This window comes from Streptomyces sp. f51 (assembly GCF_037940415.1).
In the GTDB taxonomy this organism is placed as follows: domain Bacteria; phylum Actinomycetota; class Actinomycetes; order Streptomycetales; family Streptomycetaceae; genus Streptomyces.
In genome coordinates this window covers 3,465,001-3,522,671 of sequence record NZ_CP149798.1, presented here as the reverse complement: position 1 = coordinate 3,522,671, position 57,671 = coordinate 3,465,001, and the positions used below count along the sequence as shown (strand labels likewise).

Sequence of the window (57,671 nt, the reverse complement as noted above, 5' to 3'; positions counted from 1 at the left end):
AGGACCTCAAGCAGGTCGACGCCGTCGTGCTGCCCGGCGGTTTCTCCTACGGCGACTATCTCCGGGCCGGCGCCATCTCGCGCTTCTCTCCGGTGATGGAGACGCTCATCGAGCAGGCGAAGTCCGGAATGCCGGTTCTCGGCATCTGCAACGGCTTCCAGGTCCTCACCGAGGCGCACCTCCTGCCCGGCGCGATGCTCGGCAACAACCACCTCCACTTCATCTGCCGCGACCAGAAGCTGCGGGTGGAGAACGCGGGGACCGCCTGGACCGCCGACTACACGGCCGGCCAGGAGATCCACATCCCGCTGAAGAACATGGACGGGCGCTACGTCGCCGACGAGCACACGCTCGACATGCTGGAGGCGGAGGGCCGGGTCGCGTTCCGCTACGTGGACGTCAACCCGAACGGCTCGCTGCGGGACATCGCCGGCATCACGAACGAGGCCGGGAACGTCGTCGGTCTCATGCCGCACCCCGAGCACGCCGTCGAGCCGCTCGTCGGCTCCGGCCGCACCGACGGCCTCCCCTTCTTCACCTCGATCCTCAAGAAGCTGGTCAACGCATGAGCCGCACGCCTCTGGACACGGTCGAGAACGCGGCCGCGACCCCCGACGTCGAGCTGCCCTGGGCCGAACTGGGCCTGAAGAAGGACGAGTACGAGCGGGTCGTCGAGATCCTCGGCCGCCGGCCCACCGGCGCCGAGCTCGCCATGTACTCCGTCATGTGGTCCGAGCACTGCTCGTACAAGTCCTCGAAGGTCCACCTCCGCCAGTTCGGCGAGAAGGCCCCGCAGTCGGACGCCCTCCTCGTCGGCATCGGCGAGAACGCCGGTGTCGTCGACGTCGGCCAGGGCTACGCGGTCACCTTCAAGGTCGAGTCGCACAACCACCCGTCGTACGTCGAGCCCTACCAGGGCGCGGCCACCGGCGTCGGCGGCATCGTGCGCGACATCATCGCCATGGGCGCCCGCCCGGTGGCGGTCGTGGACCCGCTGCGCTTCGGCGCGGCCGACCACCCCGACACCAAGCGCGTCCTGCCCGGCGTCGTCGCCGGCATCGGCGGCTACGGCAACTGCCTGGGCCTGCCGAACATCGGCGGCGAGGTCGTCTTCGACGCCTGCTACCAGGGCAACCCGCTGGTCAACGCCGGTGCCATCGGCGTCATGCGGCACGAGGACATCCACCTCGCGAAGGCGTCCGGCACCGGCAACAAGGTCATCCTGTACGGGGCCCGCACGGGCGGCGACGGCATCGGCGGCGCGTCGATCCTCGCCTCGGAGACCTTCGACGACGCCAAGCCGTCGAAGCGTCCCGCCGTCCAGGTCGGCGACCCCTTCCAGGAGAAGCTCCTCATCGAGTGCACCCTGGAGGCCTTCGCCGAGAAGCTGGTCGTCGGCATCCAGGACCTCGGCGCGGCCGGACTGTCCTGCGCCACCAGCGAACTCGCCTCCAACGGCTCCGGCGGCATGCGGGTCACCCTGGACGACGTACCGCTGCGCGACTCCACGCTCTCGCCCGAGGAGATCCTCATGAGCGAGTCGCAGGAACGCATGTGCGCGGTCGTCGAGCCGGAGAAGGTCGACCGGTTCCTGGAGATCTGCGACAAGTGGGACGTCATCGCCACCGTCATCGGTGAGGTCACCGACGGCGACCGTCTGGAGATCTTCTGGCACGGCGGCAAGATCGTCGACGTCGACCCGCGCACGGTCGCGCACGACGGCCCGGTCTACGAGCGTCCCTATGCCCGTCCGGAGTGGCAGGACGCGCTCCAGGCCGACGACGCCGGCAAGCTGCCCCGCCCGGCGACCGGCGACGAGCTGAAGGACCAGGTCCTCAAGCTGGTCTCCTCGCCGAACCAGGCCTCCAAGTCCTGGATCACCTCCCAGTACGACCACTTCGTGCAGGGCAACACGGTGCTGGCGCAGCCCGAGGACTCGGGCATGATCCGCATCGACGAGGAGACCGGGCTCGGCGTCGCCATCGCGACCGACGGCAACGGCCGTTACGCCAAGCTCGACCCGTACACGGGCGCGCAGCTGGCCCTGGCCGAGGCCTACCGCAACGTCGCGACGACCGGTGCCAAGCCGCTCGCCGTGTCCGACTGCCTGAACTTCGGCTCGCCCGAGGACCCGGCCGTCATGTGGCAGTTCGCCGAGGCGATCCGCGGTCTGGCCGACGCCTGCCAGCAGCTCGGCACCCCGGTGACCGGCGGCAACGTCTCGCTGTACAACCAGACCGGCGAGGTGGCCATCCACCCGACCCCGGTCGTGGCCGTGCTGGGCGTCATCGACGACGTCGCCCGCCGCACCCCGGTCGCCTTCCAGGAAGAGGGCCAGCTCCTCTACCTGCTCGGTGACACCCGCGAGGAGTTCGGCGGTTCGGCCTGGTCCCAGGTCGTCCACGACCACCTGGGCGGTCTGCCGCCGAAGGTCGACCTGGAGCGCGAGCGGCTGCTCGCCGACATCCTCATCTCGGCGTCCCGCGACGGCATGGTCGACTCCGCGCACGACCTGTCCGACGGCGGTCTCGTCCAGGCCGTGGTCGAGTCGGCTCTGCTCGGCGGCAAGGGCGCGCGGCTCGTCGTGCCCGACGGTCTCGACGCGTTCACCTTCCTGTTCTCGGAGTCGGCGGGCCGCGCGGTCGTCGCCGTCCCGCGTTCGGAGGAGCTCCGCTTCAACGACATGTGCGGTGCCAGGGGTCTGCCCGTCACCCGCATCGGTGTCGTCGACGGCACCGAGGCCGAGGCCGCCGTGGTCGAGGTCCAGGGCGAGTTCGCGCTCACCCTGGCCGAGCTGCGCACGGCCCACGAGGGCACGATCCCGGCGCTGCTGGCGTAACGCGCCCGTCCCGTCCGGCCCGGAGAAGGCCCCGCCCGTCGCGACGGGCGGGGCCTTCTCCGGCGTTCGTCGCACCATCACGCCGGAGCGGCCCGTTCCTCCGGGCCCCAAAGACTAGGCTCGCCGTATGACCACAGCCCGGAAGCGCGCGCGGACGTACGACCCGGCCCGGATCCGTGCGGCGGTGCTCGCGCAGTTCGGGAACGTACGGGAGGGTGTACGCGCCCTGAGCGCCGAGCAGTTGGCGCTGCCCGCCGGGCTCGGGGACTGGACCGTAAGGGAGTTGGCCGCCCACCTCACGATGGGCGTCGACGCGGTGAGCGGGCAGCTCGCTCTGCCCGCGCCCGCCGTGAAGGAACTCGGGCTGCTGGACTGGCCGTTCGGGACCGCCTCCCGCGCCGGGGACATCGCCGACGGCACCCGCGCGCTCGCTTCGGACAACCCCGACCTCGACGCGCTGTACGCCGCCGCCGAGGCGCGGATCACCGAGCGTCTCGCGGGCGCCCCCGACGACCGGCTGCTCGGCGTGCCCGCCGGGGCGATGACCCTCGCCGACTACCTCGTCACGCGCACGGTCGAGCTCGTCGTCCACACCGACGACCTCAACCGCGCCGCCGGCGTCGACATCCCCTTCGACCGCCAGGCCCTCGCCGCCTGCACCCGGCTGCTCGCCGACGCGCTCGCCGTGAAGGCGCCCGGCGCCTCGACCGAGGTCAGGATCCCGCCGTACGCCGTCGTGCAGTGCGTGGAGGGGCCCCGGCACACCCGCGGCACCCCGCCGAACGTCGTCGAGACGGATCCGCTGACCTGGATCCGGCTCGCCACGGGACGCACGGAGTGGAAGGCGGCGCTGGACGAGGCGAAGGTCAGCGCGAGCGGCGAACGCGCCGACCTCGGCCCCCTGCTCCCCCTGATGGGCTAGCCCCCCGCACCGGGCCGGGGGCTCCCCACCCCCGCTCCTCCGGAGGCCCCGCCCGTCCACGCGGGCGGGGCTCCGGAGGCCCTGCCCGTCCACGCGGGTGCCCCTCCGGAGGCCCCGCCCGTCCACGCGGACCAGGTCCCTGGCTGCCCCGGCGAGGACCTGACCGCCGACCGCCCCGCGCGGATCCGGCCCCTGGCCGCCCTGCGTGGATCCGGACCCCGGTCACCCCTGCGTGAACCCGGTCCCAGGCCACTCTGCGTGGATCCGGCTTCCGGCCGCCCCTGTGCGGATCCGGTCCGTGGCCCCCTGTGCGGATCCGGCTTCCGGTCACCCCTGCGCCGACCGGTCCCTGGCAGCCCTGCGCGGATCCGGTCCCTGGCAGCCCTGCGCGGACCCGGTCCCGGGCCGCCCTGCGCGGATCCGGTCCCGGGCCGCCCCGTGCGGATCCGGCCCCCGGTCACCCCTGCGCGAACCCGGTCTCCGGTCACCCCTGCGGGGACCCGGGCTGTCCCGCCCCCCGGGGACCCGGGCTCTCCCGCCCCCCCCGGGAACCGGTCTCCCGTTCCTCCCGTCACACCGGCATGGACAAGCAGCGAACGACCCTCGGAGTCCTGACCCTGCTGCCCCTCGCCGCCGCGTGCGGTGCCCAGACCGCGGGGAACGGATCCACCCGTACGGAGCCGGCGCCGCTGACCGGCGTGCACTGGACGGTCGACAGCCTCACCCTGGGCGGCACGACCACGCGGGCGCCCTCGGGGGCGTATCTGCGGATCGGTGACGACGGCCGCGTCAGCGGCAACCTCGGCTGCAACGGGTTCGGCTCGAAGGCCACCTTCACGGGTGACCGGGTCGCCTTCGGCGAGCTCCGGACGACGGACATGGCCTGCGAGAAGGGCCCGATGAGCTTCGAGCGGAGCCTGGGCCGGGCCTTCGCGGACAAGGGCCCGTTCACCGCGAAGGCCGCCGGCGGCCGGCTGACCCTCACCGCGGGCGCCGGCGACCGGATCAACCTCACCGAGGAGAAGGACGCACCCCTGCGGGGAACGAAGTGGAAGGTCACGGCACTGGGTGACACCGACGTCTCCCAGCCGCTCCCGAAGGGGACGGACGCCTACCTCGTCCTGCGCGAGGACGGCACCCTCGACGGCCGGCTCGGCTGCAACCATGTGTCGGGCCGCGCCACCGTGAGCGACGGACATATCACCCTCAGCCGGGCCAGGACCACCCGCATGATGTGCCAAGACTCACTCATGAGGACCGAGAAGACGCTGCTCGGACTCTTCGACAGCAAGATCACCTATCGGTTGGATCATCGCGGGATCGCGCTGACCAGCACGAACGGCACCGTCGTCAGCGCGGTGGCCGACGAGTGACCCCCTGAGGGCCGCGAATCCCCAATTCGGACCAGTGGTCGATCTCGCCTACACTCGGTGCCGTGCCACGTGGTGACGGTCGACTCAATCATGATCTGCTCCCCGGTGAGAAAGGCCCCCAGGACGCTTGCGGCGTCTTCGGTGTCTGGGCTCCGGGCGAAGAGGTCGCCAAGCTCACTTACTTCGGGCTCTACGCCCTCCAGCATCGGGGTCAGGAATCCGCGGGAATCGCGGTCAGCAACGGCTCCCAGATCCTCGTCTTCAAGGACATGGGCCTCGTGTCCCAGGTCTTCGACGAGACCTCGCTCGGTTCGCTCCAGGGTCATATCGCGGTCGGTCACGCCCGCTACTCGACCACCGGCGCCTCCGTGTGGGAGAACGCCCAGCCGACGTTCCGTGCGACCGCGCACGGTTCCATCGCGCTCGGCCACAACGGCAACCTGGTCAACACGGCGCAGCTTGCCGAGATGGTCGCGGATCTGCCCAAGCAGGAAGGCCGCACCACCCGTGTGGCGGCCACCAACGACACCGACCTGCTCACCGCGCTCCTCGCGGCCCAGGTCGACGACGACGGCAAGCCGCTGACCATAGAAGAGGCTTCCGCCAGGATCCTGCCCCAGGTCAAGGGCGCCTTCTCGCTCGTGTTCATGAACGAGCACACCCTCTACGCCGCCCGTGACCCGCAGGGCATCCGCCCGCTGGTCCTCGGCCGCCTGGAGCGCGGCTGGGTGGTGGCCTCCGAGTCCGCGGCCCTCGACATCTGCGGCGCCAGCTATGTGCGCGAGATCGAGCCGGGCGAGTTCGTCGCGATCGACGAGAACGGTCTGCGGACCTCGCGATTCGCGGAAGCGAAGCCCAAGGGCTGTGTCTTCGAGTACGTCTACCTGGCCCGTCCCGACACGGACATCGCCGGCCGGAACGTGTACCTCTCGCGCGTCGAGATGGGCCGCAAACTCGCCAAGGAAGCCCCTGTCGAGGCCGATCTGGTGATAGCGACCCCGGAGTCCGGGACGCCCGCCGCGATCGGTTACGCGGAGGCCTCCGGCATCCCGTTCGGCGCCGGACTGGTCAAGAACGCCTATGTCGGCCGGACCTTCATCCAGCCCTCGCAGACGATCCGCCAGCTCGGAATCCGCCTGAAGCTGAATCCGCTCAAGGAAGTCATCAAGGGCAAGCGCCTGGTCGTCGTCGACGACTCGATCGTGCGCGGCAACACCCAGCGCGCCCTGGTGCGGATGCTCCGCGAGGCCGGCGCGGCGGAGGTCCACATTCGGATCTCCTCCCCGCCCGTGAAGTGGCCCTGCTTCTTCGGCATCGACTTCGCGACCCGCGCCGAGCTGATCGCGAACGGCATGACGATCGAGGAGATCGGCACCTCGCTCGGCGCCGACTCGCTCTCGTACATCTCGCTGGACGGGATGATCGAGGCCACGACGATCGACAAGCCGAATCTGTGCCGCGCCTGCTTCGACGGCGAGTACCCGATGGAGCTTCCCGACCCCGAACTGCTCGGCAAGCAGCTCCTGGAGACCGAGCTGGCCGCGGGTCCCGCAGCCACGGCCGCGGCTGACGCCATCCGTCGCCCGTAGCGCCGCAGAGCCCCGTTTCACCAACCGAAAGATCCCAGGCAATGTCTGCTGTACCTGATCAGTCGACTTCGTCGACGGGCAGTGCTTCCGGCGCGTCCTACGCGGCTGCCGGCGTCGACATCGAGGCCGGCGACCGCGCCGTGGAGCTGATGAAGGAGTGGGTGAAGAAGACGCAGCGCCCCGAGGTCCTCGGCGGCCTCGGCGGCTTCGCCGGCCTCTTCGACGCCTCCGCCCTCAAGCGCTTCGAGCGTCCGCTGCTCGCCTCCGCCACCGACGGTGTGGGCACCAAGGTCGACATCGCCCGCCAGCTGGGCGTGTACGACACCATCGGCCACGACCTCGTCGCGATGGTCATGGACGACATCGTGGTGTGCGGCGCCGAGCCGCTCTTCATGACCGACTACATCTGCGTGGGCAAGGTCCACCCGGAGCGGGTCGCGGCCATCGTGAAGGGCATCGCCGAGGGCTGTGTCCTCGCGGGCTGCGCCCTGGTGGGCGGCGAGACGGCCGAACACCCCGGTCTGCTCGGTCCGGACGACTTCGACGTGGCGGGCGCCGGTACCGGCGTGGTCGAGGCCGACGAGCTGCTCGGCCCGGATCGCATCCGTACGGGTGACGCGGTGATCGCCATGGCGGCCTCCGGTCTTCACTCGAACGGGTACTCGCTCGTCCGGCACGTCCTCTTCGACCGGGCGAACCTGCGCCTGGACCAGCACGTCGAGGAGTTCGGCCGCACGCTCGGCGAGGAGCTCCTGGAGCCCACCAAGATCTACTCGCTGGACTGCCTGACGCTGACGAAGAGCACCCGGGTGCACGCCTTCAGCCACATCACCGGCGGCGGTCTCGCGGCCAACCTGGCGCGGGTGATCCCCGACGGTCTGCACGCCGTGGTGGACCGCGGGACCTGGACCCCGGCACCGGTCTTCGACCTGGTCGGCAGGACCGGCGGAGTCGAGCGCCTGGAGCTGGAGAAGACGCTGAACATGGGCGTCGGCATGATGGCGATCGTGCCCGAGGAGTCCGCCGAGGTCGCCCTGGCCGTCCTCGCGGACCGCGGGGTGGACGCCTGGGTCGCCGGTGAGATCACCGAGCGCGGGGACCGTACGACGGGCGCCGAGCTCGTCGGCGACTACGCGAGCTGAAGCAGGGAACGGGAGCCGAGGCCGGCGGTCACGCCGGCCGAGGCTCCCGGAGCAGCACGAAACCCGGTCCGGCGCTGAGGCCCCGGACCGGGTGAAGTGCAGTCGCTACGAGAAAACCGCCAGGCGGGATCTGCCAGAAACCCACGCCAGGAGATCCGCCACCCGAAGAGATCGCGGAAACTGCGAGGGACGCTGTTGCGTCAAGCGCCGCGACGTTGTGACTGGGGACCGGACTGGTCGTCCTCGTCCTCGTCGTCGTCGTTGTAGAGATCCGCGTACTGTGCGTACGGGTCGTCTTCCTCGTCGTCGTCCTCGAACGGCTCGCCATTCGGCGGCTGGCTCGAAGTCGAAGCGCCCAGCTCATTGGCCAGACGCGAGAGGTCAGTCCCGCCGCTGCTGTACTTCAGCTGGCGGGCGACCTTCGTCTGCTTGGCCTTTGCCCGGCCGCGCCCCATGGCTCGACCCCCTCGGATACGGGGCTCGACGGCCCCAGAGTCTTGACACGCGTTCATGATCTGGAACGGACTCTCCGTGGAGAGACCGGTCCGTAGGGCTTCCACGGTACCTGAGCCCGCGCCCATACGGTACGTCGCCCGCAGCACGCGCCTTCGCCCAGCCCCCGCGAGGTGCCCTGTCCTCGCTGGTCAACCGCGATTTTAACCTCTTCTTGGGCTACGACCCGCCGACGGACGTGAGAGTTCTCTCCCAGCCGCCCGTCAGCGGGTCCCTGACAAGCGCCCACGACCCCGGAAAGGGTCAGTGGCCGCGTGCCTCCGCCATGCGCTGCTCGGCGATCCGGTCGGCCGCCGCGGCCGGCGGAATCCCGTCCTGCTTCGCACGTGCGAATATGGCCAGCGTGGTGTCGAAGATCTTCGTGGCCTTCGCCTTGCACCGGTCGAAGTCGAAGCCGTGGAGCTCGTCGGCGACCTGGATGACACCGCCCGCGTTCACGACGTAGTCCGGGGCGTACAGGATCCCGCGGTCCGCGAGGTCCTTCTCCACGCCCGGGTGCGCCAGCTGGTTGTTCGCCGCGCCGCACACGATCCGGGCCGTGAGCACCGGCACGGTGTCGTCGTTGAGCGCCCCGCCCAGCGCGCAGGGCGCGTAGATGTCGAGGCCCTCGGTACGGATGAGCGTCTCGGTGTCCGCGACGGCCGTGACACCGGAGGGGTGCCGGTCCAGGATCCGCCGCACGGACTCGGCCCGCACATCCGTGATCACGACCTCGGCGCCGTCCGCGCGCAGGTGGTCGACCAGGTGGTGGCCCACCTTGCCGACGCCGGAGACGCCGACCCGGCGGCCGCGCAGCGTCGGGTCGCCCCACAGGTGCTGCGCGGAGGCCCGCATGCCCTGGAAGACACCGAAGGCCGTCAGGACCGACGAGTCGCCCGCGCCGCCGTTCTCCGGGGAGCGTCCGGTCGTCCACCGGCACTCGCGCGCCACGACGTCCATGTCGGCGACGTAGGTGCCGACGTCGCACGCGGTGACGTACCGGCCGCCGAGCGAGGCGACGAACCGGCCGTAGGCGAGGAGCAGCTCCTCGGTCTTGATCTGCTCCGGGTCGCCGATGATGACGGCCTTGCCGCCGCCGTGGTCGAGCCCGGCCAGGGCGTTCTTGTACGACATCCCGCGCGCGAGGTTGAGGGCGTCGGCGACGGCCTCCTGCTCGCTCGCGTACGGGTAGAAGCGCGTGCCGCCGAGGGCGGGGCCCAGGGCGGTGGAGTGGATGGCGATGACGGCCTTCAGGCCGCTGGCGCGGTCCTGGCAGAGCACGACTTGCTCATGACCGCCCTGATCCGAGTGGAACAGGGTGTGCAGTACATCAGCAGGCGCGCCGGTTACGTCGGTCACTGTGGTGACTCCCAGGTAAAAAGCGGCGGTTGGGTGCGGTGCCCGTGCGGATGGCGGGCTCCGTGGGAATGAGACTAGAGCCTGTGCCGACCCGCCCTCGGCGCAGTGTTCAGGATCACCTACGGGCGGGGTGCGGCCGTGGTTCGATTTGCATGGATTTCTGTTCAGGTTCCGATTGGTTCTCGCTGGTTTTCCCGGTGGTCGACGGGGGAGGGAGCAGGCGTGCCCAAGGTGTCCGCGGTGATCGTCCCGTACACGTCGTATCTGCGCGTGTACGAGCCACTGGCCGCGTTCCCCGAGTCCGAGCGCGCCCACTGGACGCGCTACGCCCGGCGCCCCGAGCGCCCCTCGTACCAGGACGAACTGCGCCGCTCGCTGGCCGACCTGCTGCCCACCCCGCCGGTCCCCGTGCCGGTGCACGAGAGCGGTGACGCGTTCGTCGCCGAGGTGGACGGAGTGGTGTGCGTCTGCCCCTGGCGCACCCGGCTGCGTGGCTGGCAGGCCCTGGACGAGCTGGGCGAGGAGCTTCCCGCGTCGGTCCTCGACGCGGTGCTGCCGCCGCTGGTGCGCCGTCAGGCAGCCCTGGACTACGAGCGCTGGCTGGCGCGCAACCCGGACGCCCGTCCGTGGATCCGTACCTCCACCTGGCAGGTGCCGCTGAACTGGTTCGTGCTCGTCACCGACGAGGAGCGGGAGTACGAGAAGGGGGCGGGCCCGGCCGGGGCGCCGCCGCTGCTGCGCTACCGGACGCCGATGGTGCAGGCGCGGCGGCGCACGGCACGGGCGCTGCGCACGCTCAGGGACGCGCTGGACGAAGGGCCGCTCATCGAGGGTCTGGTGGACGTGGGGCGCTGGCTGGAGGAGTTCCACCCGCGCTCGCTGGTCGAGCTGGACTACGGCGGGCTCGTGCACACGCTGCCGGCGGGCGATCTGGAGAGCGACCACTCCGCCGCGGACGTGGCCGAGGGCATCGAGGCGCTGCGCACCGGGGACGGGGCGGCGGCGGGCGAGGCGTACGGCCGGCTGGTGGAGCGCTGGCGGTCTGTCAGGGACCGGCGTTCGGCGAACTGAAATCACCCCGTCCGGTTGTGATCTGGCTCTCACAGGTTTGGGGTCGAACTCGCGTATGGTCCTCACACACTGAAGAACCCTCACGTCCGGGATGTAGAGCCCTATCCGGGCGTAAGCGTCAACGGGTGTCAAGCGTGATGGACGGCACTTACCCGGCTCTTGCATCGCTTCCCCCTCCTCGTGTCAAAATAGGACAAGGAGCCCGGGGGAGGGCTCCCTCCGCCCGCTTTTGGGGGGGAATCTCGGCATTGCACGCTTTTAGGACGTCTGGTGACTCCTGATCGCCCTGTGACTGATCGTCACAGTGGCGTGACTGTCCGCTATGGCATGGTCCATCGGCTTCCGTCGCTGATGAACACCTGGGAGGGCAATTCCATCGGTTTGGCCGACGCGGCTGGACGGATGGTGTAGTTGTAGTGCCGAGGACAAGCCGTTCGTCCTATAACCGACTCGACTCGCGTCCGCCATTTCGGGCAACGCGGGTCAAGGTGCAGAATTTAGAGGAAAGAACCGAGAAGGTTCGGTTCTCCCGAGGAGGCCGCTCATGACCGCTCGCACCCCTGATGCCGAGCCGCTGCTGACCCCCGCTGAGGTCGCCACGATGTTCCGCGTCGACCCCAAGACGGTCACGCGGTGGGCGAAGGCCGGCAAGCTCACGTCCATCCGCACGCTCGGAGGACACCGTCGTTACCGCGAGGCTGAGGTCCGCGCACTGCTCGCGGGTATCCCGCAGCAGCGCAGCGAAGCCTGAGTCACCGCATAACCGGACAAGTCAACGGATCCCCCAACCCGTCGAGGCGTCCACACCACAGCTCCAAGCGACGCGGGTTCTGCCCCAACAGAGCTCACGCCCAAGCGTTTTTGCCAGTTGAACAGGGTGCGTCGTAGATCGCGCTGGACTCCGCCGGGTCCAGCGCGATTTTTTTTGTGCGTTCCGCGGGCCCCCGCGACCTGCCTGTGAGCGGCCTTGTCGGAGTCTGGGGAGGGGTGTCGGATCAGCTGTGGATGTCCTCGACGAGCGGTGCAATTGCACATATTAAATTGACTGGTTGTAGGAGGGGGGTAAGTTCCACACTTCTGAAAACATATGCGGTGACTCCCGTCACATGCCACAGTCCTTGTCCACCGAGAGCCTTCTGCGCTAGGGGAGTTGGGGCCCGGAGGGCTCGCACGGGGCGGGGCGGCGCACCGGGCGGGGGCCGTGGAATCGGGCTCGGGTCACGCCGTCGGGGGGTTTTCGTCCTCCGGGGTGCCCTCGGGGTCCTGGTCGTCGTCCGGGAGCGCTTCCACGGCCATGGCCAGCCGGGCGAGCTGATGGCAGACCGGGCAGTTCCGCGTCAGGTGGCGGTACCCGGAGGCGGCCGCCAGATGGGCTCGCAGCAGAGCCCGGGTCTCGTGCCGGGCGGACACCGCCATGCGCACCTCCAGAGGGCCGGCAGGGCGAGGGCCCTGGATTCCGGGGTACCGGCGGAATGTGACGCCGTCAAGGGACGCGAACGCGCCGCGAGGGAAGCCCTGGAGGCCCCGAGGCGGCCCGTGGCCGTACCCGCAACGGTGCGCGCACGCGAACGCGGGCGGTGGGCGCGTCCCCGCGTGGCCGGTGGGCGCGCGTCCGCGGGGCCGCGCATACGAAAAGGCCCGGAGCTTTCGCTCCGGGCCTTCTCTCATGCGGTCCTGACGGGATTTGAACCCGCGGCCTCCACCTTGACAGGGTGGCGAGCACTCCAAACTGCTCCACAGGACCTTGATTCGCAGCGACTTGTTCGTGCGCCGTGCTGCGAAACAGACTGTACATGAGGTCAGACCCCGGGGTCGAACTCACCACCCGTGGGGGCGCCGTCACGGCACGGCGGCGTCGATCGCCTTCACGATCCGCTTGTCGGAGACCGGGTACGCCGTGCCCAGCGCGTGGGCGAAATAGCTGACCCGCAGCTCCTCGATCATCCAGCGGATGTCCAGGACGGACGAGGGCACGGGCCGGCCCTGCGGCAGCTGCTCCAGGAGCCAGGCGTACTCGTCCTGCATCTCGTGGACCTTCTCCATGCGGCTGGTGTCCCGCTGGGCACCGGTCGGCATCTGCTGGAGGCGCCGGTCCGCGGCGACCAGATAGCGCATCAGGTCCGGCAGCCGCCGCAGTCCCGTCGCCGTCACGAAACCGGGCTTCACGAGGGCGTCCAGCTGCTGTCGTACGTCCGCCAGGTTCGCGAGCAGGACCGGGCTCCTGACGCCCTTCAGGCGGCGCTCACAGGCCTGCCAGGCGGCGAGCACCTGCTGCACCTGCCCGACCGTGCGCACGGTCGTGTCGACGATCTCCGCCCGCACCTTGTCGTACAGCTTGCGGTAGGACTCCTCGTCCCACGCCGGGCCGCCGAAGTCCGCGATCAGCTTGTCCGCCGCCGCCATCGCGCAGTCGTCGAAGAGGGCCTGGACCGAGCCGTGCGGGTTCGCGGACAGGGCGAGCTTCTGGGCGTTGGTGAGCTTGTCCGAGGCGAACTTGCCCGGGTTCACCGGGATGTTGCGCAGGATCAGCCGGCGCGTGCCCTTCCACATGGCCTCGGCCTGCTCGGCCTCCGTGTCGAAGAGCCGCACCGAGACGGTGTTCGCCGCGGCGCCGTCGTCGACCAGCGCCGGGTACGCCTTCACCGGCTGTCCGGCGCGGCGCGTCTCGAAGACCCGCCGGAGCGAGCCGATCGTCCAGTCCGTCAGCCCCGAGCGCTCCAGGGACTCGCCGCCCTCGCGCTCCGCCGTCGCCGCGGCGGCCTGCGAGATCGCCTGGCGCGCCTTCGGCTTCAGCCGGAGCTTGAGGGCTTCCAGGTCCTTGTCCTCGGCGAGCTTGCGGCGCCGCTCGTCGACGATCCGGAACGTGATCTTCAGGTGCTCGGGGAGCCGTGACCAGTCGAAGTCGTCGGCCGTCAGCGGCACGCCGACCATCCGCTTGAGCTCGCGCGCCATGGTCAGCGTCAGCGGCTCCTGGAGCGGTACGGCCCGCTCCAGGAACTTCTGGGCGAAGTTCGGGGCCGGCACGTAGTTCCGGCGGATCGGCTTCGGGAGCGAACGGATCAGCTCCGTCACCACTTCCTCCCGCAGCCCGGGGATCTGCCAGTCGAAGCCGTCGTCCGTGACCTGGTTCAGGACCTGGAGCGGGATGTGGACGGTCACGCCGTCCGCGTCCGCGCCCGGCTCGAACTGGTAGGTCACCCGGAACTTCAGCCGCCCCTGGAGCCAGGAGTCGGGGTAGTCGTCCTTCGAGACCGACCCGGCCCGGTCGTTGATGAGCATCGAGCGCTCGAAGTCGAGGAGTTCGGGCTCCTCGTGCCGCTTGTGCTTCCACCAGGAGTCGAAGTGCGCCCCGGACACGACGTGTTCGGGCACCCGCTGGTCGTAGAAGTCGTACAGCGTCTCGTCGTCGACCAGGATGTCCCGGCGGCGGGCCCGGTGCTCCAGCTCCTCGACCTCGGTGAGCAGCTTGCGGTTGTCGGCGAAGAACTTGTGGTGCGTACGCCAGTCGCCCTCGACGAGCGCGTTGCGGATGAACAGCTCGCGGCTGGCCTCCGGGTCGATCCGGCCGTAGTTCACCTTGCGCTGCGCGACGATCGGCACGCCGTACAGCGTCACCTTCTCGTACGCCATCACGGCGGCCTGGTCCTTCTCCCAGTGCGGCTCGCTGTACGTCCGCTTGAGGAGATGGCCGGCCAGCGGCTCCACCCACTCCGGCTCGACGCGGGCGTTCACGCGCGCCCAGAGCCGCGAGGTCTCGACCAGCTCCGCCGACATCACGAACCGCGGGGGCTTCTTGAACAGCGCCGAACCCGGGAAGATCGCGAACTTGGCGCCGCGCGCGCCCAGATACTCGTTCCTGCCCGTGCTCCGCCCGCTCTCGCCGCCGGTCTCCTTCACGTCCTTCATGCCGATGTGCGAGAGCAGACCGGCGAGCAGGGACACATGGACGCTCTGCTCGGGAGCGTCCTCCTCGTTCAGATGGATGCCCATCTGCTGCGCGACGGTGCGGAGCTGGCTGTAGATGTCCTGCCACTCGCGGATGCGCAGGAAGTTCAGGTACTCCTGCTTGCACATCCGGCGGAACGCGGACGAGCCCCGCTCCCGCTGCTGCTCGCGGATGTAGCGCCACAGGTTGAGGAAGGCGAGGAAGTCGGAGGTCTCGTCCTTGAAGCGCGCGTGCTGCTGGTCGGCCTGCGCCTGCTTCTCGGACGGACGCTCGCGCGGGTCCTGGATGGAGAGCGCGGCCGCGATCACCATGACCTCGCGCGCGCAGCCGTTCTTGTCGGCCTCCAGGACCATCCGGGCGAGCCGGGGGTCGACGGGCAGCTGGGCGAGCTTGCGGCCCATTGGCGTGAGCCGCTTGCGCGCGTCCTTCTCGGCCGGGTCCAGCGCGTTCAGCTCCTGGAGGAGCTGGACGCCGTCGCGGATGTTGCGGTGGTCCGGCGGATCGATGAATGGGAACTTCTCGATGTCGCCGAGGCCGGCCGCGGTCATCTGGAGGATGACGGAGGCGAGGTTCGTCCGCAGGATCTCCGCGTCGGTGAACTCCGGCCGGGCGAGGAAGTCGTCCTCGGAGTACAGCCGGACGCAGATGCCGTCGGACGTACGCCCGCAGCGGCCCTTGCGCTGGTTGGCGCTGGCCTGCGAGACGGGCTCGATGGGCAGCCGCTGCACCTTGGTGCGGTGGCTGTAGCGGGAGATGCGCGCGGTGCCCGGGTCGATCACGTACTTGATGCCGGGGACGGTCAGGGAGGTCTCGGCCACGTTGGTCGCCAGAACGATCCTGCGCCCGGTGTGCGGCTGGAAGACGCGGTGCTGCTCGGCGTGCGAGAGCCGGGCGTACAGCGGCAGGACCTCGGTGAAGCGGTAGTTCTTCTTGGTGATGGCGTCGGCCGTGTCGCGGATCTCCCGCTCGCCCGACAGGAAGACGAGGATGTCGCCCTTGCCCTCGGCCTGGAGCTCCTCGACGGCGTCGCAGATCGCGGTGATCTGGTCGCGGTCCACGTCCTCGGAGTCTTCCTCCAGGAGCGGGCGGTAGCGCACCTCGACCGGATACGTCCGGCCGCTGACCTCGACGATCGGGGCGTCCCCGAAGTGCCGGGAGAAACGCTCCGGATCGATCGTCGCGGAGGTGATGACGACCTTGAGGTCGGGGCGCTTGGGCAGCAGCTGGGCGAGATAGCCGAGCAGGAAGTCGATGTTCAGGGACCGCTCGTGGGCCTCGTCGATGATGATCGTGTCGTACGCGCGCAGCTCGCGGTCCGTCTGGATCTCGGCGAGCAGGATGCCGTCCGTCATCAGCTTCACGAAGGTGGCGTCCGGGTTCACCTGGTCGGTGAAGCGGACCTTCCAGCCGACGGCCTCGCCGAGCGGCGTGTCCAGCTCCTCCGCGACCCGCTCCGCCACCGTACGGGCGGCGATACGGCGGGGCTGGGTGTGCCCGATCATGCCGCGCACGCCCCGGCCCAGCTCGATGCAGATCTTCGGGATCTGGGTGGTCTTGCCGGAGCCGGTCTCACCGGCGACGATCACCACCTGGTGATCGCGGATGGCCGCCGCGATCTCGTCCTTCTTCTGGCTGACCGGCAGCTGCTCGGGATACGTGACGGCGGGGACGCGGGCGCGGCGCTGGGCCGTCCGGGCCTCGCCCTTGGCCACCTCCGCCTCGATCTCGGCGAAGACGGCGGAGCGGGCCTCGGGCTTGCGGATCTTGCGCGCGCCTTCGAGCCTGCGCCCGAGCCGGTGCGCGTCGCGCAGGGGCAGCTCGGCCAGGCGGGCGGCGAGATCGCCGAGGGCGGGGGCGGGGTGCGTAGACATACGCGGTCCAGGATCTCATCCCGGGGAAATCCGTGGCGAACGCTTTTGCCGCGGCGCCCGCGCCCGGGTCCGGGGGCGGTCCTGCCGGGCGGCGCGGGCACGCGACCCGCGGCCGGTCAGGGGGCGCGCTGGCCGGGCGGCGCGGGCACGTCACCCGTGGCCCCGGAGGTTCCGGCGCCGGGTGCGGTGCCCGTGGTCCCGGGGGTCCCGGTGTCCGGTGCGGTGCCCTGGGCCCCGGGGGTCCCGGTGCCGGGCGCGGGAGTCGGGGCCGGGGTGTGCGCCGGCTCCCGCCGCTGCGCCGATCCCAGGGCGATGGACCGGGCGGTGTTGGAGACGGCCTTGATGCCCAGATAGGCGGTGGTCATGCTGCTGACCGCGGTGAACGCGGCGGTGAGCACGCCGACGATCACGGACTTGTCGCCGTCGAGCCGCCAGACCCCGAAGCCCGCGACGCCGACGATGGCGAGGTTGCTCATGACGACCGCGATCAGCCCGTACCGCGCCCGGTCCTTCTCCAGCTCGTTGTCCCGCGCCGCCGCGGTCTCGTCCCGGCCCATGCCATCCCCCCGAAGCCATCCGATCGATCAGCCGTCGATCAGCCAGAGAAGCTAGCGCCGCCCGGAGACGGTGCCAAGGGGGACCGGCCCTCTCCGGCCACTTCCGTCCCATCCGGCCACCCCGTCCCGGGCCCGGGAACGACGAAACCCCCTCCGGTCGTCCGGAGGGGGTTTCGTTCTGGTGGCTGGGGCCGGGGTCGAACCGGCGACCTATCGCTTTTCAGGCGATCGCTCGTACCAACTGAGCTACCCAGCCACGAGACTTCCGAGGAAATCTCAGCGGTCCTGACGGGATTTGAACCCGCGGCCTCCACCTTGACAGGGTGGCGAGCACTCCAAACTGCTCCACAGGACCAAGCTGTTGTGTGCGAAACAAGCGATGCAAGTGTCGCACACGGTGTTGCGTGCCCCCAACGGGATTCGAACCCGTGCTACCGCCTTGAAAGGGCGGCGTCCTAGGCCGCTAGACGATGAGGGCTATCGGCCCGCCTGCGCGCTTCTCAGCGCGTCGGGGACGTGAGAAGCATATGGGATGGCGGGAGGTATCGCCAAAACGGTTTACGGGGAGGTCGCGGAGGGGGTCCCCGAGGGCTGCGGCGAGGGGGTCCCGCCCGGCTGGTTCTCCTCCGCCAGATGACGGCTGACCTCGGCCGACGTGAGGCCCAGGCCGCCCAGCCTGATCTCGTCCCAGGCCTGGAGCCGGTGGGTGTCCCGGTCCATGTACAGGACCGAGGCCTCGATCGGGGCGGGGTACTGGCGCTCGACGGCCCGCAGCCCGCTTCCGCCCGTCGAGCCCTCGACCCGCAGCCGGGTGCCGTACTTCATGACCTCCATCTCCTCGTGGTGCAGATGTCCGGCGAGCACCAAGGGCACCGCGCCGTCCGTCCCGCGGGCCGCGACCGGTTCGTGGGCGACCGCGATGTCGACCGGGGTGCCTGCGGCGCGCTGCTCGCGCAGGGCCGAGGCCAGGCGGGCGCCCGCGAGGTCCTCCGCCGCGTCGCCGCCCGGCACGCCCGCCCTGTCGGGCGTGAACTGGGGGTCGCCGATGCCCGCGAACCGCAGGCCCGCGACCGTGACCGCCCGGCCGTCGTCGAGGACGCGCACGTTCTTCAGGTGTCCGAGATAGCGCTGGGTCTCGCGCGAGTCGTGGTTGCCGCGCACCCAGACGTACGGGGCTCCCAGGTTGGGGATCGGGTCGAGGAAGCTGTTCTCGGCCGCCGAGCCGTGGTCCATCGTGTCGCCGGAATCGACGATGACGTCGATGGCGTACTGCTTCACGAGCGAGGCGACGATCTTCCAGCTCGCCGGGTTCAGATGGATGTCGGAGACGTGCAGCACCCGGATCGTGGTCGGGTCGGGCTCGTACGCGGGGAGCGTGGACGTGACGTCGTACAGCTTCGTCACGTTCGTCACCAGGCGCGCCAGCTCCTTCTGGTAGACGTCGAATTCGCTGACGATGCTGCGGGCGTCGCCGACCAGGGACGGGGCGGAGGCGAGAAGGCCCGAGTACTTCGGCTCCAGGACCGACTTGGGGTTCCAGGTGGCGAAGGCGGTGGCTCCCGAGGCGGCCAGCAGGCTGAGGGCGAGGCCGCCGGCGGCGAGGGCGCGGCCCGGGCGGCGGTAGACCGCGAGGCCGAGGGCGGAGGCGCCGGCGACCACGGCTATGCAGGAGCGGACGGCCAGGTCGAGGGTGCCGTGCTCGACGTCCCGCACGACCTCGTCCTGGAGTCCTGCGAGGCGTTCCGGGTGTTCCACGAGGGCCTGCGAGCGCTCCGGGTCGAGCCGGTCCACGTCCACGTCCAGGCGCAGCGGGGCCTCGTGGCTGTTCAGCTCCAGCGCGCCGAGCGGGGAGATGTTGATCTTCGTGCCGCCGGTGAGGGAGGGGCGCAGGGTCATGGTGGTGTTCATGGGGCCGACCGGGACGCGGACGTCGCCCACGACCAGCAGTCCGAGCCAGGCGCCGAGCAGCACCACGCACACGAGCCCGAAGGCGCGGGCGTACGGGTTCTGCCGGGCGGAGAGTTCGAGTGCCGGGGCCTTGCGGCGGCCGGGGCCGCGCCGCGGGCGGCGGGCGAGCGCGCGCAGCGCCCGTCCGGCGCGGTGGGCCGTACGGCGGACGGTGTCGGGTGCGGCAACGGGGGCGCGGGCCATTTGTCCCGTCTGCCCAGAGGGCGGGGCGGGTATGCGGCGTTCCGTCACCCGTACGCGCGCCCGTCGGCGGGCCGGCCGGCGGTGCGGTCGGCCGACCGGCCGTGGACGGGCGGCGATTCGGCCGGCGGTGCGGCCGTGGTTCCGTCAGCCCCAGCCCAGTTCGTGGAGCCGGTCGTCGTCGATGCCGAAGTGGTGGGCGATCTCGTGGATCACGGTCACGGCGACCTCGTGGACGACCTCGTCCGTGGTCGCGCACCGGCGCAGGGTGGGGCCCATGTAGATCGAGATGCGGTCGGGGAGCACGCCGGCGTACCACTCGCCGCGGTCGGTGAGCGGTGTGCCCTCGTAGAGGCCCAGCAGTTCGGGGTCGTCCGCCGGAGGCTCGTCCTCGACGAAGACGGCGACGTTGTCCATGACCCGGGTCAGCTCGGGCGGGATCCGGTCGAGCGCCTGGCTCACGAGCTCTTCGAAGGTTTCGCGCGTCATCTCCAGCACCCCGCCATTGTCGGGGATGGCGTGCCGGTGGCGGCGGACGAAGGAGACCCGGAGGGGCCGGAACGCGGCGGGGAAACGGGATACCTGCCCCACATGGGGTGTCTCGCACCGGTTTCGGAGTGTTCGGGCGGAAGGCCGCGGACCGTCCGGTGATAGTGCGGGCATGACACGCACCCCCTCCCCGGCCCGCCCGGGCGCCCGCGCCCGCGTCCGCAAGGCCCTCCTGTGCGCCGCTCTCCTCGCCGTCACGGTCCAGACCGCCGCCGTACCGGCGTTCGCCCAGGGGCCGGGACCCGATCGAAGAAGCGACTGCGTGAGGACCGCGAGACCTCTCGGCGGCGAGGCCGCCCAGGTCCTCGCCATCACCAGGAAGGCCAAGGCCGACCTGCGGCTGAAATCGGTGGAGCTGAAGGTCACCCGGGGCGGGCACGAGGTCCTCACCGACGCGCTCGGCGAGTCCATGACCGGTGTCCCGGCCCGGCCCGACATGCACTTCCGCGCCGGTTCGGTGGTCTTCTCCTACGTCGGTACGGCCCTGCTGCAACTGGTCCAGGAGGGCAGGGTCCGCCTGGACGACACCGTCGAGCGCTGGCTGCCGACGCTGCCGAAGGCGAACCGGATCACCCTGCGGATGCTGGCCACCAACACGACCGGGCTGCACGACTACGTCACCGACCCGGCGTTCCTGGCCGAGCTGGAGGCGCACCCGTTCCGCGCCTGGACCCCGAACCAGCTGCTCGCGTACCCCTACAGCCATTCGTTCTGGTACGAGCCGGGCACCAACTGGAGCTATTCGCACGCCAATTACCTGCTGCTGATCCAGGCGCTCGAGAAGATCACCGGCACCCGGATCGACAGGTTCCTGCGGGAGCGGGTCACGGGTCCGCTGGGGCTCCACGAGACCCGGAACAACTTCACCCCGAACATCCCGCGCCCGGTCCTGCACGCCTTCACGTCCGAGCGCGGCCTGTACGAGGAGTCCACCTTCTGGAACCCGTCGTGGACCACCGCGCCCGGCGCCGTGATCACCACGCAGGTCTGTGACCTGGCCCGTTCGGCACAGGGCATCGGCAGCGGCCGGCTCCTCTCGCGCCGCTCCTACCGCACCCTGATCAACCCGGGGACGGTCGGACTCGGCCACCCGACCGCCCGGTGCCCCGCCACGGTCTGCCTTCCGCAGACCGAGGCCAAGCATTTCGGGCTCGGCGTCATCGTGATCAACGGCTGGGTCCTCCAGAACCCGTCGTTCTCGGGCTACGCGGCGATCCAGGCGTATCTGCCGTCCGACCGGCTCGCCATCGCCGTCAACGCGACCAAGACCAAGGACACGCCCGACGGCAACATGGCCGAGGTGGTCGCCCGGCGCATCGCGGCGGCGCTCGCCCCGCAGGCCCCGCTGGCGGTCGGCTGACCCCTCGCGCCTCCCGGACCGCGCCCCGGCACGCGGGAGAGCGGGCCGCGCCCGCGCGCCCCCGGGGCCCGGTTGGGCCCGGGGGGCGCGTGTCCTCCCGCGGGCGGCGGGAGTTGGACGGGGAGAACTCCCGTTTCTCCCCACGCTCCCGGCACCTTCCGAGCGGGGGACACCCCGTTCGGAGGTGGCCGCCCGTGCGCGCCCTGTACGTACCCGCCCGTCTGGCCGCCGCGGTCCTGGCCGTGGCCGCCACCGCGGGCTGCATGAGCGTCGGCGCCGACGCGGGGCGCCCCGAGCCCTCGCACCCGGCGGGCAGACAGGTCGACGGGGCGCACGGCGGCGGGGCCGCGGCGGGAGGCGGCGGGACCGGGTCGTACGGCGGGAAGAGCGGCAAGGGCGGCAAGCACGGCAAGGCCTCGGCGAAGCCCGGGGAGTCCGCCTCCGACGACCCCTCGGCCTCCGCGTCCCCCGGCGCGAAGCCGTCCGCGAAGGCGACGGACAAGGACGCGGGCCCGTCCGAGGACACCGCGCCGCCGGGAGGCGAGCCGACTCCCACACGGACGTCGGCGGAGCCCTCGCCCGAGCCCCCGCCGGCCTCGTCGTCACCGGCGCAGCCCGACCCCGGACCCGCGGAGCCCTCGTCGTCGGCGCACGAGCAGCCGGTGACGCAGCTGATCCAGCGCGAACCGGCCCCCGAGGCGGGTTCGCCGGTGTAGCGGGTGCCGCAGCGGGCGCCGGGGCCTTCCGGTCCGGTGGAACCCCCGGAGCCGGCCGTGGTGGCGCTCGCGGCCGGTGTGGCGGGGTTCACGGGCCCCGGAGCGGTGAATGTGGTCCGTTCAACAGCGCGGTCGGCGCGGGCGAGGTAGCTTTGATGCTGCGAGCGGGTGGCTAAGAATGCACCCTCACCTGCTCGTATGGGGCTCAGTTTGCCTTCATGGGGGAAGGGTGCGTATGGTAGTAGATCGTTTGATCCCATTTGCCCGGCGCCGCCGCAGAGAGCGCCGCGTGGCGCGTACTCTCCCTTGCCGTGGCCGGACCGCATAGAGGCGGTCGTTTGCGACTTCACGGAGTTTGGGCGCGTGCCGAGGAACTCCGGAAGGTTCGCATTTCGCATGTCTGTTTCCAGTACTGATCACTTCGTCGTGCCCGAGAACGACGAGAACAACGACGTGGTCGAGGTCGTCGAGGCCATCGAGACCATTGAGGCCGTCGAGTCCGACGTCGAGACCGCCGAGTCCGTCCCCGAGATGACCTTCGCGGACCTGGGTCTGCCCGAGGGCGTCGTCCGCAAGCTCGCGCAGAACGGCGTGACCAGCCCCTTCCCGATCCAGGCGGCGACCATCCCGGACGCCCTGGCCGGCAAGGACATCCTCGGCCGCGGCCGCACCGGCTCCGGCAAGACCCTCTCCTTCGGTCTGCCGACCCTGGCGCAGCTCGCCGGCGGCCACACCGAGAAGAAGAAGCCGCGCGCCGTCATCCTCACGCCGACCCGTGAGCTGGCCATGCAGGTCGCCGACGCGCTCCAGCCCTACGGCGACGTCCTCGGCCTCAAGATGAAGGTCGTCTGCGGCGGTACGTCGATGGGCAACCAGATCTACGCCCTGGAGCGCGGCGTCGACGTCCTCGTCGCCACCCCGGGCCGTCTGCGCGACATCATCAACCGCGGCGCCTGCTCGCTGGAGAACACCCAGATCGCCGTCCTCGACGAGGCCGACCAGATGTCGGACCTGGGCTTCCTGCCCGAGGTCACCGAGCTGCTCGACCAGATCCCGGCCGGCGGCCAGCGCATGCTGTTCTCCGCCACGATGGAGAACGAGATCTCCACGCTGGTCAAGCGCTACCTGACGAACCCGGTCACGCACGAGGTCGACAGCGCCCAGGGCAACGTCACGACCATGTCGCACCACATCCTCATCGTGAAGCCCAAGGACAAGGCGCCGGTCACCGCCGCGATCGCCTCCCGCAAGGGCCGCACGATCATCTTCGTCCGCACCCAGCTGGGCGCCGACCGCATCGCCGAGCAGCTGCGCGACGCCGGTGTGAAGGCCGACGCGCTGCACGGCGGCATGACGCAGGGCGCCCGTACGCGGACGCTGGCCGACTTCAAGGACGGCTACGTCAACGCGCTCGTCGCCACCGACGTCGCCGCCCGCGGTATCCACGTCGACGGCATCGACCTGGTCCTGAACGTGGACCCGGCCGGCGACCACAAGGACTACCTGCACCGCTCCGGCCGTACCGCTCGCGCGGGCCGCTCCGGCACCGTCGTGTCGCTGTCGCTCCCGCACCAGCGCCGCCAGATCTTCCGGCTGATGGAGGACGCGGGCGTCGACGCCGCGCGTCACATCATCAACTCCGGTACGGCCTTCGAGCCCGAGGTCGCCGAGATCACCGGCGCCCGCTCGATGACCGAGGTCCAGGCCCAGTCCGCGGGCGACGCCGCCCAGCAGGCCGAGCGTGAGGTCACGCAGCTCACCAAGGAGCTGGAGCGGGCGCAGCGCCGTGCCGCCGAGCTGCGCGGCGAGGCCGACCGTCTGGTCGCCCGTGCCGCCCGTGAGCGCGGCGAGGACCCGGAGGTGGCCGTCGCGGCCGCCGCCGAGGCCGCCGAGCAGGCCGTCGTCGCCGAGGCGCCGGCCGTGGAGGCCCCGGCCGAGCGTCCCGCGTACGAGGAGCCGCGTCAGCGCCGCGACGAGCGGGGCAACTACGAGCGTCGTGACAACGACCGTGGTGGCTTCCGTCGTGACGACAACCGTGGTGGCGGCTTCAACCGCGATGACCGTGGCGGCCGTTCTTTCGAGCGTCGTGACGACAACCGTGGTGGTGGCTTCCGTCGCGATGACAACCGTGGTGGCGGCTTCAACCGCGATGACCGTGGCGGCCGTTCTTTCGAGCGTCGTGACGACAACCGTGGTGGTGGCTTCCGTCGCGATGACAACCGTGGTGGCGGCTTCAACCGCGATGACCGTGGCGGCCGTTCTTTCGAGCGTCGTGACGACAACCGTGGTGGTGGCTTCCGTCGCGATGACAACCGTGGTGGCGGCTTCAACCGCGATGACCGTGGCGGCCGTTCTTTCGAGCGTCGCGATGACAACCGTGGTGGCGGCTTCAACCGCGATGACCGTGGCGGCCGTTCTTTCGAGCGTCGTGACGACAACCGTGGCGGCCACCGTGGCAGCGACCGTCCCTTCAACCGTGACCGTCAGGGCGACCGTCCCGCGGGCGGTGGCTTCCGCTCCGGCCACGACCGTCCGGCCGCCCGCCGCGACGACCACCGCGCCACCGGCGCCGGTTCGTTCCGTCGCGACGAGAAGCCGCGCTGGAAGCGCAACGGCTGACGCCTGACAGCTCAGTGAAGTGAAGCGATGTGGCCCCCACCCGGGTTCGGGTGGGGGCCACATCGTCGTTTCCGGGGCGGGCCGCAGGAAAATCCCTTTCTGTTCGCCCGTCAACTAGCTGTAATATCAAGCGACTTGTGTGAGGGATGTGACGGCTGGGGGCCAGGTCGAAACCTGGGACGGCAAACGTCTCCCCGCACTGCTTCGGGAGGGGTATTCCTTGCTTCGTCATTCCTTCGTCGGCCCGGCGAGAGCCAGACGCGTCGCCGTCGCCGCGGCGGCTTCCGCAATGCTCGCGGGCGGCGTGATCCCGCTGCTGCCGACGTCCGCCTCCGCGGTGGGCGCCGCTCAGGAGACGGTGGTCCCCGCCGCGCTGCGGAGTTACAACACGAGGGCCATGATCCGCAGCACCTCGACGGGCTCCGGCCACGACGGCGCCGGGGCGCAGGGCGTCTTCCACACGCAGGAGGGCCGCACGGGGGTGCTGTGGACGCGGTACGCCGACGGCGAGTCCGTCGCCGTTCCGCAGCGGGCCGGAGTGTCCCCCGCGCCCACCGGCAGCGATGTCCTGGCGTACAAGGACGCCGACGGCCGGGTCGAGTTCTGGGACGCCACGGACGGTACGTCCCGCAGCGTCCAGGTCCCGGCGGGCCTCGGGTATCTCACGGCCTTCGACAACCTGGCCGTCGCGTTCCGCACCGAGTCCGCCGAGGACGGGACGAGCACCCGGATCATGCACCTGCTCACCCCGGCGTCCGACGGAAGCACCCGTGACGTGACCGTCGGCGGCGGACCGGCCGGGCTCCAGTTCGGCGCGCCGACGGGTGCCGACGCGAGGAGCGTCTTCCTGTGGGCGTCGCTGGACGGCCGGCCGCGTCTGGTCGCGGTGGACCGGGAGAGCGGCCAGGTGCAGAGCTGGAGCGGCCCGCTCCCCGTCGCGTACCGCAAGGTGCTGATCGCGCCGGACCACGTCGTCCTCTTCGCCTCCGGCGTCGCCAAGGTCCTGGTGCTGCCCCGCGCCGACCTGTCGGCGGCACCGGCCGAGGTCGTGCTGACGGGGACCGCCGACGAGATGCGCGGCGCCAGTGACCTCGCCGTCGTCGGCGACTGGCTGGTCAACGGCGTGAGCCCGGTGACCGCGCAGCCGATCGCGGGCGGGCGGTGGCGCTGATGCAGTCCTCGAGCTCGGGGATCGCGGCCGGCCCCGGCGGCTCGGCCGTGAAGATCGGCCGCACGGGCGCCGACGACTGGGGCATCCGGCGCATCACCTCCGGCCCGGACGGCGTCCCCGTCGTCACGCAGGTCAAGCCGCTGCCCAAGCCGCCCGTCCCCGTCCAGGGAATCTCCCTCGACCAGGGCCGTCTCGTCGTCACGGACGACAGCCGGGACGGGTACCGGGACGACTACGTACGGACCGTCGCCGCGACCGGCGCCCCCTCCTACGGCGAGCGGTCCGAGTTCTCGCCCTACGCGGAGACCGTGTCCATCGCCCCCTGCCCGACGACGGACGTGGCCTGCTCCGAGATCCACGGGACGGCCGACGGCCGGATCGCCTGGCTGGAGCACTCCTCGGCGACGAACGACCTGATCCGGGTCAACGGGCCGAAGAACAACGACCTCTGGGAGCGGTCCGTGCCCGCGGGCGGGCGGATCACCGACGTCTCGGGCCGGTACGTGCTCTACACGACCGCGGACCAGCAGTACGTGTACGCGCTCGACAACGCGGGCGCCCCGGCCCTCACCCGCCCCACCGGCGCCGCCGCCCTGTCCGGGGACATCCTCTGGACGGCGGGTTCCACGCCCGGCACCCTCACCGCGTACGACCTGACCGCGCGGCGGACGACCGAGACCCTCACCACCGACGCCGACTGCGTCCCCACCGAGCTCCAGGCCCTGGGACGCTGGATCTACTGGACCTGCGACGGCAGGGCCGGTGTCTACGACCGTACGGTGAAGAAGTCCGTCGCCGTGCCCGCGGGCGAGGCGAAGCTCGGGGACGGATACGTCGTCACGCATGACAGGGCGGCCGGGAAGCTGACGCTCACGACGGTCGCGGGCGGCAGTGCCGAGAGCCGGGTCATCGGCGACCTGCCCGACACCGGGATCTCGCAGCGGGACGTGCGCTGGACGGTCGACGAGTCCGGCGCGAACGCCGCGTACGTGGACGACCAGGAGCGCGTGCACCTCGTGCCGTCCGGGGTCGACGAGCAGTCGCTGCGGCTGCTGGCGCCCGCTCGGAACACGCCGTCCGTCAAGGCGCACGAGGTCGACACCGTCCCGGACACCCTGACCACCCTGCTGCTGTCGAAGCCGGCCGCGAAGTGGACGGTGACCGCGCGCAACCGCGCCACCGGCAAGACCTACCAGGACAACCGCGACGACGGTCCCGCGCGCGGTGAAGTGAACGTCGGCTGGTTCGGCGCCGATCCGTCGTACCCGGGGGATTCCTTCGCGCCGGACGGTTCCTACGACTGGACCGTCACCGTCACCCCCGCGGACGGCGTCGGCGCCCCGCTCCAGGTGCGCGGCACGGTCCGGCTGAAGGGCGGCAGCCCGGTGCGCCACGACCACGTCGGGTCCGAGGGGGACCCGGACGGCACCGGTGACCTGCTCACCCTCAACTCCTCGGGCGGACTGACCTTCCAGCAGGGCGACGGGAAGGGCGGCTTCGCCGGAAAGGTCACCGGCGGCGGCTGGTCGACCAAGGCGCTCGCGGTGCCGTTCGGCGATCTGAACGGCGACCGCTGCAACGACGTCCTGGTGCGGATGAGCGACGGGTCCCTGCGCGGCTACAGGCCCGCGTGCGGCACGGCGCCGACCCCCTCGACCTCGTACAAGGCGCTCGGCACCGGCTGGAACGCGTACAACGTCCTGACCTCGCCCGGCGACCTGACCGGTGACCGGCGGCCGGATCTGCTCGCGCGGAAGGCCTCGACCGGCGACCTCTACCTGTTCGCCGCGAAGAGCGACGGAACGCTCGCCGCGGGCAGGAAGATCCGTGCGGCCTGGACGGGGTACACGAAGATCGTCGGCGCGGGGGACCTGAACGGCGACGGGATCGGGGACGTGCTCGCGCGGGACAAGGCGGGAACGCTGTACCGCTACAACGGCACCGGGACCGGCCTGTTGAAGGACCGGGTGAAGGTCTTCTCCGGCTGGGGCGCGTCGTACGACGCGATCGTCGGGGTCGGCGACATCACCGGCGACGGGAAGAGCGACCTGGTCGAGCGCGACACCTCGGGGAACGTCTACCGCAACGCCGGTACGGGGACGGGCTCGTTCGGCGCGCGGGTGAAGATCGTCGGCGGCTGGCAGGGCTACAAGGGCCTTTTCTAGCCAGATTGCCCATCGGCGCGTTGCATGTCATGCCCCCGGCGAGGGAATCGCTGGGGGCATGACAGATGACGCCAGAGTGAGTGGGCTGTCGGACGAAGAGCGGCTGGCCCAGCTCGGCTACACGCAGGTTCTCGCCCGCCGCATGTCGGCGTTCTCCAACTACGCGGTCTCCTTCACCATCATCTCGGTCCTGTCGGGCTGTCTGACGCTGTACCAGTTCGGCATGAACACCGGCGGTCCCGCCGTGATCGTCTGGGGCTGGGTCGCGGTCGGACTCATGACCCTGTTCGTCGGACTGGCGATGGCCGAGATCTGTTCGGCCTATCCGACGTCCGCCGGGCTGTACTTCTGGGCGCACCGGCTCGCCCCGGAGCGCAGCAGGGCGGCCTGGGCCTGGTTCACCGGCTGGTTCAACGTCCTCGGGCAGGTCGCGGTGACCGCCGGCATCGACTTCGGCGCGGCGCTGTTCCTCGGCGCCTACCTGAACCTCCAGTTCGACTTCGGGGTGACGCCGGGCCGCACGATCCTCCTGTTCAGCGCCATCCTGATCCTGCACGGTCTCCTCAACACCTTCGGGGTGGGGATCGTGGCCCTGCTCAACAGCATCAGCGTGTGGTGGCACGTCGTCGGTGTCGCCGTCATCGTCGGCGCGCTGACGTTCGCGCCCGACCACCACCAGTCGGCCGGCTTCGTGTTCACGAAGTTCGTGAACAACACGGGCTGGGGCAGCGGGATCTACGTCGTCCTGGTCGGACTGCTCATGGCCCAGTACACGTTCACCGGGTACGACGCCTCCGCCCATATGACGGAGGAGACCCACGACGCCTCCACCGCCGGGCCCAAGGGCATCGTGCGCTCCATCTGGACCTCGTGGATCGCCGGATTCGTCCTGCTCCTCGGCTTCACCTTCGCCATCCAGTCGTACGACAAGGAGCTGGGCTCGGCGACGGGCGCGCCCCCGGCGCAGATCCTGCTGGACGCGCTCGGCGCCACGGCGGGCAAGCTCCTGCTGCTCGTCGTGATCGGCGCCCAGCTGTTCTGCGGCATGGCGTCCGTGACCGCCAACAGCCGCATGATCTACGCCTTCTCGCGTGACGGCGCACTGCCGTTCTCCTCGGTGTGGCACACGGTGCACCCGCGCACGCGGACCCCCGTCGCGGCCGTCTGGCTGGCCGCGCTGGGCGCCCTCGTGCTCGGCCTGCCGTACCTCATCAACTACGCGGCCTACGCGGCCGTGACGTCGATCGCGGTCATCGGCCTGTACGTCGCCTACGTCATCCCGACCCTGCTGCGGGTGCGCAAGGGCGACGCCTTCGAGCGCGGGCCCTGGCACCTGGGCCGCTGGTCCCGTCCCATCGGGGTCGTCGCGGTCGTCTGGGTGGCCGTCATCACGGTCCTGTTCATGCTGCCCCAGGTCTCCCCGGTCACCTGGGAGACGTTCAACTACGCCCCGGTCGCGGTCCTCGTGGTCCTCGGCTTCGCCGCCGCCTGGTGGCTTGCCTCGGCCCGGCACTGGTTCCTCAACCCCGGGCACGAGCGCACCATCGCCCGTGAGGCCGCCCGCAAGGGTGCGCCCGAACCGGTCGATCCCTGACCTTGTGGGCTTTTGGCGCGGCCGGGTCCCCGATACCCGATCGGAGTCCCGGCCGCGTCCCGCTATGCTCGGGGATGCGTCGGCGCGGCCGGTGCGCCGTGCCGGTGCATTCCGGCGCGGGGACCCTTAGCTCAATTGGCAGAGCAGTGGACTTTTAATCCATTGGTTGTGGGTTCGAGTCCCACAGGGTCTACGGAAGAGCCCCCGGTTCGGAGCGATCCGAACCGGGGGCCTTTTTGCGTCGGGGGGCGTTTCGCCGGTCAGCCCGCCGTGAGTTCCGTGCGGTCCGTGAGTTCCGGCAGCGGCAGCGTGTGCTGGGTCTGGAGGACCTTGGCGCGCAGATAGCGGACGTTGTGGGCGGTGGTGAAGACGCCCGTCGGCACCCGGTGGGAGACCGTGATGCCGAGGTCGCGGAGCTGCTCGGCCTTGTCCGGGTTGTTGGAGAGCAGGTCGAGGGAGCCGATGCCGAGGGCCCGGAGCATCTGGGCGGCCGCCGTGTAGTCGCGGCCGTCCTCGGGCAGTCCGAGGGCCGCGTTGGCGGCGTAGGTGTCCAGGCCCTGGTCCTGGAGGGCGTAGGCGTCGAGCTTGTTGTAGAGGCCGATGCCGCGGCCCTCCTGGCGCAGGTACAGCAGGACGCCGCCGCGGTCGGCGATCTGTTCGACGGCCTCGCGCAGCTGGGGGCCGCAGTCGCAGCGGGCCGAGCCGAACACGTCGCCGGTCAGGCACTCGGAGTGCAGCCGCACCAGCGGGTTCGCGCCGGGCTCGCCGAGGACGACGGCCAGGTGCTCCTTGCCGTCCTGAAGACCTTCGAAGGTGACGAGTTCGGCGTCGACGGAGTACCCGTCGCCGAAGCGCAGGGGTACGCGGACGCGGGTGCGCACGGTGGCGTCGGGGTGGTCGCGCATGGTGTCTCTCCGTCCGGCGGGTTCGTACGGGGCTGTGCTTCAGATTTGAAGCACAGCCGCAGGGAGAGACACTACATCTGCTTAAAACTTCAAGCAACGGGGTCCATGTCCCCCGTCGAGCGCCTCACGAGGAGCAGGAACGCCGCCGCCACGGCAGATCTTCCCCGGGAGCCCCGGGATCCCCGCTCTGGATGGCCCGGGTGATGGTCCCGCAGATCTCCTCCAGCTGGCCCACCTGCTCGGGGGTCAGATGGTCGAAGACGGCCGTCCGTACCGTCTCGACGTGCGCGGGCGCCACCCGCTCCAGGAGGGACATGCCCTCGTCGGTGAGGACGGCCATGTGCCCGCGCCGGTCCGTGGGGCAGCCCTCGCGGGCGACGGTTCCGTCCTTCTCCAGGCGTGCCACCGCGTACGTCAGGCGGCTCCGGGTGATCTTCAGGGCCTCGGCGAGGTCGGTCATCCGCAGCCGCCGGTCCGGCGCCTCGGACAACCTGGAGAGGATGGAGTAGTAAAGGTGGGGCATCCCCGCCTCCGCCTGGAGCCGGCGGTCGATGGCGTCCGCCAGGAGGGAGGTCGCGGAGATGTACGAGCGCCAGGCGCGCTGTTCGGCGGCGGAGAGCCAGCGGGTCGTCATGGGACCAGTCTAGGTATTGTTTAAAAATTGAACCACTGCACGTGAAGCACGCTTGAAGCACTGCACTTGAACCACCGCACTTGAATCGCCGCCCGTGGATCACCCCGCGTGAGCCACCGCAGGTGACCCCTGTGCGCGTGTGACCGGAGGATGCGACCCGATGCCCCGTCCCTACGTCCTGCTGTCCGCCGCCGTCTCCCTGGACGGCTTCCTGGACGACACCGGCCCCGAGCGGCTGCTGCTCTCGGGCCCGGCCGACTTCGACCGGGTCGACGAGGTGCGGGCGTCCAGCGACGCGATCCTGGTGGGCGCCGGCACGCTGCGCACGGACAACCCGCGGCTCCTGGTCAACTCCGCCGAACGGCGTGCGGCCCGTGTGGCAGGCGGCCGCCCCGCCTACCCGCTGAAGGTCACCGTCAGCGGCTCGGGCGACCTCGACCCGAAGGCTCAGTTCTGGCACACGGGCGGGGAGAAGGTCGTCTACACGACGGACGAGGGAGCCCGGCGGGCGTCCGCCCTGCTGCACGGCCTCGTCGGCGTCGACGTCGTGCCGACCGGCCCCGAGCTCGACTGGCGCGTACTGCTGGAACACCTCCACGACGTACGGGGTGTGCGCCGCCTCATGGTCGAAGGGGGCGGCAAGGTCCACACCCAGCTCGTGCGCGAACAGCTCGCCGACGAACTCCAGCTCGCCGTCGCCCCCCTCTTCGTCGGGCAGGCCGACGCGCCGCGGCTGTTCGGGCCCGGCGCCTACCCCCTGGGCCGGATGCGGCTGGCGGAGACCCGGCCCGTCGGCGACGTGGTCCTCATCCGCTACGTCCCCACCGCGCCCGGCACCGGCCCGCTCGCCTCCGCCGCGGACCGGCGCTGGCTGGAGCTCGCCTGCGAGCTCGCGGAACTGTGCCCGCCCTCGAAGACCGCGTTCAGCGTCGGCGCGGTGGTCGTCGCCGCCGACGGCACCGAGCTGGCCAGGGGGCACTCCCGCGAGGGCGGCGACCCCGTCGTGCACGCCGAGGAGGCGGCCCTCGCCAAGATCGACCCGTCCGATCCGCGGCTGGCCGCCGCCACCGTCTACAGCAGCCTGGAACCGTGCGCCCACCGCGCCTCGCGGCCCGTTCCGTGCGCCCGGCTCATCCTCGACTCCGGTGTGCGGCGGGTCGTCACCGCCTGGCGCGAGCCCGACACCTTCGTCACGGACGCCGACGGGAACGGGCTCCTCGCCGCGGCGGGCGCCGAGGTCGTGGTCCTTCCCGAGTACGCGGACCGCGCCCAGGCCCCCAACCGGCATCTGCCGGCCCGGCCCTAGGGGCCCGGTTCAAAGTGTGTGCTCCGGGTCCCGCGAATGGCGTACACTGGTGTCAACGACGCGGGGTGGAGCAGCTCGGTAGCTCGCTGGGCTCATAACCCAGAGGTCGCAGGTTCAAATCCTGTCCCCGCTACTGAAGACCAAAGGCCGGAACTCGGATTCACGAGTTCCGGCCTTTGGCATGTGCTTTCCACCGGCCTTGTTTCTCCGGCCGTCCACCGACCTTCCTCCGTCGGTCCTCGTTTCCATCGGTCCTCGTTTCCGCCGGTCCTCTTTCCGCCGGTCCGTCTTTTTTGCCGGCGGGTGCCGTCCTCCCCCGGTCGGGCCACACCGGTCGCCCGCCGCCACCGCACCGGTTCTTCTGGACGCGTGGGGCAGCCAGGAGGTGAGCGGCGGACCGGACGACACGACGACCGGACCGGCCGTCCGTCCCCCGGCGCCGGACGGCCCGGGAGCGCTCCACCACCCGGACCCGCCGAAGCCTGGCCGCGCAGGCTCGTGTGCGTCCGCGCCTTCGTCCGGGCCCTGCCCGTGCTGCTCGTCGTCGCCGGGATCCTCTACGACTGCTTCACCCCCGCCGAATTCACCGCGGCCCCCTTCTTCACGGCCGCGCCCCTGGTCGCCGCACCCCTCTCCTCGCCGCGCGGCACCGTTCTCGCCGGAGCCCTCGCCGTCGGCGCGGTGCTCACGGTCCACCTCCTGCTCGGCATCGTCCTGCACGTCGACGCCGTCACCGAGGTGGTCACCGTGGCGACGGCCGCCGTCCTGGCCGTCCTCATCAACGTCGTGGTCCGGCGCGGCGACGAACGGCTCGCCTCGGTCCGGGAGATCGCCGAGTTCGCGCAGCGCGCCGTCCTGCCCGAGCCCGAGGCCCGGATCGCCGGACTCGAGGTCGCCGCCCGCTACGAGGCGGCGCAGGAGGACGCGTTCATCGGCGGCGACCTGTACGCGGTGCAGGACTCCCCGCACGGCGTCCGGCTGGTCGTCGGGGACGTGCGCGGGAAGGGGATGACCGCGGTGGCCGCCGTCGCCACGGTGGTCGGCGCGTTCCGGGAGGCGGCCGAGCAGGAGGCGACCCTCCAGGGCGTCGCGGGGCGCCTGGAGCGGGCGCTGACGCGCGCGGGCTCCCGCCGTGACGGCGTCGAGGCGGCCGAGGGGTTCACCACGGCGGTCCTCGCCGAGATCCCGCGCGGCGAGGGCGTCGTACGCGTCGTCAACCGGGGGCATCCGCCGCCCCTCCTGCTGGGCCCGGACGGCACGCTCGCCGTCCTCTCCGCCGAGACGTTCGCGCTTCCCCTCGGGTTGAGCGAGCTGGGTGGCCCGTGCGCCCCCACGGTGCAGCACCGCTTCCCGCGCGGGGCGACGCTGCTCCTGCACACCGACGGGCTCTCCGAGGCCCGCGATCCGCGGGGGGAGTTCTACGACCCGGCCGCCTGGCTGGCCGGTCGGGTCTTCCCCGGTCCCGACGCGCTGCTGGCCGCCCTCTTCGAGGCCGTCTGCCGACACACGGGCGGCGCGCTGACGGACGACCTGGCGCTGCTCGCCGTCCGGCGCCCGTGACGCGGGCCGCCGGCGCGAGGCCAACTCGCCCGTTTTTCATCGCTCATGACCCCAAAGTCCAGACCAAAAGGCGTTAACGATCAGTCGGAACATCTTGGAATTCAGTGGCCGGGTCTATTAACGTTCGATAACGCAGCGCGGCCGTAACAGCCGTCACAAGAGGTGGCTCCGTGCGCACGCGCCGAATCCCGCAAGGGAACCGGGGACCCACATCGTGGGGTGAATCGAGCGTAATCCGCCGTAACAGCACGGTGGCAGTACGCCCGTAGGAGACCTTCCTGCTCCGAACCCGTCAGCTAACCCGGTAGGCGGCATGGAAGGAAAGGAGTGCGCCCACGTGGCGTCCAACCGGCCCGCTCAGCCAACCCCGTTCGCGCCGAACGAAACGCACACCTTCGGCTACGGCAAGGACGAGGAAACCTGGGAGGAGTGGAATCCCACCGCGGATTCCGTCGCTCCCGTCCGCGGCCGGCACCGCACGGGCAAGCAGCGCGGCGGAGGACTCGCCCGCAGCTCCACGGTTCTCGGCGTCGGCGTCATCGCCGCCGTCGGCGGGGGCGGCATCGCGAGCGCCGCCCCGGGCAAGGCGCCCGTCTCGATCTCGCTGCCCGACCTGTCGTCGGTCACCGCGTCGGCCAAGGCCCTGATATCGGACAGCGGATCCAGCACGCCCAAGGGCTCCACGACCCCGCTCACCAGCGCCGGTCTGACCACCGCCGACGAGGCCCACGGCGCCACCGACGCCGGTGAGGCGCTGCGCGACCGCATCATGCAGCAGGCCAAGTCGCAGCAGAACCGCGCCGACACCGCCTCGCAGCAGGCCGCCCAGAACGCCGCCGCGAAGAAGGCCGTCGCGACTGCCGCCAAGCAGCAGGACGCCGCGGAGGCCAAGGCCGCCGCCGCGAAGAAGAAGGCGGAGGAGGCGGCCAAGGCGAAGGCCGAGCAGGAGCGCCTCGCCGAACTCGCCAAGAGCTACTCGCTGCCGACCTCCTCGTACACCCTGACCTCGCGCTTCGGCGAGGCCGGCTCGATGTGGTCCTCCGGGTACCACACCGGACTCGACTTCGCGGCGCCCACCGGCACGCTCATCAAGGCGATCCACAGCGGCACCGTCACCGAGGCCGGCTGGGCGGGCGCGTACGGCTACCGCACGATCCTCACCCTCGACGACGGCACGGAGCTGTGGTTCTGCCACCAATCCTCCATCGCCGTCAGCGTGGGCCAGAAGGTCGCCACCGGCGATGTCATCGGCCGGGTGGGCGCGACGGGCAACGTCACCGGGCCGCACCTGCACCTCGAAGTGCACCCCGACGGCAACCCCACCGGCATCGACCCGATGGCATGGCTCCAGAGCAAGGGCCTCAACCCCTGATCTCAGGCAAGGGCCTCGCCCCCTGATCCCCGGTGGTCCCGACGCCACCCCCCTGCGTCAGGACCACCGGTCAGGCGGGCCCGGACCCCCGCGCCCACCCGGGCCGTCCCGAGGTGATTGCGGAATACATCCATCCGGTGCGGCTGTTGAGGTCGTACATGACTTCTCTTCGCAAGCTCGGTGCGTCCGACCTCGAGGTCTTCCCGCTCTCCCTCGGGGGCAACGTCTTCGGCTGGACGGCCGACGAGACCCGGTCCTTCGCGGTGCTCGACGCCTACGCGGCCGCCGGCGGCAACTTCCTCGACACGGCCGACTCCTACTCGGCCTGGGTCGAGGGCAACGAGGGCGGCGAGTCCGAGACCATCATCGGCAAGTGGCTGAAGACCCGCGGCAACCGCGAGGACATCGTGGTCGCCACCAAGGTCAGCCAGCACCCCGCCTACCCGGGGCTGTCCGGTGCCAACATCAAGGCCGCGGCCGACGCCTCGCTGCGCCGCCTGGGCACCGACCACATCGACCTCTACTACACGCACTTCGACAAGACCGAGGTGCCGGTCGAAGAGATCATCGGTGCCCTCGACGACCTGGTGAAGGCCGGCAAGGTGCGGCACATCGCCGCCTCCAACATCTCGCCGGAGCGGCTGCGGGAGTCCCTGGAGTTCTCCGACCGCGAGGGTCTCGCCCGCTACGTCGCGCTCCAGCCGCACTACAACCTCGTCTCGCGCGACACCTACGAGGGCGCCCTGCTGGACGTCGCCTCCCAGGCGGGTCTGGCGGCCGTCCCGTACTTCGCGCTCGCCGCCGGGTTCCTCACCGGCAAGTACCGCCCCGGCACGGAGGTCGACTCGCCCCGGGCGGCCGGCGCGGCCAAGCACCTCGCCACGGACCGCGGGCCGCGGGTCCTGGCCGCCCTCGACGAGATCGCCGGGGCCCACGGCGTCGCCGTCCCGACGGTCGCCCTCGCCTGGCTGGCCGCACAGCCGACGGTCGCCGCGCCGATCGCCTCCGCCCGCACGGTCGAGCAGCTCCCGGCCCTGCTGGGCGTCGCGGACCTGGTGCTGACGGACGAGGAACTGACCCGCCTGTCGCGGGCGTCGGCGTAACGGCTTCGGCGGCGCCGCGCGCTTCCCGGTGGGCCTCACCGGGGCCGCGCGCCGCCGCCGTTGCGGCCTCAGGAGCGGTACGGGTTGTACGCGGGATACGGGGTCCGCGCGAACGGCTGCGCCGGCGGCCCGTACGGCTGCGCGGGCGGGAGGTACGGCTGTGGGGTCGGGACGTACGGCTGCGCGGGCCGGGCGGCGTACCCGTACCCGGGGACCGGCCAGGGCGGCGGCGCGGGCAGCGGTGCCGTGAGGCGGGCCGCGTAGGCGAGCGCCGGCCGGGCGGTCTCCCGGCGGCGCCACAGCTCCTCCAGCAACTCGCGCTCCCGTACGACGAAGTCGGCGCCCGCGCGTCCCCGGCGCCCCCGGTGCCGCAGGAACGCCAGCGAGGTGGCGTACGCCTCGTACTCCGCCACCGAACGCGCGGCGCGCTTCCCGAAATGGTGACCGGCGTACTCGCGGGCGATCTGCCGCGCCCGCATCGAGCCGAGCACCCAGGGTTCGGCCGCGCCCAGCCAGCCGGCCGCGGTGTACACGGGCAGTTCGGCGCGGACGGTGCGCAGCTCGCGCTGCCGGGTCCAGACGACGAGCCAGGTCAGCAGCCCGAACGCGGGAACCATGAACGCGGCGTACACCCCGAAGAAACCGAACCTGCCGAAGCCCGACGAGCCGTTCCAGATCGCGTGCATGCCCATCGCGAGCAGCAGTCCGGTGAGGGGGAGCAGCACGCGGCGCGTGCGCTGGCGTTCGGCGGACAGGGCCGCGACGCCGAAGCCGATGCCGGTCAGCACGGTGAACAGGGGATGCGCGAAGGGCGACATCACCACCCGGACGAAGAAGGTCGCCGCGGTGACGGAGGCGAGTCCGCTCTCCCCGCTGAGCCGGTCGGTCCCGAAGGCGGTGCCGAGGTAGAGGATGTTCTCGGTGAAGGCGAAGCCGGTGGCGGTGACCCCGGCGATGACGACCCCGTCGACGATCCCGGTGAAGTCCCGTCTGCGGAAGAGGAAGACGAGCAGCACGGCCGCCGCCTTCGCCGACTCCTCGACGACGGGCGCTATGACGGTCGCGCCGAGGGTGTCCGCGCCGGAGGGGCCCGCGGTCGTCATGGCTATCCAGCGGGTCGCGAAGCTGTTGGCGACGATCGCTATCAGCGCGGCCGCGCAGGCCCCCCAGGCGAACGAGAAGAACAGGTTGCGCCAGGGGCCGGGCTCGACCCGGTCCAGCCACCGGAAGGCGGCTATGAGCAGCGGCACGGGGAACACGGCCAGTCCGAGGCCGACCAGGAAGCCCTCGGTCCCGGTCTGTTCGCGGACGAGGGCGAGGATCACCAGACCCGACATCGCGAGCAGGGTGATCAGCGCTCCGTACCGCACCCAGCCGCGCTGCCACCAGTGCGGATGTCTCGGCGCGGGTCCGGCGGGGGTACCGGGCCGGGTCGGGTACGGAGAATGGATGGCCACGGCATTGACCCTAACGAGGGAGGGCGTTGCCCGCGACGGTAACCGGGTCCCGGGGAATTCCCGGCGGACGCCGGCGGGTGGGTGCGCGGGTCAGTCGTCCGAGGTGTGCTGGTTTCGATGCTGTACGCGTCGGAAGAGGAGGTCGTTCACCACATGACCCTTGTCCAGTCCCTGGCCCTCGAAACGGGTCAGCGGCCGGAACTCGGGACGCGGCGCGAAACCGCCGTCGGGCACGGTGTTCTCGAAGCCGGGGTGCGCGGTCAGCACGTCCAGCATCTGTTCGGCGTACGGTTCCCAGTCCGTCGCGCAGTGCACGAGCGCGCCCGGGGCGAGCCGGGTCGCGGCGAGGTCCAGGAACTCCGGCTGGATCAGGCGCCGCTTGTGGTGGCGCTTCTTGGGCCAGGGGTCGGGGAAGAAGACGCGCAGGCCGTCCAGGGAGTCGGGCGGGAGCATCTCGCGGAGCAGGATGATCGCGTCGCCGTTGGCGACACGGACGTTGGTCAGCCCGCTGCGTTCGGCGAGGTTGAGCAGGTTGCCCTGGCCGGGAGTGTGCACGTCCACGGCGAGGATGCCTGTCCCCTGGTCCTCGGCCGCCATCAGCGCGGTGGCCTCCCCCATGCCGAAGCCGATCTCCAGCACGACGGGGATGTCCGCCCCGAACAGCTGCGCCAGGTCGAGCGTGCCCTGTCCGTCGATGTCCAGACCCCACTGGGGCCACAGCCGCCGCAACGCGTCCGCCTGTCCGGTCGTCACCCGGCTGCGGCGCGGCTGGAAACTCCGGATCCGCCGCTCGAAGTGCGAGCCGGCGGGATCCGCCTGCGGACCGTGGGGGAAGCGGGGCTCGCCCTTGGCACGGTGGTGACGCGGCGAGCCGTCCTCGGGGGAGGCGGGCCGGGTCTCTTCGGTGGAGTCGAGGAAATCAGACACAGTGGGGTCGATTTTACGGGGACGGGACCGCGAGGCGGCCCGTCCCCGGCGCCGGGTGGAGTGTCAGACCGCTGCCAGGGACGCCAGGGCGCGGCGGGCGACCTCGCGGCCGATCGGGAGGGAGGCGGTGGCCGCGGGGGACGGGGCGTTCAGCACGTGCACGGTCCTCGGGCCCTCCTTGATCAGGAAGTCGTCGACCAGGGTGCCGTCCCGCAGGACCGCCTGGGCGCGGACGCCGGCGGCGGCGGGGACCAGGTCCTCGGGCGTCACCGCGGGCAGCAGCCGCCGCACCGCCTGCGTGAACGCCGTCTTCGACACCGACCTGCGCAGCTCCCCGGCTCCATAGCGCCAGTGCCGCCGGGCTATGTGCCAGGAACCGCGCCAGGACAGGGTCCCGCCCAGTTCACGCGGCCGGACGACTCCCCATCCGTAGCCCTCACGGGCGAGGGCAGGCACCGCGTTGGGGCCGACGTGCACGCCGCCGTCGATGCCCCGGGTGAGATGGACGCCGAGGAAAGGGAACGCAGGGTCGGGAACCGGATACACCAGGCCCCGCACCAGCTCGGGCCGCGCCAGCGTGTAGTACTCGCCACGGAAGGGGACGATCCGCATCCCGGGGTCGTCGCCCATGAGCCGGGCCGTCTCGTCGCAGTGCAGTCCCGAGCAGTTCACGAGCACCCGCCCGCGGACGACGGTCCCGTCGGCCGTGCGCACGGCCACACCCAGATGCGGACGGCGGTCGGCGCGCACCACCTGCGCTCCGTACCGGATCTCCGCCCCGGAGGCTTCCCCGAGCCGGCGGGCCACCGCCACGTAGTCGCAGATGCCCGTGGTGCCGACGTGGATGGCGGCGAGGCCGCGGACCTCCGGTTCGTAGTCGGTGAGCTGGGCCGGGCCCAGTTCCTTGACCGGGATGCCGTTCTCCCGGCCGCGCTGGACCAGGCCGTGCAGACGGGGGAGCTCCGACTTGTCCGTCGCGACGATCAGCTTGCCGGTGACGGCGTGCGCGATGTCGTACTCCGCGCAGAACTTGACCATCTCCGCGGCGCCCTGGACCGCGAACCGCGCCTTCAGGGAGCCGGGGCGGTAGTAGATCCCACTGTGGATCACCCCGCTGTTGCGCCCGGTCTGGTGCCGGGCGGGCCCCGTCTCCTTCTCCAGCACCGTCACCCGGGTGCCCGGCGCCGCCTGTGTGATGGCATAGGCCGTCGACAGGCCGACGATCCCGCCGCCGATCACCAGCACATCGCAGTCGTACGCGCTCCGCATCCGCACCACCTTCCGGCCTCGATAGTGCACTGCGCCACTGACAACGCCCTCAAACCCGAGGACGGCACCCCGCGATTCTTTCGCGCCGCGGGGCCGTGGCGCTCCCTTTGCGCCGGATCCCCCCGGGCGCTCCCTCGGACGCTCTAGGCGGGGGCCATCAGCAGCGGACGGGCCCGCTCCCGCAGCTCCACCACGCGCGGCTCGTCGCCGTACGGCTCCAGCCGGTGCAGCAGGTCCTTCACGTACTCGGTGGTGCGCGCGGAGGAGATGCGCCCCGCGACCTCCACCGCCCGCACGCCCTGCTCGCACGCCGCGTCCAGATTGCCGGACTCCAGCTCGGCGACCGCCGACACCACCAGGCGCAGCCCGTGCGAGCGCACGAACTCCTCCGTCGGCTTCGACAGTGCCTGTTCGGTGAAGCGGCGCACCTGGCGCGGCGCCTTCAGGTCGCGGTAGCACTCGGCGGCGTCGGCCGCGAAGCGGTCGTAGCCGTAGAAGCCGAGCCAGGACGGGTCGTTGTCGCCGTCGCGGGCCCGCTCCAGCCAGCCCTCGGCGGCCTTCAGCGCCGCGCCGGCCGCCTGGGCGTCGCCCGCGCGAGCGTGGGCCCGTGCCTCGACGAGCCGGAAGAAGCTCATGGTGCGGGCCGTGGCGAGACCGCGGTTGCGCTCCAGGGCGGCCTGGGCGAGGTCGACGCCCTCGTCGCCGAAGCCCCGGTAGGTCGCCTGGAGGGACATGGAGGCCAGGACGTAGCCCCCGAGGGGCACGTCGGCGGCCGCGCGGGCCAGCCGCAGCGCCTGGATGTAGTACCGCTGCGCGGCCTCCTGCTGGCCCGTGTCGAAGGCCATCCAGCCCGCGAGCCGGGTGAGCTCCGCCGACGCGCCGAACAGCGCCCTGCCGACCTCGTCGGAGTAGGAGCCGAGCAGCAGCGGCGCCGCCTCCACCCGCAGACACTCGGGCACCATGGACGAACGCCAGTCGCCGCCCCCGTACTTGGAGTCCCAGCGCCTCGCGTCCTCGGCCGCCTCGCGGAGTTTCAGCACATCGCTGTGGCCGACTTTCAGCGGCGCTCCGGAGCCCTCGCCCGGATTCACCTCGCGCGCCACCGAACTGTCGGCCGGGGTTATCAGCCAGCGTGAGGCGGGAGTCGCGTAGGCGCTCACGGCGAAGGAGCCGGCCAGTGACTGCCAGATGCCGCCGCCCGCCCGGCGCCCGGCGAGGTCGAGGCGGTACAGCTCCGTCGCCGACCGCACCGCCTGCCCGACGTCACGGGGGAAGGCGAGTCCCACTTCCGGCGCGGGATCCGCGTCCGCCAGGCCGATCTCGTGGAGCGGCACGGGACGGCCGAGCTTCTGGCCGATGGCGGCCGCGATGAGGTGCGGCGCGGCACCCTGCGGCACCATGCCCTTCGACACCCAGCGCGCCACCGACGTCTTGTCGTAGCGAAGAGTCAACCCGCGTTGAGCGCCAAGATCGTTGACACGACGCGCGAGTCCTGCGTTGCTGATTCCCGCGAGGGCGAGAACGGCGCCGAGTTTTTCGTTCGGCCCGCGTTGCTCCCTGGACATGCGCCACCCCTCGACACAGACGGCTGCCGCGGTGGCATAACCACGCGGCATTCGTAAACCCAGCGTAGTTCGCCCGATCCCCTGCGTTAAGGGGCGTACGTCCGGTTGGCGGGATTGTGGTCCGTACGACTGTACGGACTGTCGCGGTGTGCTCCTGTGCGTGTGGCCGTGCGCCCGTCCGTGCGCTCTTCTCCGGCCACCGCGGGGAGCGCTTCCATGGAACGTGCGTGGGTCGGCCCGCTGTACTGGATCCAGTGGGCTGGGGGACACCGCCGCCTACATCCCCGCGGGCGGCGGACCGGTCCGGGGGGCGAACTCCGCCTCCCGGACTGTGCGTTGCCGAAGCGGTGCGCAAGGCCTGTACGGAGCGTGTCCGTGACGGTGCGCCCATCGCCGATTTGGCCGAAAACCGATGGCCGCCTCTGAGGGCAATCAGGGCTCCCACCATACGAGTTGAGGGCGCGAAGGGCGTCCTGGGGGAGCGTATCGGGGGCGCATTCGCGTCGACCTGTCGGGGGTCGGGTGGCGTCGGAGAGGTGGCCCGCGAGGGGTGCCGGCCGGCGGGCCTTCGTGCGGCAATTGGGCTGCGGTGAGGGGCTCGTGGGCCGGACCGGCGTCGGGCTCGGCCGAGATCCGGCTCGGGGTCCTGTAGTCGGTGTCCGTGGCCGTCCCCGGGGATTTCTTCACCGTGGTTCCGGCTGTGAGTTTTCCCCTCAACAGCCTTTGCGGGGAGGGTATTTGCGGGTGGAGTGGCTCCGTGCGGCGGCGCGGGTGCCCGTGCGGGGGCGCACTCCGGGGAGCGCAAGCCGCCGCAGAGACCCTCCCATACGCCTCCTTCGTGGCAGCATGGTGCCGAGTTCGTACGGTGCACTGGTTGTCCACAGCCTGTGGAGGCGGCGATGCGATGGTTGGTGGGGTGGAGCAGCACCGTCGCCAGAGCGTCCGCGATCGGCTCGGCGGGCGCCACGGGCAACGAGGGCGAGACCGTGCACCCCGTGGGTTCCCAACTCCTGTGGGGTGACCCCGATCCGCTGTGGGCCGTCGGTGACTGGCGCCCCGACGAGGTGCGCGTGGTGAAGGCCGACGCCGAGAACCGCATCGCCGTCCTCGGCGTCTGCGGGGCCACCGACGACGAACTGAGGGTCGGACTGTTCGCCGCGCGCGGCGGAGCACTGCGCCACCTCACCAACTGGTCGGGCAGCTACACCGCCGTCGTCCAGGTCGGCCGCCGGGTGACCGTCTGCGGAGACCTCGCCGGCGCCCGGCCCGTGTTCTACACCCCCTGGGCGGGCGGTACGGCCTACGCCACCGCCGCCCTCCCGCTCGCCGACCTCATCGAGGCCAACCTCGACTTCGGGCACCTGGCCGCGATGCTCGCCGCCCCCGACGTCCCCGCCGCGGTCCACGACTCCACCCCGTACGAGGGCGTGCGCCGCATTCCGCCGGGACACACGCTCGTCCTGCGGGCCGGGGCGCGGGAGATCGCCGGGTACGAACCCGTCGCCTCCCTCGCCGTCGCCGCCCCCATCGCCGACCCCGCGATCGCCGTGGACGCCGTACGGGACGCCCTCGTGGAGGCCGTCCGCGCCCGCCTCTCCGCTCCCCGCCACGTGCCGGGCACCGACGTGGACCCCGGGCCCGTGCCCGGCATGGGACCCGCCGAGCGCCGTGCCGCGCGCGGCACACCGGTGCCGGGCATCGGGGCCGACCTCTCCGGCGGACCCGCCTCGGGAACCCTCGCGCTGCTCGCCGCCGGCCTTCCCGGGGCGCCCGGCACGGTCCTCGGGCACGGCACCGGCGCCGGGGAACGGCTCCTGGCGGTCACCTTCAACGACCTCGCCGTGCGGGACCGCGAAGCCGAGCTGGAGCGGGCCGGGACGCTGGCCGCCAACCCCCGGCTGCACCACGTGGTCGTCACCGGGGGCGAGGAGACGCTCCCCTACGCCGACCTGGAGGGGCCCCTGACCGACGAGCCGGGGCCCTCCCTGGTGACCGCGGCCCGCCACCGCGCGCGGCTCGCCTCCGGCAGCGCGGACCACTTCACCGGCTACGGCGCGCGGCAGGTGCTCGACGCCCATCCGGCGCGGCTCGCCGATCTGCTCATGGACCGCAAACGGCGCCATCTGGTGCGCCCCGTCGCCGCGTTGACGAAGGCCGACGGCTCGGTGATGGTCCCCGCGCGCGTGTACGGCGCGGCGCGCAAGCTCGCCCGTACGCCCTATCGCACCGGGGTCGACGTCCTCGCCGAACAGTTGATGAACCGGCGGTTCGAGGATCCGGGAGACGCGGTGGGCGCGTCGCTCGCCGCGCTCAGCTGGGCGAGACCCGGGCCGGCGGCGCGCTGGCTGACCGGGGAGGCACTGGCTGAAGTATCGGTTCGCCTGCAAGGGGGCGGGGGGCGGCCGAACATCGGTCCCGGGCAGCGGCCGGGGGATTTCCGCGCCCGGGCGGCACTGGCCCGCCACGCGGCCGACATCCGCGTCCTGGAGCAGGCGGCCGAGATCCGCTTCCAGCGGCTGCACACGCCGTTCCTGGACAACCAGGTCGTGCGGGCGTGCCGGGGGCTGCCGGAGGCGCTGCGGGTGCAGCCGGGGGCGCGGGCGGCGATTCTGCGGACGGTGCTCGAAGGGGCCGGGGTGGCCGAACTGCCCTCCGGGTGGGGGGCTCCGTCCCACGCGTCCTCCGCGGCGGCGGCCCGCACCGGGATGCGGGTGGCGGCGGATTCCCTGATCTCCCTGTTCGACACGCCGCTGCTCGCGCAGGCGGGGCTGGTCGAGGCGCGCGTCGTCCGCAAGGCGCTGCGCTCGGCGGCGGAGGGGGCGCCGCTGCCGCTCGACGGGCTGGCCGATCTCGTGTCGCTCGAACTGTGGCTGCGGCGGTTGCTGGCGCGGCGGGGGACGTGCTGGACGGGGACGCCGGCGCGTCAGCGGGCCGTGCCTGCGGGGATAGTTCCGCAGGGGAGGGCGCTGGGGGCGGGGGCCGGGCACGTCTGACCGCTGCGGGTTCGGTTCGGTTTGGTGGGTGGGTCGGGGCCGTGCCGGTGCATCAGCCCGTCGCCGTTGGGTGAGGTGTGACCGTCGGTGGCGACGGGCATCGATGTACCGGCCCGGCCCCTCGCGTTCGATTCCGGGTGCGGGTGAGATTTTCAGCCCCTCCGGCGTTTGAGGAGCGGGGGCTGGGGCGGAGCCCCGGGGGGGGGGTCTCTGCGCCGGGCGGCCCTTCGGGTTCCGGTTCCGGGGAGCGTTCAGCCCCTCTGGGGATTGAGGAGCGGGGGGCTGGGGGCGGAGCCCCGGGTTCGGGTTGGGTAGGGGCGGAGGGGGCGAAAGAAGGGTTTTGGCGGGGGTGGCGTCCGAGGGGGAGCGGCCGGGCGGTGACCTGGGGTGGGTGGGCGGTGAGAATGGGGGCGTGCGGTACAGGATTCTGGGGGTTGCCCAGGCTGAGGACGACCGGGGGACCCTCGTCACGGTGGGCGGCCCCCGGGTCCGAGCCCTGCTCACAGCCCTGGCGAGCCACCCCGCCCGCACCCTGTCCCCGGACACCCTCATCGACGAGGTATGGGCGGACACCCCACCCCAGGACGCCCCAGCCGCCCTACAGGCCCTGATCGGCCGCCTCCGCAGGGCCATCGGCAGGGACGCGGTCGCCTCGGAGGCCGGCGGCTACCGCCTCCGGGCCACCCGCGACGACGTGGACCTGTTCGTGTTCGAGCGGCTCGTCACGGAGGGCAGGACCGCCCTCGGCACCGGCGACGCCCCCGCCGCCGCCGCCCGCCTGCGCGAAGCCCTCGCCCTGTGGCGCGGCCCGGCCCTCGCGGACCTCCCCGACCGCACCGCCGCGACCCGCCCGGAGGCCCTGCGCCTGGAGGCGACGCGCAGCCGTGTCGAGGCGGACCTGCGACTCGGCCGCGCCTGCGACGTCGTACCGGAGCTGAGGGAACTGACGACGGCCCACCCGTACGACGAGGCGCTGCACGCCCTGCTCATCCGCGCCCTGCGCGAGACCGGCCGGGGCGCCGACGCGCTGGCCGCCTACGAGGACGTACGCCGTGCCCTGATGGACGGCCTCGGCACGGACCCCGGTCCTGAACTGCGGGACCTCTACGCCGCGTTGCTCGACCCCGGGCAGACCGGGGAACCGCGCGAACCCGAGTCCGCGGCGGACCGGGCCGCGCCGACCGCCGGTCCCGGGGATCCCTCGCGGGGCCGGGGCACCGGAAACCTCCGGCCCCGGCTGAACTCGTTCGTCGGGCGGGAACGGGAGGTCGGGGCCATCCGTTCGGATGTGCAGAGGGCACGCCTGGTCACGCTGACCGGACCGGGCGGTTCGGGGAAGACCCGCCTCGCCGAGGAAGCCGCCGCCGGGCTTCCGCAGGCGTGGCTGGTCGAGCTGGCCCCGCTCGACCGGCCCGAGGCGGTCCCGGGCGCGGTGGTCAGCGCCCTCGGTCTGCGCGAGACCGCGCTGATCACCAACGAGATGGCGGCCCCGCAGGACGACCCGCTCGCCCTGCTCGTCGAGTACTGCGCCCGGCGCAGCCGGCTCCTGATCCTTGACAACTGCGAGCACGTGATCGACGCGGCGGCCGAACTCGCCGAGACGCTGCTGACCCGCTGCCCTGGGCTCACGATCCTCGCCACCAGCCGTGAACCCCTCGGCGTCCCCGGCGAGCTGGTGCGGCCGGTCGAGCCGCTCCCGCCCGTCTCCGCGCGCCGCCTCTTCATGGAACGGGCCCGCGTCGTGCGCCCCGAAGCCGCCACCGCGCCGCACGACTCCGCCGCCGTGGACGAGATCTGCCGACGGCTCGACGGCCTGCCCCTGGCCATCGAACTCGCCGCGGCGCGGCTGCGGCTGCTCACCCCGCAGCAGATCGCCGACCGGCTCGACGACCGCTTCCGGCTGCTCACCTCGGGCAGCCGCACGGTGCTGCCCCGCCAGCAGACCCTGCGTGCCGTCGTCGACTGGTCCTGGGACCTGCTCGACGAACGGGAGCGGACCGTGCTGCGCGAGGCGTCCGTGTTCGCGGGCGGCTGGGACCTGGCCGCCGCGGAGGCCGTGTGCACCGGCCCCGCGGCCGATCTCGTCGGCGCGCTGGTCGACAAGTCCCTCCTCGTCGCCACCCCCGACGGCATGGACGGCCCGGGCGGCGGCATGCGCTATCGCATGCTGGAGACCATCCACGAGTACGCCACCGAGCGCGCCGCCGAGGTTCCCGTCCTGCGGGCCGCCGCCGAGCGGCGCCACCGCGCGTGGGTGCGCGCCCTGGCCGAGGAGGCCGAGCCCCAGCTGCGCTCGGCCGGTCAACTCCCCTGGATCCGCCGCCTGGAGACGGAGCTCGACAACATCCGGGCGGCCCTCGGGCGCGCGCTGGCGGCGCGCGACGAGGAGGAGGCGGCCGCCCTGGTCCTCGACATGGGCTGGTTCTGGTGGCTGCGCAACTTCCGTCACGAGGGCATCGAATGGACGGAACTCGTCCTGAGACTGGGCGCGTTGCTCGACGCGACGGCCGGTGATCGCGCGGCGCCGGACACCGGCTCCGAGTCCGGCTCCGGTTCCGCGTCCGGGTCCAGGTCCGGTTCTGACACCGGCTACGGTTCCGAGTCCGAGTCCAGGTCCGGTTCTGACACCGGCTCCGGGTCCGGGTCCGGTGACGGTCTTCTCGCCGCGCTCGGACGTGTCGACCCGGTGGCCGCCTTCCTCGATCATCCCGAGCGCGACGAGCGGCACCCGCTGCACTCCGTCCGGATGCGGGTGCGCATGCTCCACCTGTTCATGAAGGTGGACGTCGTCCCGCTGGACGAGTGGGAGGACAAGCGGCTGCGGGAGTACGTGGGGCGGGTGCGGGGCTCCTTCGAGCGCGGTGGTCCCGACGCGGCCCGTATGCCGGGGATCGTCTGGCCGATGGCCGCGCACTTCCTCGGCGACCCGGACGACATGGGACCCGCGATGGACGCGACCGTCGCCAACTGCCGTGTGTACGGCGGCGAATGGGAGATCGGCGTCGCCCTGATGTTCCGTACGCACATGGTCGTCGACGCTCCGGGCGGCATGCCGGGGGTGGATGAGGACCTGGAGGAACTGCGCGGGCTCAGCCGGCGGGTCGGGGACCGCTGGATGCGCGCCCAGGTGTGCAGCGCGGCCGGTGAGGCGGCCATGGCGCGCAGCCGGTTCGACGAGGCCAAGGGCGAGTACGACGAGGCGCTGCGGCTCGCCTACGAGGTGGGGGCGTACGCGGAGGTGCCGTTCCTCATGGCGCGGCTGGCCGAGATCGCCCACCGCGCGGGCGAGCGTTCCCTGGCCCTGGCGACGCTGGACGAGGCGAGCGCCGCCGCCGACCAGTACGGAGTGACGGACTCCCGGGCCTTTGTGCATCTGCTGCGGGCCCAGGTGGTCCTGGACGGCGGGGAGGTCGCCCTCGCGCGCGAACTGTGCGAGAAGTCCCGCCAGGAAGGCATGCGGGGCACCCCGCCGCCGCAGTTCACGGCGGGGCTGAACTGGCTCGACGCCCTGGTCACGGCCGCCGAGTCAGGACCGGTGCCGGGCCTGCGGAAACTGGCCGCCGCGCTGCGGTACGCGATGGACGTGCGGTGCGCCGACGTGGTGACCTCCGCCTTCGTCGAGAGCGCCGCGCGTCTGCTCACCGAGCTCGGCGACCACGCGGCGGCGGCGCGGCTGGCGGCCGCCGGCACCGACTGGCGTGGCGGGGATCTGCGTTCCGCCGCCGAGAGCGCCGACGTCCGGCGCGTCGAGGCCGCCGCTCTCGCGGCCCTCGGTCCCGGGCGCTACGCGTCCGAGCGGGCCCGGGGCTCCGGCTACACCCAGGAACAGGCCCTCGCGGACCTGACCGAGACGCTCGGGGCGTACCCCGCCGGGTAGGGGCTCACCGGCACAGGAACTTCGACTCCGCCCAGTCGCCGAGCGACGTCGAGTCGAACGGGCTGTGGGGCTCGACGACGAACCGGACGGTCCGGTGACCGGTGAGGTCCACATGGACGGGGACCGCGGGATCGCCGCCCTCGACCAGCGGCGACCGCCACAGCAGGGACCCGTCCGCGTAGACGGAGAACCGCAGCCTGCCCAGCCCCAGCATCAGATCGTCGACACCGGCCAGGGCGTCGTACGAGGTGCAGTCGCGGTTGAGGTCGATCGTGACGGAGGAACGGCCGTGGACGGTGACGCCGTACGCGTACCGGGTGTTCGCGATGCGCATGCGGTCGCGCTGCCACACCCAGCTGCTCTCGCCGAGCCGCATCTCCGGCTCGGTGTGGTCACCGGCGACGTCGTAGTCCAGGTCGCTCCACCGGTAGGCGCTGGGGGCGGGCGGGGGAGGCGTGGGGGTGGGCGTCGGGGTGGGTTCGGGCGCGGGCGACTCCGGCGAGGGCGTCGGAGCGGGGGGCGGGGCGGGGGTGGGGGACGGACTCGGGCTCGGGGCGGCGTGGGCTGCCGGCTTCGGCGCGGGCTCGGGGGCCGCCGCGAGGGGGGCCACGGGGGCCGGTCCGTGGGCAGGCACCGCCGGTTTCGGCACGGGGGGCTTCGTGGGCGGCGCCGGTGAGGGCACCGGCGCCTCGACGGCGGGTGAGGCCGCCGGACGTGCCTCGGGCCGTCGGGCGGGGCCCTCGTTGCCGACCAGGGACAGTGCCACCGCCGCCGCGGCCACCGCGACGACACCTGCCGCGATACCGGCCTTGACCGGTGCGCCGAGACCCTCGGAGAGCGCGGCGCCGCCCCCGGCGCCCGCCCCCGACGAGCCGCCGCCCGCGGCTCCCGCCGCGCCCGCGGCTCCCGCCGCACCGGCCCCGGCGCCCCCGGCGACGAGCGCGAGGACCTTCGCGTACCCGGCGGTCCCGAACCAGCCGATGACCGCCACCGGCACGACCGCGGGGATCCCGCCGGCCACTTCCTTGATCTGGCCCGCGGCCAGGCGGCACCTGGCGCACTCCTCCAGGTGCTTGCGCAGGCCCCGTTCGGCGCGGGTGCGCAGCCCGCCGCGGGCGTAGGCGCCGAGCCGGTCGGCGTGGCGCGCGCACTCCTCGTCCAGGGTGAGCGCGGTGCTCACGTGCGCCTGGAGGTAGGCCTGTCTGAGTCCTTCGCGGGCGCGGCTGGCGAGCACCCGGGTGCCGTTCGCGTCGAGCCCGAAGAGCGTGGCGACCTCGCTCGGGGACTCGTCCTCGACCTCGGTGTGCCACAGCACGGCCTGCCAGCGCTCCGGCAGCGAGCGGAAGGCCCGCATGGCCATGGATTGTTCGGCCTCGTGCATCGCGCGCACGTCCGCGCCGAGGTCGAGGGTGTCGTCGTCGGAGACCTCGGATCCGCGGGCGGCCTGTGCGGCGAACACCGCGAAGTCGTCGACCAGTTGCTCGCGCCTGGCCGTCTTCGTCCAGTGCGCGGCGACCCGGCGGACGGTGGTGAGGAGATAGGCGCGCACGGCGTGTTCGGGGCCGCTTCCGCCGCGTACGGCCTGGAGCATCCGGGCGAACACCTCGGCCGTGAGGTCGTCGGCGGTGTGCGGGTCGCGGCAGCAGGTGCGGGCGTAGCGGCGGACGGCCTCGGCGTGCCGGCGGTACAGCTCCTCGTACGCCGTGTCGTCGCCCGCGCGCATCCGCTCGATCAGACCGGCGTCGGGGGGCGGGGTGTCGGCCGGAGGCGGCAGTTCGCGAGGGGGCGGCAGGACGCTGCCCTCGCGGGGGTCCCAGCGGTCGCGCTGCGAGGGAACACCGGCCTCCGGGGCCGCTCCGTCCGGGTCACCGCCGTCCGGACGCTCGCCGCGCGGGCTCGTGCCGTGCGGGCCGCCCTGGCTCGGCACCTGGCGTGATGGTGAGCCGCCGGTTTCCGTGCCGCCGTCGGCGCCGCCGTCACCGAGTGACTCGTCCCGCCCGTCACCGCTCACGCCGAAAAGCCCCCGCCTGCACACTCGGACCCGAATACCGGGACAGAGTGCCACAGGTCCCCGAGTGGCACCCCTTCGTACGAACCAACCACTCGTCCGAGGGGATTTGTCGCTCGGCAGTACTAACTGCCCACCGTTCTGGGCATGGTGAACAGCCGCCGTACGCGAAAGCACGACGCCCCCGGAGACGAATCGTGCGCGACTCGTCTCCGGGGGCGTCCATGTGCTCGGGAACCCGGCCGTTTCGCCGAGGCCCTCGGTTCGTTCACGCCGGACGCGAGCGCAGGCCCTCCAGCAGGATGTCGAGGAGCCGGGCCGAGGCCGCCGCCTGCTGGGCCGCGTCCGGCAGCGAGGGCGCCGCCGTCGCGATGACCAGCAGCACGTCCGCCACGGTGACGTCGGCGCGCAACTCGCCCGCCGCACGCGCCCGGTCGACGAGCCGTCCCACCACTTCGAGCAGCGCCGCCGCGCCGGCGTCGTCCACCTCGGCGATCACCGGCGCCTCCTCGGGGGAGGGCCGCTGCTCGACGAGCCGCAACTCGGGCGCGGACTGGGACCGCTGCTGCGGCACCCGTGCCCCGTCCGGCTCCGTGCCGTCCTCGGCCACGCCGACCCGCAGCACCTGCGGCGGCAGCAGCCGTCCGGCGCCCGAGGCCACCGACGTGCGCAGGAAGCGCGAGAGCGCCGACCACGGCTCGTCCTCCTGGCCGAGCGCGGCGCGGGCCTGGTCGGTCAGCCGGGAGGTCTCCTCCTCGGCTATCCGGCGCACCAGGACGTCCTTGCTCGGGAAGCGCCGGTACACCGTGCCGACACCGACCCTCGCCCGCCGGGCGACGTCCTCCATCGGCGCGCCGTACCCCAGCTCGCCGAAGACCTCGCGCGCCGCCCGCAGTACGTGTTCGAGATTGCGCTGTGCGTCCACACGCAGCGGTGCCGTGCGCGATCCGTCAGCCGGACCGCGGCCGTTGCCGCCCGTCGCCGCCGCGCCGTTCATCGCACCGCCTGGTGCGACGGCTGACGCGGAAGACCAATGAGAGTCCTGAATGTGCATAAGTGTTCCCCCGGTAATGACGTCTCCCCCCGGAGACTCTCCCCGCCATCGACAGACCGGAGCGTGTGGAACAGGCCGATGCACGAGCCCGTCCCACGGACCCGCCGAGCGCATCCCCCTACACCCCGTCGACACACGAACATAGTTGAGCGGGGGTCAATTCAGAAGGGGCAGGTTCCGCACAGAGCGCCCCCCGATCGGAGTACGGACCCCGTACGTCCCGATTGCGCCCTGTCCGGGCACCCCTCCGGCCGCCTTGACCTGCGGGTTTTCCCTAGACTCCGGCAAATCGGCCAACTCTGCACGTTGTCGGCGGCCGGTCACACAAATTGTCGGGGCTGTGGACAAACTCCGGAGCGGCGTGCGTCATGGGGTGGTGAAGGAACGTGCGCGCATTCTCATCGTCGGTGGCGGCTACGTCGGGATGTACACCGCCCTGCGCCTCCAGCGGCAGTTGAAGCCCGAACTGAAGCGGGGCGAGGTCGAGATCACGGTCGTGTCGCCCGACCCGTACATGACCTATCAGCCGTTCCTTCCCGAAGCCGCCGCGGGCTCGATCTCGCCGCGTCACGTGGTCGTCCCGCTGCGCCGGGTCCTGGACCGCTGCCGGATCGTCATCGGCGAGGTCCGGTCCATCGACCACGCCAAGCGCACCGCCACGCTCACCACCCTGGCCACCGAGGAGGAGGGCGCGGGCGACGAGCAGATCACCTACGACGAACTCGTGCTCGCCCCCGGCTCGGTCTCCCGCACCCTGCCCATCCCCGGACTCGCCGAGTTCGCCATCGGCTTCAAGACGGTCGAAGAGGCCATCGGTCTGCGCAACCACGTCATCGAGCAGATGGACATCGCCTCCTCCACCCGCGATCCCGCCGTCCGCGACGCGGCCCTGACCTTCGTCTTCGTGGGAGGCGGATACGCCGGCGTGGAAGCGCTCGGCGAACTGGAGGACATGGCCCGCTACACCGCGCGGTACTACCACAACCTCAAGCCCGAGGACATGAAATGGATCCTCGTCGAGGCCTCGGACCGCATCCTGCCCGAGGTCGGCGAGGAGATGGGCAGGTACACGGTCAGCCAGTTGCGCCGGCGCAACATCGAGGTACGCCTCCGGACCCGTCTCGACAGCTGCGCGGACCGGGTCGCCGTCCTCAGTGACGGCGCGCGCTTCCCGACCCGCACCGTCGTATGGACCGCCGGCGTGAAACCGCACCCCGTCCTCGCCGCGACCGACCTCCCCCTGAACGAGCGCGGCCGGCTCAGGTGCACCCCTCAGCTCACCGTCGACGGCGCCCCGCACGCGTGGGCCGCGGGAGACGCCGCCGCCGTCCCCGACGTGACCGCCGAACCCGGCAAGGAGACCGCGCCCAACGCCCAGCACGCCGTTCGCCAGGCGAAGGTCCTCGGCGACAACCTCGCGCACACCCTGCGGGGCGAACCCCTGGAGACGTACTCCCACAAGTACGTCGGCTCGGTCGCGTCCCTCGGACTGCACAAGGGAGTCGCACACGTCTACGGCCGCAGGCTGAGGGGCTATCCTGCCTGGTTCATGCACCGCGTCTACCACCTCAGCAGGGTGCCGACCTTCAACCGCAAGGCCCGTGTGCTCGCCGAATGGACCCTGGCGGGTCTCTTCAAGCGGGAGATCGTGTCCCTCGGTTCACTCGAACACCCCCGTGCGGAGTTCGAACTGGCGGCCGGGGGAAAGCCTCCGACCGACCCGAAGGGGTCGTCCTGACCGGACCGAGGAACTCCACCGGCAGGGACGGCGTCTGACGGAAGCAGACCCGGTCGGTCAGACTGCCAGACAGGTCCACGACTTTGGGCGGGTGCACCGCTCGCCCTTCTAACACGAGGCTTTCCCCACTGTGAACTTCACGCGCTGGAGCGCCCGGCTCCCCGGAACGCAGCGCCGCGCCGCAGCGCGGACCGAGCACACGGCGGACCACACGGCCGCCCCGGACCGGCGCGGGGAAGGCTCCGTACCGGCGGCCCGCGTCGAGCAGCTGACCGACGAGACCCCTCCCGGGCTCGCCGTCGACCAGCTCCCGGTGTGCGCGGTCCTCGACCGCGTCCCCGCCCTCGTCGCCCTCGTGCACGGCCCCGACCACCGTGTCTCGTACGTCAACGACGCCTACACCGCGGCCTTCGGCACCCGCCCCACCGGTGAACCCGCGCGCGAGGCACTGCCCGAGCTCGACGAACTCGGTCTGCTGCCGCTGCTCGACCAGGTCCTGCGCAGCGCCAAGCCCCGCACGGTCAAGTCCCGCAAGGTGTCGACCGGCCGCTCGTACACGTTCACCTGCACCCCCGTGGACACCTCCGCGGAGCGCGACGGCCGCGGCGTCCTCGTCTTCGCCACCGACGTCACCGACCACGCCGAGGCCGCGGAACGGCTGCGCGCCAGCGAACGCCGCCAGCGCGAGACCGCCGTCACCCTCCAGCGCTCCCTGCTCCCGCAGGAGCTGGAGGAACCCGACGACCTGCGCATCGCGGCCACCTACCTGCCCGGCGGCACCGAGGCGGCGGTCGGCGGCGACTGGTACGACGTGATCACCCTCGGCGGGGGCCGCACCGCGCTCGTCATCGGCGACGTCATGGGCCGCGGGGTCCGCGCGGCGGCCGTCATGGGCCAGCTGCGCACGGCCGTGCGCGCGTACGCCCGGCTCGACCTGCCGCCGCACGAGGTGCTCCAGCTCCTCGACGGCCTGGCCACCGAGATCGACGCCAACCAGATCGCCACCTGTGTGTACGCGATCCACGACCCGAACGAGGGGCGGCTGGTGTACGCCTCGGCCGGCCACCTGCCGATCCTGGTCCGTGACGAGAACGGCACCGTCCACCGCGCCGACGAGCCGACCGGGCCGCCGCTGGGCACCGGCGGCTGGCTGCACGCCTCCGGCTCGGTGCCGCTGGCACCCGGCTCCACCGCCGTCCTGTACACGGACGGCCTGGTCGAGCGCAGGGACGAGGACCTCGACGAGGGGATCGCCTCCCTGGAACGCGCCCTCGCCGGCGCCACCGGCAGCCCCCAGGTGATTTGCGACCGCCTGGTCCGCGCGGCCGGCGTCACCGCCGACCACGACGACGACGTCGCCGTGCTGGTCCTCCAGCACCCCTCCCGTACGGGCTCCGACGGCGAGCTCTTCCGCAACGCCGCCCTGGAACTCCTCGGCGGCATGGAAGCGGCCCCCCGCGCGCGTGCCTTCGCCTCCGGCGTCCTGGCCAGCTGGCGCTTCCCCGGCGATCTGCACGACCTCGGCGTCCTGGCCGCCAGCGAACTCGTCGCCAACTCGCTCCAGCACGGCACCCCGCCCATGCGGCTGCGTCTGCGCCGCACCGACCGCCGCCTGATCATCGAGGTCACCGACGGCGACGACCACCTCCCGCGCCGCCGCCGAGCGGAACCCGGCGACGAAGCGGGCCGCGGCATCGCGATCGTGGCCACGATCGCCTCCGCCTGGGGCTCCCGCCGCACACCGGGCGGCGGGAAAGCGGTCTGGTGCGAGTTCGCGCTCCCGCGCGCGGGGAACTGACCCCGCACGCCGGAATCCACCGCCGCGCCCCGGAGGAATTCCGGGACCGGGACGGGATCCCTTAGCGGGGCGGATCCGCGCGCCCCCTGGCCGGGACTGCCGCCCGGTGCTAAGAGCTCCCCATGGCAGACGAATCGGGCTTTCAGCTCAAAGGAAGTGGCCCCGAGCGCTACGAGCGGTACGCGGCACCGTTCATGGCGCCCTTCGTGGAGGCGATCCTGGACGCGGTCGACCTGTACCCCGGCGCCAAGGTGCTCGATCTGGCCTGCGGCACCGGCTTCGCGGCCCGCGCTGCGGCGGCCCGGGTCGGCCCCGCGGGCCGGGTCTCGGGAGCGGACGTCAACGCGGGCATGATCGGCTTCGCCGCCGAGCACGCGCCGCGCATGTATCCGGACATCGAGTTCACCGTCGCCTCCGCCGACCGGCTCCCCTACGAGGACGCGGCCTTCGACGCGGTCGTCTGCCAGCAGGGCGTCCAGTTCTTCCCCGACCTGGACACGGCCTTCGCCGAGGCGGCCCGGGTGACCCGCCCCGACGGCCGCTTCGCCGCCACCGCGTGGGCCGCCAGGGAACTCATCCCGTACTTCGTCGCCCAGTACGAGGCGGTCGAGGAGTACGGAGGCAAGGAGCTGGCGGCGAACTACGAGGGGGCGTTCTCCGGCACCCCCGAGCGTCTCTCCGCCGCCCTGCGAGCCGCCGGCTTCCACGACGTCGCCGTCCGCCAGGTCACCTTCGGCATCGCGTTCCCGCCCCTGAGCGCCTACGCCCCCGGCCAGCTGTCGTCCACATCCTGGGGACAGGCGATCGTCGACACCGCGGGCGAGGACACCCTCCTGCGCGCCGGGCGGGCCGTCCACACCCGCCTCGCCGAGCACACCGCCCCCGACGGCACCGCGACGCTCCCCTTCACCGCCAACCTGCTGACCGGCGTCCGCTGAGACCGCACACGAAACGGCCGCCATCACGTCCTTCCGTGATGGCGGCCGTCGTCGGTCCGCGTCCCGTCCCGCTCCCGCGGGGCCGCCCGTCAGGCGGCGGCGGGCACCGGCTCGGCCGGAGCCCCGCCCTGCGCGACCACCCGGCTCTTCGCGAGCCACGGCTGATTCTGTACGGGGGTGAGCCGCCGCCCGAGCCGCAGGGCCAGGACGGTGATGCCGAGGGAGAAGAGCAGGAACGTCACGACGTACGGGCCGTGCAGCGAGGCCCCCATCGGACCGCCCACCGCAGGGCCGATCGCCAGCGCGAGCTGCTTCACCAGGGCGAAGGCCGAGTTGTACTGGCCCGCCATGCCTGCCGGCGCCAGATCGGCGACCAGCGGGGCGACCGTCGGCGACAGCATCGCCTCACCGAGCCCGAAGAGCGCGTACGTCGAGACGAAGGCCGCCGTGGCCATCGTCCTGCTGCCGTGTCCGAGGCCCGCGTAACCGGCCGCCACCCAGGCCACGGCCCAGATGAGCCCGACCGCCGCGATCACCCGCGACCGCTTGCGGCGCTCGACGAACTTCAGCACCGCGAACTGCGCGACCACGATCATCGCCGTGTTCGCCGCCATCGCCGTGCCGAGGGCGGACGTGGAGATCCCGGCGGCCTCCACGCCGTACGCGGAAAGACCCGACTCGAACTGTCCGTAGCAGGCGAAGAACAGCACGAAGCCCAGCACGGAGAGCTGCACCATGGCCCGGTTGCCCAGCAGCTCCTTCCAGCTGCCGCCCCTGGACCGAGGAGCGGCCTCGTCGATCCGGGGCGCGCGCGGCATCCGGACAGTTGCCATGATCACGACCAGCACCAGGAACATCGCCGCCTCGATCGCGAACAGCAGCGTGAACGAGCTCGCCCGGTCCGGGTCGACGATGTGGCCGCCGATGAGACCACCGATACCGAGGCCCAGGTTCTGGAGGAAGAACTGGGTCGCGAAGGCGCGCGAGCGGGTGTCCGCCGAGGAGCAGTCCACGATCATCGTCGCGAGCGACGGCTGCATCACGGCCTGCCCGGCGCCGAGGGCCGCCGCCGACAGCACCACGGTCGTCGCGCTGTTCGCCAGACCGAGGCTCAGCGCACCCAGGGCGGCGGTGACCAGCGCGACGAGCAGGACCGGCAGAGGACCGCGCCGGACGATCGCCCGGCCCGCGAACGGCAGCACGACGAGAGCGGCCACGGCGAAGACGGCGAGCACGACGCTCGCCGTCATGGAGCCGAGTCCCCGCACCTGCGCCACATAGACGTAGAGGAAGGGGACGGTAAAGCCGAGCCCGAACGCGCTGAGCGCGTTGCCGACGTGGATCCGGCGCATCGCTGCGCCCATCGCCCTGGTCACTTTCACCTGCCTTGGTCGTGAAGCCGTACGGGCCGCCCCGCCGGATCCCGTGTCGTGACACGTTTCCCATGCATGGATGCAAGCCTGAAGACTTCAAAGCTAAAGTTCGAGGTTGAACTCTACACCTTGAAGGACTTCGACACCAAGCGACGTCATGCGATACTCGGGCCATGGGCGACACCCCCGGCGTCAGCGAGCCGACACTCGAAGAACAGATCGCCGCCTACCAGCGCGAATTCCAGGACCTCGACCCCCAGGTCGAGAAGATCGTCTCGGCGCTGTCCCGCCTCAACCGGCGGATGAACGTC

Annotated in this window: 39 protein-coding genes, 6 tRNA genes, 1 pseudogene and 1 riboswitch (2 of these 47 only partly in view); of the genes and pseudogenes, 26 read left to right on the top strand and 20 right to left on the bottom strand. The window is 71.9% G+C overall.

Annotated features, from left to right (window positions below):
• The 6 genes from purQ to purM all read left to right on the top strand — a co-directional run.
• On the top strand, nucleotides 1-569 hold the 3' portion of the coding sequence (purQ, locus tag WJM95_RS15365) for a phosphoribosylformylglycinamidine synthase subunit PurQ (RefSeq protein ID WP_339130309.1). Its footprint begins 112 nt before the window's first position; 569 of the gene's 681 nt are visible here — the last part of the coding sequence; the start codon falls outside the window, past its left edge; its stop codon occupies nucleotides 567-569.
• Nucleotides 566-2,839 carry a phosphoribosylformylglycinamidine synthase subunit PurL gene (gene purL / locus WJM95_RS15360; RefSeq protein WP_339130308.1) on the top strand — a complete coding sequence of 758 codons (2,274 nt, stop codon included), beginning with the start codon at nucleotides 566-568 and terminating at the stop codon, nucleotides 2,837-2,839. Before purQ ends, purL begins: the two co-directional genes overlap by 4 nt.
• A gap of 127 nt (nucleotides 2,840-2,966) precedes the next feature.
• Nucleotides 2,967-3,761 (top strand): sterol carrier family protein, encoded by a 795-nt coding sequence (locus WJM95_RS15355; protein WP_339130307.1) that lies wholly within the window; start codon nucleotides 2,967-2,969, stop codon nucleotides 3,759-3,761.
• A gap of 581 nt (nucleotides 3,762-4,342) precedes the next feature.
• Nucleotides 4,343-5,134, top strand: a complete 792-nt coding sequence (locus WJM95_RS15350; RefSeq protein WP_339130306.1) for an META domain-containing protein — start codon at nucleotides 4,343-4,345, stop codon at nucleotides 5,132-5,134.
• A gap of 62 nt (nucleotides 5,135-5,196) precedes the next feature.
• Nucleotides 5,197-6,723 (top strand): amidophosphoribosyltransferase, encoded by a 1,527-nt coding sequence (purF, locus tag WJM95_RS15345; protein WP_339130305.1) that lies wholly within the window; start codon nucleotides 5,197-5,199, stop codon nucleotides 6,721-6,723.
• 41 nt (nucleotides 6,724-6,764) lie between these two features.
• Nucleotides 6,765-7,865 carry a phosphoribosylformylglycinamidine cyclo-ligase gene (gene purM, locus WJM95_RS15340; RefSeq protein WP_339130304.1) on the top strand — a complete coding sequence of 367 codons (1,101 nt, stop codon included), beginning with the start codon at nucleotides 6,765-6,767 and terminating at the stop codon, nucleotides 7,863-7,865.
• Nucleotides 7,866-8,065: 200 nt separating this feature from the next.
• Here purM and WJM95_RS15335 read toward each other — a convergent pair whose 3' ends face one another.
• Together WJM95_RS15335 and WJM95_RS15330 are read right to left on the bottom strand one after the other, a co-directional pair.
• Nucleotides 8,066-8,320, bottom strand: a complete 255-nt coding sequence (locus WJM95_RS15335) for a DUF3073 domain-containing protein (RefSeq protein ID WP_037615441.1) — start codon at nucleotides 8,318-8,320, stop codon at nucleotides 8,066-8,068.
• Between the two features lie 301 nt (nucleotides 8,321-8,621).
• A complete protein-coding gene (locus WJM95_RS15330) occupies nucleotides 8,622-9,716 on the bottom strand; it encodes a Glu/Leu/Phe/Val dehydrogenase dimerization domain-containing protein (protein WP_339130303.1) in 1,095 nt (364 codons plus the stop codon).
• 222 nt (nucleotides 9,717-9,938) lie between these two features.
• On the opposite strand from WJM95_RS15330, the gene WJM95_RS15325 reads away from it, so the two are divergent.
• Nucleotides 9,939-10,787, top strand: coding sequence for a hypothetical protein (locus WJM95_RS15325; RefSeq protein ID WP_339130302.1), 849 nt, complete (start codon nucleotides 9,939-9,941; stop codon nucleotides 10,785-10,787).
• Nucleotides 10,788-11,331: 544 nt separating this feature from the next.
• Nucleotides 11,332-11,538, top strand: coding sequence for a developmental transcriptional regulator BldC (gene bldC / locus WJM95_RS15320; RefSeq protein WP_003949541.1), 207 nt, complete (start codon nucleotides 11,332-11,334; stop codon nucleotides 11,536-11,538).
• A 467-nt stretch (nucleotides 11,539-12,005) separates the two neighbouring features.
• On the opposite strand, the gene WJM95_RS15315 is transcribed toward bldC, so the two are convergent.
• The 9 genes and pseudogenes from WJM95_RS15315 to WJM95_RS15275 all read right to left on the bottom strand — a co-directional run bounded on the left by WJM95_RS15315 (nucleotide 12,006) and on the right by WJM95_RS15275 (nucleotide 19,807).
• Nucleotides 12,006-12,203 (bottom strand): DUF6274 family protein, encoded by a 198-nt coding sequence (locus WJM95_RS15315; RefSeq protein ID WP_339130301.1) that lies wholly within the window; start codon nucleotides 12,201-12,203, stop codon nucleotides 12,006-12,008.
• A gap of 253 nt (nucleotides 12,204-12,456) precedes the next feature.
• Nucleotides 12,457-12,531: transfer RNA gene (locus WJM95_RS15310), tRNA-Asp, on the bottom strand.
• Between the two features lie 95 nt (nucleotides 12,532-12,626).
• Nucleotides 12,627-16,604, bottom strand: coding sequence for an ATP-dependent RNA helicase HrpA (gene hrpA, locus WJM95_RS15305; RefSeq protein WP_339130300.1), 3,978 nt, complete (start codon nucleotides 16,602-16,604; stop codon nucleotides 12,627-12,629).
• Nucleotides 16,605-16,906: 302 nt separating this feature from the next.
• Nucleotides 16,907-17,161 (bottom strand): annotated as a pseudogene (locus WJM95_RS15300) (hypothetical protein); the annotation flags it as partial.
• A gap of 179 nt (nucleotides 17,162-17,340) precedes the next feature.
• Nucleotides 17,341-17,417 (bottom strand) — tRNA-Phe (locus tag WJM95_RS15295).
• A gap of 24 nt (nucleotides 17,418-17,441) precedes the next feature.
• A tRNA-Asp gene (locus tag WJM95_RS15290) sits at nucleotides 17,442-17,516 on the bottom strand.
• Nucleotides 17,517-17,566: 50 nt separating this feature from the next.
• Nucleotides 17,567-17,639: transfer RNA gene (locus tag WJM95_RS15285), tRNA-Glu, on the bottom strand.
• A gap of 80 nt (nucleotides 17,640-17,719) precedes the next feature.
• Nucleotides 17,720-19,312: a metallophosphoesterase gene (locus tag WJM95_RS15280; protein ID WP_339130299.1), complete on the bottom strand. Its 1,593-nt coding sequence runs from the start codon at nucleotides 19,310-19,312 to the stop codon at nucleotides 17,720-17,722.
• A 144-nt stretch (nucleotides 19,313-19,456) separates the two neighbouring features.
• Complete coding sequence (locus WJM95_RS15275) at nucleotides 19,457-19,807, bottom strand: metallopeptidase family protein (RefSeq protein ID WP_339130298.1); 351 nt, start codon at nucleotides 19,805-19,807, stop codon at nucleotides 19,457-19,459.
• Between the two features lie 163 nt (nucleotides 19,808-19,970).
• Here WJM95_RS15275 and WJM95_RS15270 point away from each other — a divergent pair, with 163 nt between their 5' ends.
• From WJM95_RS15270 to WJM95_RS15240, 7 genes are all read left to right on the top strand, one after another.
• Entirely contained in the window at nucleotides 19,971-21,218 is a 1,248-nt protein-coding gene (locus WJM95_RS15270; RefSeq protein WP_339130297.1) for a serine hydrolase domain-containing protein, read from the top strand.
• Between the two features lie 194 nt (nucleotides 21,219-21,412).
• Nucleotides 21,413-21,934: a hypothetical protein gene (locus WJM95_RS15265; protein ID WP_339130296.1), complete on the top strand. Its 522-nt coding sequence runs from the start codon at nucleotides 21,413-21,415 to the stop codon at nucleotides 21,932-21,934.
• A gap of 396 nt (nucleotides 21,935-22,330) precedes the next feature.
• Nucleotides 22,331-24,553 (top strand): DEAD/DEAH box helicase, encoded by a 2,223-nt coding sequence (locus WJM95_RS15260; RefSeq protein ID WP_339130295.1) that lies wholly within the window; start codon nucleotides 22,331-22,333, stop codon nucleotides 24,551-24,553.
• Nucleotides 24,554-24,773: 220 nt separating this feature from the next.
• Nucleotides 24,774-25,724: a hypothetical protein gene (locus WJM95_RS15255; protein ID WP_339130294.1), complete on the top strand. Its 951-nt coding sequence runs from the start codon at nucleotides 24,774-24,776 to the stop codon at nucleotides 25,722-25,724.
• Nucleotides 25,724-27,889 carry a VCBS repeat-containing protein gene (locus tag WJM95_RS15250; RefSeq protein ID WP_339130293.1) on the top strand — a complete coding sequence of 722 codons (2,166 nt, stop codon included), beginning with the start codon at nucleotides 25,724-25,726 and terminating at the stop codon, nucleotides 27,887-27,889. Before WJM95_RS15255 ends, WJM95_RS15250 begins: the two co-directional genes overlap by 1 nt.
• A 58-nt stretch (nucleotides 27,890-27,947) precedes the next feature.
• Nucleotides 27,948-29,483: an amino acid permease gene (locus WJM95_RS15245; protein WP_339130292.1), complete on the top strand. Its 1,536-nt coding sequence runs from the start codon at nucleotides 27,948-27,950 to the stop codon at nucleotides 29,481-29,483.
• Nucleotides 29,484-29,603: 120 nt separating this feature from the next.
• Nucleotides 29,604-29,676: transfer RNA gene (locus tag WJM95_RS15240), tRNA-Lys, on the top strand.
• 67 nt (nucleotides 29,677-29,743) lie between these two features.
• Here the strand turns inward: WJM95_RS15240 and ribA are convergent.
• A complete protein-coding gene (ribA, locus tag WJM95_RS15235; RefSeq protein WP_339130291.1) occupies nucleotides 29,744-30,388 on the bottom strand; it encodes a GTP cyclohydrolase II in 645 nt (214 codons plus the stop codon).
• 124 nt (nucleotides 30,389-30,512) lie between these two features.
• A complete protein-coding gene (locus WJM95_RS15230) occupies nucleotides 30,513-31,022 on the bottom strand; it encodes a MarR family transcriptional regulator (protein ID WP_339130290.1) in 510 nt (169 codons plus the stop codon).
• A 160-nt stretch (nucleotides 31,023-31,182) separates the two neighbouring features.
• On the opposite strand from WJM95_RS15230, the gene WJM95_RS15225 reads away from it, so the two are divergent.
• From WJM95_RS15225 to WJM95_RS15205, 5 genes are all read left to right on the top strand, one after another.
• The gene (locus WJM95_RS15225) at nucleotides 31,183-32,328 is read left to right on the top strand and encodes a dihydrofolate reductase family protein (protein WP_339130289.1); all 1,146 of its coding nucleotides are present in this window, start codon (nucleotides 31,183-31,185) and stop codon (nucleotides 32,326-32,328) included.
• A gap of 59 nt (nucleotides 32,329-32,387) precedes the next feature.
• A tRNA-Met gene (locus WJM95_RS15220) sits at nucleotides 32,388-32,461 on the top strand.
• Between the two features lie 236 nt (nucleotides 32,462-32,697).
• Nucleotides 32,698-33,888 (top strand): PP2C family protein-serine/threonine phosphatase, encoded by a 1,191-nt coding sequence (locus tag WJM95_RS15215; protein WP_339130288.1) that lies wholly within the window; start codon nucleotides 32,698-32,700, stop codon nucleotides 33,886-33,888.
• 169 nt (nucleotides 33,889-34,057) lie between these two features.
• Nucleotides 34,058-34,214, top strand: a riboswitch (cyclic di-AMP (ydaO/yuaA leader).
• An 11-nt stretch (nucleotides 34,215-34,225) separates the two neighbouring features.
• A complete protein-coding gene (locus tag WJM95_RS15210; protein ID WP_339130287.1) occupies nucleotides 34,226-35,260 on the top strand; it encodes a M23 family metallopeptidase in 1,035 nt (344 codons plus the stop codon).
• Between the two features lie 158 nt (nucleotides 35,261-35,418).
• Nucleotides 35,419-36,363: an aldo/keto reductase gene (locus WJM95_RS15205; RefSeq protein WP_339130286.1), complete on the top strand. Its 945-nt coding sequence runs from the start codon at nucleotides 35,419-35,421 to the stop codon at nucleotides 36,361-36,363.
• 68 nt (nucleotides 36,364-36,431) lie between these two features.
• Here the strand turns inward: WJM95_RS15205 and WJM95_RS15200 are convergent, their stop codons facing one another.
• From WJM95_RS15200 to WJM95_RS15185, 4 genes are all read right to left on the bottom strand, one after another.
• Complete coding sequence (locus tag WJM95_RS15200) at nucleotides 36,432-37,820, bottom strand: PrsW family glutamic-type intramembrane protease (RefSeq protein WP_339130285.1); 1,389 nt, start codon at nucleotides 37,818-37,820, stop codon at nucleotides 36,432-36,434.
• A 90-nt stretch (nucleotides 37,821-37,910) separates the two neighbouring features.
• A complete protein-coding gene (gene trmB / locus WJM95_RS15195) occupies nucleotides 37,911-38,747 on the bottom strand; it encodes a tRNA (guanosine(46)-N7)-methyltransferase TrmB (protein WP_339130284.1) in 837 nt (278 codons plus the stop codon).
• Between the two features lie 63 nt (nucleotides 38,748-38,810).
• Nucleotides 38,811-40,016 (bottom strand): L-2-hydroxyglutarate oxidase, encoded by a 1,206-nt coding sequence (gene lhgO, locus WJM95_RS15190; RefSeq protein WP_339130283.1) that lies wholly within the window; start codon nucleotides 40,014-40,016, stop codon nucleotides 38,811-38,813.
• Nucleotides 40,017-40,159: 143 nt separating this feature from the next.
• Nucleotides 40,160-41,581, bottom strand: a complete 1,422-nt coding sequence (locus tag WJM95_RS15185; RefSeq protein WP_339130282.1) for an MFS transporter — start codon at nucleotides 41,579-41,581, stop codon at nucleotides 40,160-40,162.
• A gap of 899 nt (nucleotides 41,582-42,480) precedes the next feature.
• On the opposite strand from WJM95_RS15185, the gene WJM95_RS15180 reads away from it, so the two are divergent.
• Together WJM95_RS15180 and WJM95_RS15175 are read left to right on the top strand one after the other, a co-directional pair.
• Nucleotides 42,481-44,574 (top strand): asparagine synthase-related protein, encoded by a 2,094-nt coding sequence (locus WJM95_RS15180; protein ID WP_339130281.1) that lies wholly within the window; start codon nucleotides 42,481-42,483, stop codon nucleotides 44,572-44,574.
• A gap of 412 nt (nucleotides 44,575-44,986) precedes the next feature.
• Entirely contained in the window at nucleotides 44,987-48,451 is a 3,465-nt protein-coding gene (locus WJM95_RS15175; RefSeq protein ID WP_339130280.1) for a BTAD domain-containing putative transcriptional regulator, read from the top strand.
• Nucleotides 48,452-48,455: 4 nt separating this feature from the next.
• Here the strand turns inward: WJM95_RS15175 and WJM95_RS15170 are convergent, their stop codons facing one another.
• The gene (locus WJM95_RS15170) at nucleotides 48,456-50,462 is read right to left on the bottom strand and encodes a sigma-70 family RNA polymerase sigma factor (RefSeq protein WP_339130279.1); all 2,007 of its coding nucleotides are present in this window, start codon (nucleotides 50,460-50,462) and stop codon (nucleotides 48,456-48,458) included.
• 265 nt (nucleotides 50,463-50,727) lie between these two features.
• Nucleotides 50,728-51,513: a helix-turn-helix domain-containing protein gene (locus WJM95_RS15165; protein ID WP_339130278.1), complete on the bottom strand. Its 786-nt coding sequence runs from the start codon at nucleotides 51,511-51,513 to the stop codon at nucleotides 50,728-50,730.
• 373 nt (nucleotides 51,514-51,886) lie between these two features.
• On the opposite strand from WJM95_RS15165, the gene WJM95_RS15160 reads away from it, so the two are divergent.
• The 3 genes from WJM95_RS15160 (at nucleotide 51,887) to WJM95_RS15150 (ending at nucleotide 55,987) form a co-directional block, all read left to right on the top strand.
• Nucleotides 51,887-53,251: an NAD(P)/FAD-dependent oxidoreductase gene (locus tag WJM95_RS15160; RefSeq protein WP_339130277.1), complete on the top strand. Its 1,365-nt coding sequence runs from the start codon at nucleotides 51,887-51,889 to the stop codon at nucleotides 53,249-53,251.
• Nucleotides 53,252-53,381: 130 nt separating this feature from the next.
• Nucleotides 53,382-55,049 (top strand): SpoIIE family protein phosphatase, encoded by a 1,668-nt coding sequence (locus tag WJM95_RS15155; RefSeq protein WP_339130276.1) that lies wholly within the window; start codon nucleotides 53,382-53,384, stop codon nucleotides 55,047-55,049.
• 122 nt (nucleotides 55,050-55,171) lie between these two features.
• On the top strand, nucleotides 55,172-55,987 hold the full coding sequence (locus WJM95_RS15150; RefSeq protein ID WP_339130275.1) for a methyltransferase domain-containing protein: 816 nt from the start codon (nucleotides 55,172-55,174) through the stop codon (nucleotides 55,985-55,987).
• A gap of 89 nt (nucleotides 55,988-56,076) precedes the next feature.
• Here WJM95_RS15150 and WJM95_RS15145 read toward each other — a convergent pair whose 3' ends face one another.
• Nucleotides 56,077-57,351 carry an MFS transporter gene (locus tag WJM95_RS15145; protein WP_339130274.1) on the bottom strand — a complete coding sequence of 425 codons (1,275 nt, stop codon included), beginning with the start codon at nucleotides 57,349-57,351 and terminating at the stop codon, nucleotides 56,077-56,079.
• 182 nt (nucleotides 57,352-57,533) lie between these two features.
• Here WJM95_RS15145 and WJM95_RS15140 point away from each other — a divergent pair, with 182 nt between their 5' ends.
• Nucleotides 57,534-57,671 carry the beginning of a MarR family transcriptional regulator gene (locus tag WJM95_RS15140; RefSeq protein ID WP_326786919.1) on the top strand. 411 nt of this gene lie beyond the right edge of the window, so 138 of the gene's 549 nt are visible here — the first part of the coding sequence; it begins with the start codon at nucleotides 57,534-57,536; its stop codon lies off the right edge, out of view.

Excerpts from the sequence above, each read along its gene's own strand:
- WJM95_RS15180 (WP_339130281.1), top strand. The coding sequence starts at position 42,481 with ATGCGATGGTTGGTGGGGTGGAGCAGCACCGTCGCCAGAGCGTCCGCG.
- hrpA (WP_339130300.1), bottom strand. The coding sequence starts at position 16,604 with ATGTCTACGCACCCCGCCCCCGCCCTCGGCGATCTCGCCGCCCGCCTG.
- purM (WP_339130304.1), top strand. The coding sequence starts at position 6,765 with ATGTCTGCTGTACCTGATCAGTCGACTTCGTCGACGGGCAGTGCTTCC.
- WJM95_RS15250 (WP_339130293.1), top strand. The coding sequence starts at position 25,724 with ATGCAGTCCTCGAGCTCGGGGATCGCGGCCGGCCCCGGCGGCTCGGCC.
- lhgO (WP_339130283.1), bottom strand. The coding sequence starts at position 40,016 with ATGCGGAGCGCGTACGACTGCGATGTGCTGGTGATCGGCGGCGGGATC.
- WJM95_RS15230 (WP_339130290.1), bottom strand. The coding sequence starts at position 31,022 with ATGACGACCCGCTGGCTCTCCGCCGCCGAACAGCGCGCCTGGCGCTCG.
- WJM95_RS15260 (WP_339130295.1), top strand. The coding sequence starts at position 22,331 with ATGTCTGTTTCCAGTACTGATCACTTCGTCGTGCCCGAGAACGACGAG.
- WJM95_RS15165 (WP_339130278.1), bottom strand. The coding sequence starts at position 51,513 with ATGCACATTCAGGACTCTCATTGGTCTTCCGCGTCAGCCGTCGCACCA.
- WJM95_RS15225 (WP_339130289.1), top strand. The coding sequence starts at position 31,183 with ATGCCCCGTCCCTACGTCCTGCTGTCCGCCGCCGTCTCCCTGGACGGC.
- WJM95_RS15145 (WP_339130274.1), bottom strand. The coding sequence starts at position 57,351 with ATGGGCGCAGCGATGCGCCGGATCCACGTCGGCAACGCGCTCAGCGCG.
- purL (WP_339130308.1), top strand. The coding sequence starts at position 566 with ATGAGCCGCACGCCTCTGGACACGGTCGAGAACGCGGCCGCGACCCCC.
- WJM95_RS15205 (WP_339130286.1), top strand. The coding sequence starts at position 35,419 with ATGACTTCTCTTCGCAAGCTCGGTGCGTCCGACCTCGAGGTCTTCCCG.
- WJM95_RS15335 (WP_037615441.1), bottom strand. The coding sequence starts at position 8,320 with ATGGGGCGCGGCCGGGCAAAGGCCAAGCAGACGAAGGTCGCCCGCCAG.
- WJM95_RS15280 (WP_339130299.1), bottom strand. The coding sequence starts at position 19,312 with ATGGCCCGCGCCCCCGTTGCCGCACCCGACACCGTCCGCCGTACGGCC.
- WJM95_RS15270 (WP_339130297.1), top strand. The coding sequence starts at position 19,971 with ATGACACGCACCCCCTCCCCGGCCCGCCCGGGCGCCCGCGCCCGCGTC.
- WJM95_RS15150 (WP_339130275.1), top strand. The coding sequence starts at position 55,172 with ATGGCAGACGAATCGGGCTTTCAGCTCAAAGGAAGTGGCCCCGAGCGC.
- WJM95_RS15355 (WP_339130307.1), top strand. The coding sequence starts at position 2,967 with ATGACCACAGCCCGGAAGCGCGCGCGGACGTACGACCCGGCCCGGATC.
- WJM95_RS15315 (WP_339130301.1), bottom strand. The coding sequence starts at position 12,203 with ATGGCGGTGTCCGCCCGGCACGAGACCCGGGCTCTGCTGCGAGCCCAT.
- WJM95_RS15185 (WP_339130282.1), bottom strand. The coding sequence starts at position 41,581 with ATGTCCAGGGAGCAACGCGGGCCGAACGAAAAACTCGGCGCCGTTCTC.
- WJM95_RS15350 (WP_339130306.1), top strand. The coding sequence starts at position 4,343 with ATGGACAAGCAGCGAACGACCCTCGGAGTCCTGACCCTGCTGCCCCTC.
- ribA (WP_339130291.1), bottom strand. The coding sequence starts at position 30,388 with ATGCGCGACCACCCCGACGCCACCGTGCGCACCCGCGTCCGCGTACCC.
- WJM95_RS15245 (WP_339130292.1), top strand. The coding sequence starts at position 27,948 with ATGACAGATGACGCCAGAGTGAGTGGGCTGTCGGACGAAGAGCGGCTG.
- bldC (WP_003949541.1), top strand. The coding sequence starts at position 11,332 with ATGACCGCTCGCACCCCTGATGCCGAGCCGCTGCTGACCCCCGCTGAG.